At 42.5% G+C, this 57,671-nt stretch carries 49 protein-coding genes (2 of these 49 running past the window's edge); 26 read left to right on the forward strand and 23 right to left on the reverse strand.

The window, feature by feature from the left end:
• A protein-coding gene (locus EGM47_RS02450; RefSeq protein ID WP_124979173.1) for a TonB-dependent receptor crosses the window boundary here: on the reverse strand, window positions 1-1,440 show its 5' portion. It extends 705 nt beyond the left edge of the window; the window shows 1,440 of its 2,145 coding nt (coding positions 1-1,440); it begins with the start codon at window positions 1,438-1,440; its stop codon lies beyond the left edge, outside the window.
• Window positions 1,441-1,592: 152 nt separating this feature from the next.
• Here EGM47_RS02450 and EGM47_RS02455 point away from each other — a divergent pair, with 152 nt between their 5' ends.
• The 9 genes from EGM47_RS02455 (at window position 1,593) to EGM47_RS02495 (ending at window position 10,724) form a co-directional block, all read left to right on the forward strand.
• The gene (locus EGM47_RS02455) at window positions 1,593-2,729 is read left to right on the forward strand and encodes a methionine aminotransferase (protein WP_124979174.1); all 1,137 of its coding nucleotides are present in this window, start codon (window positions 1,593-1,595) and stop codon (window positions 2,727-2,729) included.
• A gap of 54 nt (window positions 2,730-2,783) precedes the next feature.
• Entirely contained in the window at window positions 2,784-3,272 is a 489-nt protein-coding gene (locus EGM47_RS02460) for a hypothetical protein (RefSeq protein ID WP_124979175.1), read from the forward strand.
• Between the two features lie 78 nt (window positions 3,273-3,350).
• Window positions 3,351-4,817: a lipopolysaccharide biosynthesis protein gene (locus EGM47_RS02465; RefSeq protein ID WP_124979176.1), complete on the forward strand. Its 1,467-nt coding sequence runs from the start codon at window positions 3,351-3,353 to the stop codon at window positions 4,815-4,817.
• On the forward strand, window positions 4,814-5,248 hold the full coding sequence (dut, locus tag EGM47_RS02470) for a dUTP diphosphatase (protein ID WP_124979177.1): 435 nt from the start codon (window positions 4,814-4,816) through the stop codon (window positions 5,246-5,248). The genes EGM47_RS02465 and dut overlap by 4 nt, the downstream gene beginning before the upstream one ends.
• A gap of 23 nt (window positions 5,249-5,271) precedes the next feature.
• A complete protein-coding gene (locus tag EGM47_RS02475) occupies window positions 5,272-6,240 on the forward strand; it encodes a tetratricopeptide repeat protein (RefSeq protein WP_124979178.1) in 969 nt (322 codons plus the stop codon).
• 113 nt (window positions 6,241-6,353) lie between these two features.
• Window positions 6,354-7,370: a sugar phosphate nucleotidyltransferase gene (locus EGM47_RS02480; protein WP_124979179.1), complete on the forward strand. Its 1,017-nt coding sequence runs from the start codon at window positions 6,354-6,356 to the stop codon at window positions 7,368-7,370.
• Between the two features lie 19 nt (window positions 7,371-7,389).
• Window positions 7,390-8,766 (forward strand): tetratricopeptide repeat protein, encoded by a 1,377-nt coding sequence (locus EGM47_RS02485; protein ID WP_124979180.1) that lies wholly within the window; start codon window positions 7,390-7,392, stop codon window positions 8,764-8,766.
• Window positions 8,763-9,518 (forward strand): DUF4292 domain-containing protein, encoded by a 756-nt coding sequence (locus EGM47_RS02490; RefSeq protein ID WP_124979181.1) that lies wholly within the window; start codon window positions 8,763-8,765, stop codon window positions 9,516-9,518. The genes EGM47_RS02485 and EGM47_RS02490 overlap by 4 nt, the downstream gene beginning before the upstream one ends.
• Window positions 9,519-10,724 carry a murein hydrolase activator EnvC family protein gene (locus EGM47_RS02495; RefSeq protein WP_124979182.1) on the forward strand — a complete coding sequence of 402 codons (1,206 nt, stop codon included), beginning with the start codon at window positions 9,519-9,521 and terminating at the stop codon, window positions 10,722-10,724.
• Window positions 10,725-10,802: 78 nt separating this feature from the next.
• Here the strand turns inward: EGM47_RS02495 and EGM47_RS02500 are convergent, their stop codons facing one another.
• The 7 genes from EGM47_RS02500 to EGM47_RS02530 all read right to left on the reverse strand — a co-directional run bounded on the left by EGM47_RS02500 (window position 10,803) and on the right by EGM47_RS02530 (window position 20,074).
• On the reverse strand, window positions 10,803-12,269 hold the full coding sequence (locus tag EGM47_RS02500; protein ID WP_124979183.1) for an MBOAT family O-acyltransferase: 1,467 nt from the start codon (window positions 12,267-12,269) through the stop codon (window positions 10,803-10,805).
• Window positions 12,266-13,642, reverse strand: coding sequence for a LysM peptidoglycan-binding domain-containing protein (locus EGM47_RS02505; protein ID WP_124979184.1), 1,377 nt, complete (start codon window positions 13,640-13,642; stop codon window positions 12,266-12,268). Before EGM47_RS02505 ends, EGM47_RS02500 begins: the two co-directional genes overlap by 4 nt.
• On the reverse strand, window positions 13,639-15,225 hold the full coding sequence (locus EGM47_RS02510) for an SGNH/GDSL hydrolase family protein (RefSeq protein ID WP_124979185.1): 1,587 nt from the start codon (window positions 15,223-15,225) through the stop codon (window positions 13,639-13,641). The genes EGM47_RS02505 and EGM47_RS02510 overlap by 4 nt, the downstream gene beginning before the upstream one ends.
• Before the next feature lie 102 nt (window positions 15,226-15,327).
• Complete coding sequence (locus EGM47_RS02515) at window positions 15,328-16,095, reverse strand: hypothetical protein (RefSeq protein ID WP_124979186.1); 768 nt, start codon at window positions 16,093-16,095, stop codon at window positions 15,328-15,330.
• Between the two features lie 147 nt (window positions 16,096-16,242).
• The gene (locus tag EGM47_RS02520) at window positions 16,243-17,127 is read right to left on the reverse strand and encodes a M14 family metallopeptidase (RefSeq protein ID WP_240642126.1); all 885 of its coding nucleotides are present in this window, start codon (window positions 17,125-17,127) and stop codon (window positions 16,243-16,245) included.
• Window positions 17,128-17,177: 50 nt separating this feature from the next.
• Window positions 17,178-18,221, reverse strand: a complete 1,044-nt coding sequence (locus EGM47_RS02525; protein WP_124979187.1) for an ATP-grasp domain-containing protein — start codon at window positions 18,219-18,221, stop codon at window positions 17,178-17,180.
• A complete protein-coding gene (locus EGM47_RS02530) occupies window positions 18,218-20,074 on the reverse strand; it encodes a flavohemoglobin expression-modulating QEGLA motif protein (RefSeq protein ID WP_240642128.1) in 1,857 nt (618 codons plus the stop codon). The genes EGM47_RS02525 and EGM47_RS02530 overlap by 4 nt, the downstream gene beginning before the upstream one ends.
• Window positions 20,075-20,424: 350 nt before the next feature.
• Between EGM47_RS02530 and EGM47_RS02535 the strand changes: the two genes are divergently transcribed.
• From EGM47_RS02535 to EGM47_RS02545, 3 genes are all read left to right on the forward strand, one after another.
• Complete coding sequence (locus EGM47_RS02535) at window positions 20,425-21,096, forward strand: succinate dehydrogenase cytochrome b subunit (protein ID WP_124979188.1); 672 nt, start codon at window positions 20,425-20,427, stop codon at window positions 21,094-21,096.
• Window positions 21,097-21,098: 2 nt separating this feature from the next.
• Window positions 21,099-23,102 (forward strand): fumarate reductase/succinate dehydrogenase flavoprotein subunit, encoded by a 2,004-nt coding sequence (locus EGM47_RS02540; protein ID WP_124979189.1) that lies wholly within the window; start codon window positions 21,099-21,101, stop codon window positions 23,100-23,102.
• Between the two features lie 78 nt (window positions 23,103-23,180).
• The gene (locus EGM47_RS02545) at window positions 23,181-23,927 is read left to right on the forward strand and encodes a succinate dehydrogenase/fumarate reductase iron-sulfur subunit (protein ID WP_124979190.1); all 747 of its coding nucleotides are present in this window, start codon (window positions 23,181-23,183) and stop codon (window positions 23,925-23,927) included.
• Window positions 23,928-24,153: 226 nt separating this feature from the next.
• On the opposite strand, the gene EGM47_RS02550 is transcribed toward EGM47_RS02545, so the two are convergent.
• Window positions 24,154-25,167: a fasciclin domain-containing protein gene (locus EGM47_RS02550; protein WP_124979191.1), complete on the reverse strand. Its 1,014-nt coding sequence runs from the start codon at window positions 25,165-25,167 to the stop codon at window positions 24,154-24,156.
• Between the two features lie 377 nt (window positions 25,168-25,544).
• Here EGM47_RS02550 and EGM47_RS02555 point away from each other — a divergent pair, with 377 nt between their 5' ends.
• The 6 genes from EGM47_RS02555 to EGM47_RS02580 all read left to right on the forward strand — a co-directional run bounded on the left by EGM47_RS02555 (window position 25,545) and on the right by EGM47_RS02580 (window position 34,801).
• A complete protein-coding gene (locus EGM47_RS02555) occupies window positions 25,545-27,410 on the forward strand; it encodes a M1 family metallopeptidase (protein ID WP_124979192.1) in 1,866 nt (621 codons plus the stop codon).
• A 141-nt stretch (window positions 27,411-27,551) separates the two neighbouring features.
• Entirely contained in the window at window positions 27,552-28,544 is a 993-nt protein-coding gene (locus EGM47_RS02560) for an aspartate-semialdehyde dehydrogenase (RefSeq protein ID WP_124979193.1), read from the forward strand.
• A gap of 52 nt (window positions 28,545-28,596) precedes the next feature.
• Window positions 28,597-29,901 (forward strand): T9SS type A sorting domain-containing protein, encoded by a 1,305-nt coding sequence (locus EGM47_RS02565; RefSeq protein WP_124979194.1) that lies wholly within the window; start codon window positions 28,597-28,599, stop codon window positions 29,899-29,901.
• 2 nt (window positions 29,902-29,903) lie between these two features.
• Entirely contained in the window at window positions 29,904-32,066 is a 2,163-nt protein-coding gene (locus tag EGM47_RS02570) for a prolyl oligopeptidase family serine peptidase (protein WP_124979195.1), read from the forward strand.
• Window positions 32,067-32,233: 167 nt separating this feature from the next.
• Entirely contained in the window at window positions 32,234-33,754 is a 1,521-nt protein-coding gene (locus tag EGM47_RS02575) for a choice-of-anchor I family protein (protein WP_124979196.1), read from the forward strand.
• 72 nt (window positions 33,755-33,826) lie between these two features.
• A complete protein-coding gene (locus EGM47_RS02580; RefSeq protein WP_124979197.1) occupies window positions 33,827-34,801 on the forward strand; it encodes an ABC transporter ATP-binding protein in 975 nt (324 codons plus the stop codon).
• A 57-nt stretch (window positions 34,802-34,858) separates the two neighbouring features.
• On the opposite strand, the gene truB is transcribed toward EGM47_RS02580, so the two are convergent.
• The 12 genes from truB to EGM47_RS02640 all read right to left on the reverse strand — a co-directional run bounded on the left by truB (window position 34,859) and on the right by EGM47_RS02640 (window position 44,093).
• Window positions 34,859-35,581 (reverse strand): tRNA pseudouridine(55) synthase TruB, encoded by a 723-nt coding sequence (truB, locus tag EGM47_RS02585; protein WP_124979198.1) that lies wholly within the window; start codon window positions 35,579-35,581, stop codon window positions 34,859-34,861.
• 146 nt (window positions 35,582-35,727) lie between these two features.
• Window positions 35,728-36,438 carry a tellurite resistance TerB family protein gene (locus tag EGM47_RS02590; RefSeq protein ID WP_124979199.1) on the reverse strand — a complete coding sequence of 237 codons (711 nt, stop codon included), beginning with the start codon at window positions 36,436-36,438 and terminating at the stop codon, window positions 35,728-35,730.
• Window positions 36,439-36,506: 68 nt separating this feature from the next.
• Complete coding sequence (locus EGM47_RS02595; RefSeq protein WP_124979200.1) at window positions 36,507-37,019, reverse strand: DUF2480 family protein; 513 nt, start codon at window positions 37,017-37,019, stop codon at window positions 36,507-36,509.
• Between the two features lie 2 nt (window positions 37,020-37,021).
• Complete coding sequence (locus tag EGM47_RS02600) at window positions 37,022-37,342, reverse strand: DUF59 domain-containing protein (protein ID WP_124979201.1); 321 nt, start codon at window positions 37,340-37,342, stop codon at window positions 37,022-37,024.
• A gap of 1 nt (window position 37,343) precedes the next feature.
• Complete coding sequence (locus tag EGM47_RS02605; RefSeq protein ID WP_124979202.1) at window positions 37,344-37,769, reverse strand: SufE family protein; 426 nt, start codon at window positions 37,767-37,769, stop codon at window positions 37,344-37,346.
• Window positions 37,769-38,242 carry an META domain-containing protein gene (locus EGM47_RS02610; RefSeq protein ID WP_124979203.1) on the reverse strand — a complete coding sequence of 158 codons (474 nt, stop codon included), beginning with the start codon at window positions 38,240-38,242 and terminating at the stop codon, window positions 37,769-37,771. Before EGM47_RS02610 ends, EGM47_RS02605 begins: the two co-directional genes overlap by 1 nt.
• A gap of 27 nt (window positions 38,243-38,269) precedes the next feature.
• Window positions 38,270-39,484 carry an aminotransferase class V-fold PLP-dependent enzyme gene (locus EGM47_RS02615; RefSeq protein ID WP_124979204.1) on the reverse strand — a complete coding sequence of 405 codons (1,215 nt, stop codon included), beginning with the start codon at window positions 39,482-39,484 and terminating at the stop codon, window positions 38,270-38,272.
• 131 nt (window positions 39,485-39,615) lie between these two features.
• Window positions 39,616-40,929, reverse strand: a complete 1,314-nt coding sequence (gene sufD, locus EGM47_RS02620; RefSeq protein WP_124979205.1) for a Fe-S cluster assembly protein SufD — start codon at window positions 40,927-40,929, stop codon at window positions 39,616-39,618.
• A 94-nt stretch (window positions 40,930-41,023) separates the two neighbouring features.
• Window positions 41,024-41,776 (reverse strand): Fe-S cluster assembly ATPase SufC, encoded by a 753-nt coding sequence (sufC, locus tag EGM47_RS02625; RefSeq protein ID WP_124979206.1) that lies wholly within the window; start codon window positions 41,774-41,776, stop codon window positions 41,024-41,026.
• A 5-nt stretch (window positions 41,777-41,781) separates the two neighbouring features.
• Entirely contained in the window at window positions 41,782-42,225 is a 444-nt protein-coding gene (locus EGM47_RS02630) for a component of SufBCD complex (RefSeq protein WP_124979207.1), read from the reverse strand.
• Between the two features lie 35 nt (window positions 42,226-42,260).
• On the reverse strand, window positions 42,261-43,709 hold the full coding sequence (gene sufB / locus EGM47_RS02635) for a Fe-S cluster assembly protein SufB (protein WP_124979208.1): 1,449 nt from the start codon (window positions 43,707-43,709) through the stop codon (window positions 42,261-42,263).
• Window positions 43,710-43,763: 54 nt separating this feature from the next.
• Window positions 43,764-44,093, reverse strand: coding sequence for a HesB/IscA family protein (locus EGM47_RS02640; protein WP_124979209.1), 330 nt, complete (start codon window positions 44,091-44,093; stop codon window positions 43,764-43,766).
• Window positions 44,094-44,369: 276 nt separating this feature from the next.
• Here EGM47_RS02640 and thiL point away from each other — a divergent pair, with 276 nt between their 5' ends.
• Window positions 44,370-45,413 carry a thiamine-phosphate kinase gene (thiL, locus tag EGM47_RS02645; RefSeq protein WP_124979210.1) on the forward strand — a complete coding sequence of 348 codons (1,044 nt, stop codon included), beginning with the start codon at window positions 44,370-44,372 and terminating at the stop codon, window positions 45,411-45,413.
• Here the strand turns inward: thiL and EGM47_RS02650 are convergent.
• Window positions 45,404-45,646 carry a hypothetical protein gene (locus EGM47_RS02650; RefSeq protein ID WP_124979211.1) on the reverse strand — a complete coding sequence of 81 codons (243 nt, stop codon included), beginning with the start codon at window positions 45,644-45,646 and terminating at the stop codon, window positions 45,404-45,406. The genes thiL and EGM47_RS02650 overlap by 10 nt on opposite strands.
• Window positions 45,647-45,740: 94 nt before the next feature.
• Window positions 45,741-46,421 (reverse strand): alpha/beta fold hydrolase, encoded by a 681-nt coding sequence (locus tag EGM47_RS02655; RefSeq protein WP_164510807.1) that lies wholly within the window; start codon window positions 46,419-46,421, stop codon window positions 45,741-45,743.
• 15 nt (window positions 46,422-46,436) lie between these two features.
• Between EGM47_RS02655 and EGM47_RS02660 the strand changes: the two genes are divergently transcribed.
• The 7 genes from EGM47_RS02660 to EGM47_RS02690 form a co-directional block, all read left to right on the forward strand.
• Window positions 46,437-47,951: a cytochrome-c peroxidase gene (locus EGM47_RS02660; protein WP_240642130.1), complete on the forward strand. Its 1,515-nt coding sequence runs from the start codon at window positions 46,437-46,439 to the stop codon at window positions 47,949-47,951.
• 145 nt (window positions 47,952-48,096) lie between these two features.
• A complete protein-coding gene (locus EGM47_RS02665; protein WP_124979214.1) occupies window positions 48,097-49,086 on the forward strand; it encodes an endonuclease/exonuclease/phosphatase family protein in 990 nt (329 codons plus the stop codon).
• 300 nt (window positions 49,087-49,386) lie between these two features.
• Window positions 49,387-50,301 (forward strand): PorP/SprF family type IX secretion system membrane protein, encoded by a 915-nt coding sequence (locus EGM47_RS02670; RefSeq protein WP_164510808.1) that lies wholly within the window; start codon window positions 49,387-49,389, stop codon window positions 50,299-50,301.
• Between the two features lie 24 nt (window positions 50,302-50,325).
• Window positions 50,326-52,194, forward strand: coding sequence for an OmpA family protein (locus EGM47_RS02675; protein WP_164510809.1), 1,869 nt, complete (start codon window positions 50,326-50,328; stop codon window positions 52,192-52,194).
• Window positions 52,195-52,295: 101 nt separating this feature from the next.
• The gene (locus EGM47_RS02680; RefSeq protein ID WP_124979216.1) at window positions 52,296-55,079 is read left to right on the forward strand and encodes a PD-(D/E)XK nuclease family protein; all 2,784 of its coding nucleotides are present in this window, start codon (window positions 52,296-52,298) and stop codon (window positions 55,077-55,079) included.
• The gene (locus EGM47_RS02685) at window positions 55,076-55,909 is read left to right on the forward strand and encodes an alpha/beta hydrolase family protein (protein WP_124979217.1); all 834 of its coding nucleotides are present in this window, start codon (window positions 55,076-55,078) and stop codon (window positions 55,907-55,909) included. Before EGM47_RS02680 ends, EGM47_RS02685 begins: the two co-directional genes overlap by 4 nt.
• Before the next feature lie 98 nt (window positions 55,910-56,007).
• A protein-coding gene (locus tag EGM47_RS02690) for a tetratricopeptide repeat-containing sensor histidine kinase (protein WP_124979218.1) crosses the window boundary here: on the forward strand, window positions 56,008-57,671 show its 5' portion. The gene runs 109 nt beyond the window's last position; only the first 1,664 of its 1,773 coding nucleotides appear in the window; the start codon lies at window positions 56,008-56,010; the stop codon falls past the right edge of the window.

Consider the following 57,671-nt stretch of genomic DNA (forward strand, 5'->3'; position numbering starts at 1 on the left):
CTGCTGATAGAAATTTCCGTAGGCCAGGGAGATTTGCGCATGATCTGTTAGACTGAACGCGGCGCTGAGTCTGGGTGAAATCTTTATTGCATCTGTAGCTTGGTAGTAATCCGCTCTTACTCCTGTTTTAAAGGCTACTTTTTTGGAGGCAAATATTTCTGCTTCCGCGAAAGCGCCCGTCAAACCGTAATCGATCCCAGAGGTAAACCTATTTCCATCAAAACGTCCGCTTTCTTCATAATCCACAAGAAATTGCTCTGCGCCAAAATTTAATTTAAAGTAGTTATTGTAGCGCTTCTTTAGTTTTAACTTGGCGTGAAATGCATCTTCCCTGGCGTCGATATGATTCTCTGCTATGCCTAAATCATTGCCGTCATGGGCCAGGCTGATACCAGTGTCGATACTCCAGCTGTCTGACAATTGCCCATCATAATTCAAATTACCATAATAATTACGGTTCCTCAGACCAAAAAAGAAGCCATCTTCTATATTGATATCCTCTTGAATCAAACTGAAATTACTGTAGGAATAAGCGCTGTAAGCCTTGAACAAACCTTTATCCAATTCCCTTCTATACACCGCTTCACCACTTAATAGTTCGTACGGATCCACAAACTGGTTATTTTGCGGAATGACCTCGTTATAAGGTGCTAAATTGTAGTAGGTAGCATTTACACTTACACTGTTTTTATCCCATATTTCTGTGTGCCCCAGACTCCCCCCTACACTCATAAAACCCAGATCAGTTTTTTCCTCTACGGGAAAATCGGTGGTGTTTAAGAGCAATACACTAGACAGGGCATCGCCATATTCTGCGCTGTATCCGCCGGTAGAGAATGTAATTCCGTCAAATAAAAAGGGAGAAAATCGCCCGCGGGTAGGAATGTTACCAGTGGTAGGCAAAAATGGACGGAACACCCGACTACCGTCAATAAAAATTTGAGTTTCATCTGCACTACCTCCTCTTACAAAGAGTCGGCCATCATCTGCATTATTGGTCGTGCCTGGTAAAGTTTGCAAAGCACCTAAAACATCGCCTACGGCACCGGCCGTGGTCACAATATCGAGCGGCTTAAGAACACTGGCCTCAGAACTGTCTCCTGCGCTCAAACTCCCTGCACTTAAAATCACGGTGTTTAAAGCATTCATGCTTTCGCGTAAGCGTATTTTCAAATCATTTAATTCAGTTACTGATGCTTGCAAGCTGTATTCTTCATAGCCTATATAACTGGCGATCAGGGTGGCCGTGGGGTTTTCTTCAGTTTGAAAAGAAAAGGCACCATTCAGATCTGTAGTAGTTCCATTATAGGTTCCTTCAAGATACACATTGACACCCATGATAGGCTGGCCCTGGAAGTCCATTACTGTACCAGTGATTTTGGTCTGAGCAGTGGAAAATAGACTGAAAGAAAATAATAAAAAGAAGGCTAAATTTTTCATGATGTTTGGTTTGATGGTACAAACATGAAGAGGAATGCCCGTGAATAAAACTTCGTTCTACCGAACTGTAGAAAAATACAGATGTATTGTGTAAAGGCTCCTTTTTAAGGCTTTTTGATCGGGTGATAGCTTTAGGTTTTGTATTTTCCAATATGATCAAATCTAAACTACCCCAAGTAAGCGACTCCATATTTACTACTATGAGTCGACTTGCCCAAAAATATGACGCGCTCAATCTATCTCAGGGATTCCCCAGTTTTCCTGTCGACCCAGTGCTTAAATCACTTCATCAAGAAGCCATTGGACAAGACCAAAACCAATACGCCCCAATGGCTGGGTTACCAAAATTGCGGATCAAATTATCCCAGATGACCCAGGAACAGCACGGTGCCTTTTATGATCCAGATACAGAGATTTGTCTCACGGCTGGAGCGACTCAAGGCATCTTCAGTGCAATACAGGCTACCGTGCATCAAGGCGACGAAGTTATTTTGTTTACCCCAGCTTACGATTGCTATGCGCCAGCGGTGGAACTGGCCGGTGGTAAGGTGATTGCCATACCCATGCAAGTACCTGAATTTACCATCGATTGGGAGCAAGTGGAACGTCAAGTGTCTGATCGCACCCGCATGATCATTATCAATTCGCCCCACAACCCCAGTGGTAATATGTTGACCCAACAAGATATGCTCGCCTTGCAGGAAATCGTACTCCGGCACCAGCTTTATGTGTTGAGCGATGAGGTATATGAATACATTGCTTTTGACGGCCGTACACATTATAGTGCAGCAGCTTTTGAGGGTTTACGAGAGCGTAGTTTTGTCACTGGAAGTTTTGGTAAGACTTTTCACGTAACCGGATGGAAAATGGGTTATTGCTTGGCGCCGAAAGCCATGATGCAAGAATTTTTTAAGGTACATCAATATGTGGTCTATTGCGTCAACCGTCCCGTGCAACAAGCTATTGCCCAGTACCTGAAACAACCTGAGCGGTATACCGAATTGGGAAAATATTACCAGCGCAAACGGGATTTGTTTCTTAATTTGATCAATGAAAGCCGATTCAAATACGTGCCAACACACGGATCTTATTTTCAATTGTTAGATTATTCTGCGATCAGTGAGGAAGGTGATGTGGATTTTGCTAAACGTCTGACAAGGGATCATAAGATAGCCGGCATCCCCATTTCTGTTTTTATGGATGGAAATGACCCCAAAATGTTGAGGTTTTGTTTTGCCAAAGAAGATGAAGAACTGGTGCAAGCAGCTACTATCCTCAACCGGCTCTAGTTAATGAAATGGCAGAGGATTTGCTACGCATTTAAAAATGAAGTTATAGATATTATGAAATACCTAATTGCTTTGGCCTGTTTGGCCTTAATTTCCTGTAATTCCCAAAAAATTTCTGCTACCAAGAAAGCGGAAAACTATAATCTGAATGAACGTCCTTATGCCCAAGAATGGTTGGGCGGTGCTCCAGGCTCCGGCAGCGGAATAGATCTTTACCTGCCTGCTAGCCTTATACTCAACGCCGAGCTTCAAGCGGTGTATTTTAGGAATATGACCAGTACCCAATTGCGTTTTACCAACAACATCAAAAACATGACCGTGACTCGGTTCAACCAACCAATCAATAAGGATTTGGTGATGGATATCGACCAACAAAAAGAAATGCAAAACACCCCACCCGAAGCCTTGGATTTCCCTTTTCCGCTGGAGGATGATGAAGCGGTGGTAGAGGTCAAACGCGATGGAAAAAGCGAATATATCAAAGTAACTGGAATCGAGTATAAGGAACCCATTGCCTACCCGGAAATGCGTCCAGAGAAATGAGTACACGCATTCTTTTTCAAGTCCAGATGTTGGATAACCACTAGAATCGTATTTTTGGCTGAACTAAGTCATTAGGCATTGGCGACCATCAAAAGATTATTCCAACACACCTTTATCTATGGGCTGGCGACGGTACTGCCGCGACTACTCACCGTGCTGCTGACCAGACTGTTGACTGAATACCTACCAGGAACGGTAGAGTTTGGGGAGGTTTCTATCATTTTTTCCTATATCATTTTTGCCAATGTGATCCTGACCTACGGCATGGAAACCGCCTTTTTCAGGTTTTACAATGACGCTTCAACCAAAGTTAAAACTTTAGGTACAGCGCTGGTTTCCCTTTTGGTCACCACTGCGGTTTTTACTGCATCGGCTTATTTGCTGCTGGAACCCATTGAACTGCTTACGGATTTGTCGGCAGATTATTGGAAATGGGTGATTGGCATTATCGCTGTCGATACCTTGATGGTGATCCCGTTTGCCTACCTGCGAGCCCGCGGGAAGTCTGTTAACTACGCTTTGATCAAATTGTTCAATGTGGTGATTACGGTTGGTTGTACCCTTTTGTTCTTTACTGTGCTGCCCCAATTTCCTGCCTGGCAGGAATATTTGCCTACGGATCGGATACAACTCTTTTTTATAGCTTTTCTTACTGCCAACCTATTCACCTTTTTGATGGTCATGCGTCCGTATTTTATAACCTGGACGATTGATAAACAACTATGGAAAAACATGCTGACTTACGGTTGGCCGATTTTGCTGTCAGGATTAGCCTTTGCGATCAATGAAACAATAGACAAAATTCTGCTTCAACAATTTCTACCGATGGACGAAGACCAAGCAGAGTCGGTGGTTGGTGTTTATACGGCCGGTTACCGTTTGGCAGTGGGTATGACCTTGTATGCTCAAGCTTTTAGGTTGGGTGTAGAACCTTTTTTCTTCAGTCAATCCCAAGATAAAAATGCACCCCAACAATACGCCTTGATCACCAAAGCCTTTGTGGCACTGGGAGCTATCGCACTAATGGTATATGTAGTTTTGGTCGATGCGATCAGGCCCTTGATCATTGAACCTGGTTTTGAAACTGCGATGGAAGTTGTGCCTTTGGTATTGATTGCCTACTTTTTCTCTGGAATTTACCAGACCTTGTCCGTGTGGTACAAAATTCAGGATAAGACCCGGTATGGCGCCTATATATCTCTAACCGCAGCAGCGCTGACGATATTTGTAAATGTCCTTTTGATTCCTCACATTGGATATATGGCCAGTGCTTATGCTACTTGTGCCGCTTATGGACTGATGATGGTTGTATCCTATATATTGGGCCGTCGTCATATGCCCATTCCCTATCAAATCATGGATATCTCGCTATATTTGGGTGTTTCCATACTGTTTTCGCTTTTCTTTTTCTACGTGGTGAGGGCGGAATTGGGAATTCAGAGTTGGCCGACTTATCTTGTAGGAAGTTTATTGACCTTGATTGTTGTGGCTTTGGTTAGCTTTCGCGAAAGCGCACTCATCCAGAAAATTTTATCTAAGAAATGACTATAAAAATCATCAACAAATCCTCACATGCCTTACCTCACTATGAAACTGGTGCCAGTGCAGGAATGGACTTGCGCGCCGAACTGGAAGTGCCGGTTACTTTACAACCCTTGGAAAGGCAGATTATAAAAACAGGCCTTTTTATTGAACTTCCAGTGGGTTATGAGGCGCAAGTGCGTCCCAGAAGCGGTCTTGCGGCCAAAAAAGGTATCACCGTACTCAATGCACCAGGCACTATCGATGCCGATTATAGGGGAGAAATAGGGGTGATTTTGATCAATTTATCTCAAGAAGAATTTAAGATTGAAAACGGTGAGCGTATTGCCCAACTAGTGATCGCCAAGCACGAGCGTGCCGTATGGCATAAGGTAGAAGAGCTCTCTACTACCGACCGTGGTGCTGGTGGTTTTGGGAGTACGGGCACTAAATAATACATCCATAAAAAAACCAACCAATGAAAAATTATTTTTTCCTTTTGGCCCTGATGTTCCTGGGTCATGCCTATGCACAAGAATCTATCAAAAACCAGGAGCTGTATGATACGGCTTGCAATTGTATTGAAGAGATTGACAGCAGTGCCTCACAAGACGAGCGCTATGAAGAAGTAAGTACTTGTTTAAAGAGTGCTATCATGGCAGAACAACTAAAGTCCAAACTCTTGTTCAATAAGGATTTTGCCATCGACAGTCTTATCAACAACACCAAGGATAAAGATAGCGTGACGGTTAAAAAAAATATCAACATCAATTTAGATCCTACAGAAGGATATGAAGATCTGGAACGTGAATTACTGGATAATTGTAACGCTTTAAAGAAACTAATGATTGACGATGTCAAATCGAGCAAGCATTCCATGAGTGATGATGAAGCAGCAAAAATCTATTACAAAAAAGGACTTGATGCCTATTCGGAAGGTAAATTTCCTCAAGCATTGGATCTTTTTGAAAGGGCAGTAGACGCCGATAGAAAATTTGCATTTGCCTGGGATATGATCGGGATCACCCACAGACAAATGGGCGACTTTAAGCAAGCAGTTAAGAACTATAAAAAATCCTTGCGTATTGATCCCAAAGGAAAGATGCCATTGCAGAATCTACCAGTAGCTTATCGATTATTGGAGGAATATGAAAAGGCTCTGGAAGTTTATGAAGACTTGATCAAATATTACCCAGACGATGCCGAGGGCTATTACGGTATTGGACAAACGGCTGGCGCGCTAGGTAAATTCGCTATGGCTGCTGACAACATGATGATCGCCTATAATATGTATGTGGAAAGCAACTCTCCTTATTCCCAAGACGCAATCAGAATGCTAAAATCATTGTATGTAGAAATGCAAAACAGGGATCAACTGGAGGAATTTTTGGCCCTGGCCGAAAAACACAATATCAAATTTCAGGAAACCTCAGAAGAGAAAGAATAAGCTTTCTATAAGATAAAACACTGATCAGTTTTTTAACTTTGCAGTGCAGTTTCAATCCTTGACGGCCGTAGATAGCCGTGCATTAAATATTTCCTGATCAGGGAACCCAACTTATGAAGATAATCGTACCTATGGCCGGTCGTGGCTCGCGTTTGAGACCTCATTCGCTTACCGTGCCAAAACCTTTGATCCCTATTGCCAATCAACCTATTGTGCACAGATTGGTCACTGATATAGCCCGTATCCTCAACGAACCTATTGAAGAGATCGCCTTTATATTGGGAGATCCTGCCTTTTTTGGGGAGTATGTAGTAAGTAGTCTTAAAGCGTTGGCTCATGGATTGGGAGCAAAGGCCAGTATCTATCGCCAACTTAATCCTTTGGGAACAGGACATGCGATTATGTGTGCAGAGCCCTCACTTTCTGGGCCGGCGGTTGTAGCTTATGCAGACACATTGATCCGTGCCGATTTCCAATTGGATCCCGAGGCAGATGCAGTGATCTGGACCAAACAGGTGGAGCATCCCGAGGCTTATGGTGTGGTTAAGCTGAACGACAATAATGAGATTATCGAACTGGTAGAAAAACCAGCTACTTTTGTTTCTGATCAAGCAGTCATCGGTATCTACTATTTTAAAGAAATTGGTCATCTAAAACGCGAACTACAATACGTGATCGACAACGAGATCATCAATGGTGGGGAATACCAGATCAATGATGGAATCAAACGGATGATGGCCGATGATAAGATCTTTAAAACCGGAACGGTTGATGAATGGATGGATTGTGGGAATAAAAACGTGGCGATTGAAACCAATCAGCGCATCATGGAATTTATGGCGCAGGATGGTAGTAGCGAGTTGGATACTGAACCAAAATTGATCAATTCCAAGATCATACCTCCTTGTGTAATTGACCCCAGTGTGATCATCAAAGATAGCACCGTGGGCCCTTATGTCTCCATTGGCGCAGGTAGCCAACTGGACAATGTCACTATATCAAATTCGCTCATCCAGCAAGATACTCTTGTAAAAAACGCTACCTTAGACGAAGCCATGATAGGTAACCACGTGCACTATGATGGGAAATTTACCAAAATTAGTATCGGAGACTACAGTAAAATGGAATAGTCTTTGAAAATCCATTGCCATGAAAAGGTTTTGCCATTTGATCTTGTTTTTCTCCCTTTGTTGGAGCCTGCCTCTCTTTGCCCAAGAAGAGGTGGCCGCCGAGGAGGTGAGCCAGGATGATCTGGGGAATGTTTCGGATGAATTCAAGGAAAACTTTTTTGACGCGTTGGCCGCTAAAGCTATTGGCAATCATGACAAAGCCATCGCTTACTTAAAGGTTTGTGACAGAATTCAACCCAATTCTGGAGCCATTCAATTTGAGCTGGCCAAAAACCATTTGATGGACCGCAACTTCCAGCAAGCTGAGGATTATCTCAAAAAAGCCGTCCAATTGGAAGGTCAAAAGGAGCCTCTACTGGAAACCCTTTATGATATCTATGACCAGCAGCAGGATTATGAACGATCTATTATAGTGCTCGAGCAATTGGCAGCCCAGAATGAGAATTATGAAGAGCTCTTGCCTTTTCAATACTTCAGATTGGAGAGGTTTGACGATGCCGTTGCCATGATACAAAAGCTGGACGACAGATTGGGCGAGGATCCTAGACGTAATTATATTCAACGACAGATCGCAGCACGCAGCCGTCAGAACGAACGGGAAAGTAGTTCGATCGATCAGTTACAACAACGCATAGCCGATAATCCACAGGACGAGCAAGCCTATGTGAATCTATTGTATATCTACAGCCAGCAAGGCAAAACCGATGAAGTTGTTGCCACAGCCCAAGCCATGGAAACGGCTTTACCCAGTAGTGACAAGGTACATCTGGCGCTGTACAAAATTTATCTGGACCAGGGAGAAATTGAAAAAGCTGTGACTTCTATGGAGCGGGTTTTTGGAAGTAGCGAGTTTGACCTGGAGACCAAAACCAACGTGCTACAAGATTTTATCAAAACTGGCTCCACAGATCCAACCGTAGCTGGTCGAATAGAAGAGGCCATTGATGACTTTGCTGACGAAGTAGAGGACGTTCGCACCTATCAGATTCTAGGGGATTTTTACTTGAGCCAAAAACAGCCTCAACAAGCTATTACTTTCTATGAGAAGGGTCTGGAAGAGGCCCCCAAGAATTACGAGCTTATTAAGAACATCATTTTGCTCTCCATCGATATCAAGGATTACCAAAATGCTGTGGATCGCACTGAAGAGGCTCTGGACGTATTTCCTGCCCAAGCTTTGCTGTACTTGCTCAGTGGTGTGGCTCATAACCAATTGGGCCAAGCCCAAAAAGCCATCGACCAATTGGAAATGGGATTGAGCTTCCTGCTGGATGAGCCTAAGCTAGAGAGTGATATCTACCAACAACTGGCCGTGAGTCACGATCAATTGGGCAACACAACTAAAGCAGCAAAAATGCGTTCTAAAGTAGCAGAGTTGTCCAAAAAAATACAATGAGATATATATCACCCCTTATTTTTTGTCTTTGTTTGTTGCTAGCCGGCTGTGGAGGGAAGCAGCGCGCCGCCAATGAAGCCATGGCAACGGCCAAAAGATCTAAAGTCATCAATGCCCATGAGGCAGCCAGGATCGATTTTAAAACCTTAAAAGCCAGATTGGGGACCAGTTATGACAACGGTAGTTCAAAACGCTCATTTACCGTCCAACTGCGTATGGAAAAAGGCAAACAAATCTGGATGAGTGCAGGACTATTTGGGATCACAGCAGCCAAGGTTTATATCACACCAGATCGGGTCCAATTCTATGAAAAGCTCAATAAACGCTCCTTTGATGGAGACTTCAGCTTGATCAGTGAGTTCTTAGGAGAGGAAATTACTTTTGATCAATTGGAGGATCTATTGTTGGGTCAGGCGGTGGAGTCACTCCAAGGGAAAGAATTTATGATCGCCGACAACCAATACCAATTTAAAACTGAGGATGTAGTCACCAAAATTTTCAAATTAAGACCCAGCGATTTCAAGGTGGCTGAACAAACTGTCACCCAACCTAAGGAAGGAGATTTTCTCACAGTGCGCTACCCAGAATACCAAATCGTTCAGGATAGAATTTTACCCAGTGAAGTGATGATCAGTGCGATAAAAGGCAAACGCAACAACAAGGTTGAGATGGAATTTAAGGGAGTCTCCTTTGACGAGGAGTTGAGCTTTCCTTTCGAAATGCCTTCGGGATACCGACAATTTGAGCTGTAGATGAAAAGACACTTTTGGATTACTTTATTGTTGCTGTGTTGTTTCGCTTTCGCGAAAGCGCAATCTGAAAAGGCCAAACTGGAAGAAAGAAAGGCCGAAATACAGCGTGAGATCAATCAGTTTGATCGGCTCTTGCGGGATGTGCGTAAGGAAGAAAAAACCATGGTACTGCTGGTAGAAACCATTGATCGCAAAATCGCTAGAACCCAAGAAATTATCACGCTGACCAACCGGCAGGCCAATCTGATCACCAGGAACATCAAGGAAAACAAAACCCAAATTGATCAGTTGGAAGCCGAGTTAAAGCTGCTCAAGGCCGAATATGCCGAAATGATCGTCAAGGCCTATAAATCAAAAAACGAACAAAGCCGACTGATGTTTCTGCTGAGTTCGGAAAGCTTTCTTCAAGCGTATAAGCGGGTGCAATACCTTAAATCTTATGCAGATTATCGCAAGAAGCAAGCCGATGAGATTGAGCTGAAGTCTGAGCTGCTTCAAGAAAAAACCCTGGCGCTGGAGCAAGAAAAAAAACAAAAGGAAGAAGTTTTGGCACTGAACCGCAAGCAGCGGGAAGCCCTGAAGAAAGACAAAGTCGAACAGGAAAATCTGCTGGCAGTCGTTCAGGCCAATGAGAAGAAATATGCGGCTGATATCAGAGAAAAAGCCAATGAACGTAACAGGATAGATCGGGAGTTGCGTAATTTGATTGCTGCAGATATTAAGGCCAGTAACAAAGGCAAGGCCGGCGCGGTGGCTGGAAAATTCTTTCTGACACCGGAAGCCAAAATTTTAGCGAACAATTTTAAAAGTAATAAAGGCAAGTTGCCCTGGCCAGTTGCAGAAGGATTTGTGTCCAGAAAATACGGGCGTCAGCCACACCCAGTAGTACGCACCGCGACTATTGTTTCCAATGGATTGAGGCTACAAACACCAGCCGGAGCGCAGGCCAGAGCCATCTTTGAAGGAGAAGTGGTGCAGATTACCAAAAGCAAATACGGTATCCTCGCCGTACATGTGCGTCACGGTAATTTTACCTCAGTTTACGACAATCTTAAATTAGTTGCTGTACAAAAAGGTGATCGTGTACAAACCAAAGATGTGATTGGTGAGATATTTACTTCTAATTCTGGTGAAACGGAGCTGAAGTTTGTGTTGATGGAAGACTCAGATACTGTGGACCCTGCTCAATGGATCGCCAGAAAATAGAAGTTCCAGCTTTTCAGGCGTGGAGTGATCTCTTCCTTATATAGAATGGTAAGATCCAGTTCCGGGATGGATGTAAACTTAAAACTGGAAGTAAATAAAAGGTTGAACCTCACTACTGGCAGTCGCACTGATCAGCCAGATCACAGCGGCAAAAACCATAACCTTACCAGCCATTGGCAGTCGATGGAAAAATGCAAACTGTCGCTTCTGAATAGAGGCAGGTATAAAATGCCATAAGAATCCAATAATCATCAAAATAGCCACATTTTGATAGCCTTTTAAAACGCTCCACCAGTCGGCAGGCGCAAATTCAAGACTACCTACATTCTGGATGACATTCAATGCGATTTGAAAGTCTGCCGCCCGAAAGAAAATCCAGCAAAAAGCCACAAAATGAAAAGTGATTAATGCACCTAATAAACGCCGACCCCAATTTTTGCCAGACCATTGGGGAATACCAAAAGCTTTTTCCAGCGCCAGTACAGTACCGTGCATTCCTCCCCAAAGTACAAATTTCCAAGAGGCGCCATGCCATAAACCGCCCAGCAACATGGTCATAAACAAATTGAAATAGGTGCGTATTTTTCCTTTTCTATTCCCGCCCATGGAAATATATAGATAATCCCGTAACCAACTGGAAAGAGAGATATGCCAGCGCCGCCAGAATTCGGTAATACTCGCACTTTGATAAGGAGTTCTAAAGTTGGGAGGTAGCTCAAATCCCAATAATAGCGCCAGTCCAATCGCTATATCTGAATAGCCGGAGAAATCACAATAGATCTGAAGTGTATATCCGTAAACCGCAAGGAGGTTTTCAAAAGCAGAATAATTGTCTGGAAAATCAAATACCCGATCCACAAAATTTACACTGATAAAATCTGAGATCACTGCCTTTTTGAGCAGACCGCCAATGATCAGAAACATGGCTTTACTCAATTCGATTTTGGTCAAGCTTAGTCGTTCGTAGATTTGCGGAATAAAATCTCTGGCCCTTACGATCGGACCGGCTACCAGTTGCGGAAAAAACGACACAAAAAACATAAAATCGAGTAGATTTCTAGCGGGTTTCAACTCGCGCCTGTAGATATCTATGGTGTAGGACATGGTTTGAAAAGTGTAAAAGGATATTCCCACCGGAAGGAATATGTTACCAAAACTCAAGTCGCCATTAAAAATTGAATTAAAATTATCGGCCAGGAATCCAGTGTATTTAAAATAAGCGAGTAGTCCCAAATTAATTATACAGGAGGCTACCAATAGTAAAGTACGCCAGCGATGATTGTTGCTTTTATAAATAGCCTCTGAGAGGTAGTAATCCACAAAAGAGGAAAAGATGAGCAGTAGGAAGAAGATTCCGCTGCATTTGTAGTAGAAATAAAGAGAAAATGCGATCACATACAACACCCGTAGACGGCGCAGATCCTTCATCAGGATATAGAGCAAATAGAAGCTCAGGAATAGATATAGGAAAGCGGCGCTATTAAACAACAACGGGCGTTGCGGGTCATAGGCCAGCCAGTCCGTCAGGGCATTCCAATCCATCATTTTTGTTGTTGTTTATACGCCTTAATCAATGCTTCCACTAGCAAACTGGCCTGCAATTGGTAGCCCTTTTCCAAAAAATGGATCTTGTCCGTTGAAGTGAGTCCTGCCTCGTACCAATCTGGCATCGCATCACTGCTACGGGATACGGCATGCAAGTCGTAAAATGCCCAGGAATTCAGGTTGGCAAAAACGCCCATTTCATAAGCATAGGCCGTGGCCTTAGAATTGATCTTTTTTCGTTGTTTCATGGATGGCGGCGGACTCGTCAAAAGCACACTTCCCGTTAAGCCTCTAGAGATCATATGTCTGTTGAACTGATCCATGTCCCTCTTGAGTTGTTCCTCAGAATAGTTATGGTAAAAACTTTCATTGGTTCCCAGAGAGATCAGGATGAGGTCTGGTTCCAGCTGGGACAATTGATCAAAGAACCTAGGGAACTTGTTGTAATCGGCAAATTTTGTCCCATTGACACCTATAGCATGAAATTCAATTCCTGGCTGTCCGTTATCTATCAAGATGCCATCCAAGGTATAGCTGGAGGCGGGTTGTGCGGGTCTGATGTAAAGCTCCTTACTTCCTGATGGTATTGTAAATACCCCGGTTTCCAATCTTTCCAAGTCAATAAAAGACTGTTTTGATACCGCTTGGGTCTGTTTTTTAGCCTGGGGGATTTTAAGTTGTTGACCCGCTTTGATACGGGTAGAAGTCATAGCATTGGCCCGCTGAATTTCCTTAACACTGGTATTAAATTTTGAAGCAATACGGCCCAAATAATCTCCAGACTGGATGGTATAATTTTGTGTTGAGGCTACTTTTCGCAGGACATTATTTCCTTTGGAAGTTGAAACCACAAAACGCTCTGGATGTTCTGTGATGAGTTTGATTTGAGTGACTTCAATTTCATCAGAAATATTCATCTGTAGGAGAAAGTCCTGATCGGTAGTCTCCAAGGAAATGCCACTGAGGCCGATATTGTGGCTCCCATCACTTTTGACATTACGTACGGCATCCCAATTTCCGCTAGCTTTGAATTTAACATCTACAGCACCATTGGTCTGTGCAACGCGATAGGGAAATACGAATCCGCGGCCCGCATTGCCGAATTCGCCCTGTAATCCTTGGCGGATATATTGTGGAAAATAAGGGCCCTGCACGTGGGAGTCACCTATTTGAACCACGTTGAGCTTTTTCTTCTTTCCTGATCGCAATAGGGCCAGTTCATTGAAGAATGACCTTAATACTTCTGGGTTTTGGATATGCTGAAAACTGCGGTCTACCAACAAGGGGTTCAGTTGGATTTCTTCAATAGGCTGAGCATGGCACCAAGAAGATATACAGAGCAACAACCATATGTACAAACAATACTTACTCATGGCTTTGGTTTCAAACTATCGTTAGATTGTTGGAGTTCTAATTGTTTCAAGCTGTCCTGTTGACGCAAGAGTTGTTCTTGTTTCTTCCGCTCTTCTTGACGAAGATTTTCGGCTTTGACATAATCGGAATATCCCAACATCATTTCCTGAAAGATCAAACGTCCTATTTTACGGGACCCTTGTGGGCTAAAATGGGTATAGTCGGCATTGGCCAGTTTGTGGTCTGTCCAAACCTGCATGCTATTGGGTCCACCCATCAAGTGGAAAAGGCTCAAAAAACCAGATTGGGTATTGGCGGCGTATTGTTGTTGAGACCTGAGCAAGCGTACCACGGTTGAGTCGGTCCGCACTTGCTGTTCATTTTTAGTGCCTTTGTCAGCCGTTCCTAATATTAAGATAGCGGCCTTAGGGAAGGTTTGATGTAGATGTTCGACCACACGAATCATTCTACGAGCATACCAATTGAAGCTATTGGCTTTGGTGCTTAACACATTGGCACCAAACTGCAAGATAATTAGGTCATAACCCAGTACCTGATCAAAATCATTCATCAACTGTGGGTTCAATAAAGCCAGTGGCATACCAGAGTTGCCTCGGTTGGAAAAACCATCTACCGCTACTCCAACGCCATTTGAAAAATCAATACCATAAATAGGAAGATCCTGCGCCTGGGCAAAATCCAATTCTACTCTTTTTACATTGTCAGAAGAAAGATTCACTGAATTGAATAGGCCTGGACCATTTAATGGAATGTCAGTGGTCAACGTGTCCTTGTCTATACGCAATTGAAGGTTAGCATCTGGACGTCCTGGTCCATAAAACAATCTTGGACTATTCAAACGGTAGGCATTCTTGATACCGCTAGCAAGGTACTTTACCTGCGCAGTAGAGTCTTTGGCAAAATAAACACCACCATTGACACCAAAAGATATGCTTTCAGACCGCCCTCCCATATAGTTGTGTTCTTTCCAGTTTCCCTTAGCATAGTGTTTTACTGAATACCTGGATCGTGCACTTTCTGATACCATGGGAACAAAGCCTACACCACGTCCCCCAAATCTATCCTGCATAGCGCTTCTGAAATCCTGTACGATTAAATCACCATCGATCATGGAATCTCCATAATAGGCAATACGCACTTGACCTTGACTACCGTTTTCAAGTGCATAGAGTTTTTCAAAAAAACTACTCAAGTATTTGACGCCTTTATAGCCTGACAACGGAATAGGCTGAGGAATTACTGCTTTTCCGGTAGAATCGGCAGGATGGCTGAGATTGAAATCAAAAGCATGAAGGTTGATCAATTGTGTCTGTACGGCAGATGTTGCTTTCACCACACTTTCTTTGGGTTTGGAGATCGTATCTGATGATACAACAGGCACAGCTACTTCAATGATCGCTGAATCTTGTTCCTGCTCACTCATGGCCTGGAGCATCAAGCTGTCCATGACAATATGTGCTCCGGGGTCCGATTCGGCAAACAGCTTTCGCGGAAGCAATGGCTGCGATACATAAAACAACAACCCGCCTAAGGCAAGTATTAAAAAAGCTGAAAAAAATTGTTTTTGTTCAGAAAAGGGCATGCAACAAATTAACGCAGATCTGCAAATAATTATTGGGGTGCAATTTAGTGGATTTCAGACACGAAACCATATGAGACATGAATCTACGTTAGTCAATCCTCATCAACCAGTAACCAGTAGTTTTCTGGCCGCGCCAATACCGCACTTTTGGTACTTGTTATAGGCTTGAGCCGCTGCTTCGGCTACTTGATCTGGTGTAGACTCTTTTATCCAAGCGCTTAGGGCCGCCTCGAGTGTATAGGCTTCTGGAGCCATCAAATGGGTAGTCCATAATAGCGGGCGGGCATTGGTTTGGACAAATAATTGATCAAAATATTGTTTTCCATAGCACGCCAGCACAATGGCATCCGTACGGTTGTCGGGTAAGGCTTCAAAAGCACCAGTGATTTCAACTTCCATCAGACCATTGTGTCCTACATACCCGATCAAATTTGCATCTCCACCAAAGCAAAGCATATTTTTATTTACAGTCAGCTCGAAACCATTACGGCCGGCAGCAGCCTCGACAAAGTCCGTGAGCGTTTGCTGGATGTATCGTCCATCATATGCATCAGCTAGTAAATAGGTATTGGATGATTTATGTTTGAAGATTAGGCGTTCCAGAATCAGGCTATCTACTTGACTGTAGGTTTTGAGCAATTGCCAATCCTTGCTGCGATTGAAGAAGGTCTTTAACCCATATCCAGCTCCCCAATAAAGATTGGTAGAGGCCTGCTGACCATTTCCTATGGATTCAGGCACAGGTGCAATGCCTTGATATTTATTATCGCAAAGGGCTACAAAAATATGAATGGCTTTGGGAGAATTGTTGGATTGAGACCAAAGTCTTGTCGAAAAACAGCACAAGAAAATCAAGAATAAATACTTCATAGCTTGAAGATAATTGATTCTAATTTAATAACTAAGACTTGTTTTTGAAGTCACTCAGCTTTATGAAATTGGATATGTTTTACGGTTCACTACACATCGGGAAACAGTTAATACCACATCGCATTATTGCTTCATGCATCAGTAGAATCATTTAATTTCCTCCACCACAAAAAATCCGTCATTTCCCTGTCCTTGGTACAATGGCATAAAAATATGGGCATTCCATTGACTGCGGATTTCCCGACCATTGTGGGTGGCGAGCACTTCGTTCTTGACTATGTGATCAAAATTATGGAATCCAGGTTTCATTTCAAATTTGTCAGAGGCTTGGAGCTCGTGACGATAAATAATGTCAAAACTTTGTTGCTCAAATTGACGAAGACTTGCGGTGCAGTTTGGGTATTCTGTGAGGGAATCCAAGGAAAGATCGCACGCCTCTTTTAAAATTAGCCAGATCATGCTTTCATGATGTTGGGCAGATTCAGGATTTTGATGGCTGCCTGCTTCAAAAGTAAAACCCGTCATCCCCAGATCTGTAAAATAATGATCGATGCTTCCCTCTACCATATCACTAAAACCACGTACAATTTTTGTTGGGAAACGCTGGGACCATTCAGCATTGTCGTTTTTGACCTGAACAGAGATATAGGGAGCACTTTCAGATGAGGTGGTATGACAATCCAGAAAATAAGCAGGTTGTTTTTCCTTACCTCCCCAATGCTTGTTGAGAAGCTGGATGATATCTTGCATTTCCGCTTCTTCGTGGGTGCGAACCTGCTGCGTTTCAATTTTGTCCTTCTTCCAGGTGCGATTAAGATCCTCATCAATAAAACGCCTATTCAGTTGCAGGGCCTTTTGATTTCCCTTGATCCCTACAAGCTTACCCTTGATGTGCGGTTGTTGCTTTGAAAGACTATTAAAAACATTTTCTAAGGCTTCAACTCCGCTGGGCTCGTTACCATGTACTCCCGCTGTTACCCATACCAAAGGGCCTTCTTGACCGGAGGAATATTGACCTATTATTCTGTTCATATGCTGATTTTTTTTGAGGTGTCGCTTTCGCGAAAGCGATAACATTAGAATTATGCCATGGTAGCCAGGCATTTGTTACCCAATGCTCCTTGGTATTTTTCTTTATAGGAAACCTTTTTTTCTATGGCCGCAATCACGCTTTTGGAGAAATCGGGTAAACCAATCTTTTCAAAATACTCCATACCTCCAGGACTGAGCAAGTTGATTTCAATTAATTTGTCATCCACGATGTCCAGGCCGACAAAAAAGAGACCATCCTTGATCAATCGCGGTGCCACGATATCGATGATTTCCTTCATGGCTGGGGTCAATTCGCTGCTATCTGCTGTGGCGCCCAGGGAAAAATTACTTCTGAATTCGCCCTCACCGGCCACACGCCTTATGATACTCAATTTACCTTCTTCTTCCATCACACGGCCATTGAGTAACAACACCCTGACATCACCTTCCTTAACTTGGGGAAGAAATTCCTGGGCGATCACGTAGCCTTCTGCCAGTAAGGTCTCTATGATCTGATTTGTGTTTCTTTCATTCTTGTCGATCAGATATACATTTTGACCTCCAGAGCCTTCGAGCGGTTTGAGCACCATACGTTGCCCCAGTTCTTCATAAAACTGCATCAGATGATCTTTATCCCGCGTAATCAGGCTTTTGGGTTTGATATGTTCAGGCAGAGATTCAAAATAGAGCTTATCGATAAAGGCATTGGCTAGCGTGTGCGCATCATTCAGTACGAGGACGCCCGAATCCTGGATCATTTGTCCAAAGCCTATTCCCGAGAATTCAGCCCATTGTCTGCTCCCTTCTTCTTCCGTGGGATTGTTTCTCAAAAAAAGTACATCCAGATCCGTGCTCACAATTTCTTCCAATGGCTGAGTTTGTATATAAGACAGTGTTTCTTCTGGGGAGCGTTTCTTATTGCTTTTAGGAATACGTGCAGCCTTGATCGAGATAGGTTTGTGGCTGTGGAAACAGAAGCTACCCACGCCGCAAATGTAGACTTCATGCCCGCGATCGTGGGCTTGGTTGATCATTCGCACGCTGGATCCACAAGATTCTGTGGCAATTTCATTTAATACAAAACATATTTTCATGATTGAGTCATTTGGGCAAGATAGGTTCCTGCGTTGATTTGTTTGAGTTGGTCCCGATAGCAATCCATGTCCAAATACCTAGGGGTAATCTTTGCAGGTAACAAGACTTGTCTTTCGGTTAATTCTTTGATAATATTGATGTGGTGCAGGGCAAATTTTCCGGATAGTAGTATTTGGAGATCTCCGCCCGAATTCAAGTAGTGCCTGAGCTGCACAAAACCCTTGAGATATATAATGTCCTTGAGGAATCCGCCACCCTGAAACATACGCGAAGTAATATTAAATGCCCTGTCCCGATCAAATCCATAGGTGTTTTTCAGCAGGTCAAACATTTCTTTAAAATCACAACCCTGGATCAGTGCATCGCCAGCGATTACCCTTCCTGCGAGTGTCCTGAGTCGGTTAGGGGTGAGGGAGCCACAGAGATATTCGGCCATGACCGCCAGACCTTCCTGTAAGGTATCATAATCTGCCAAGCCTGCTTTCATTTGTGTAAGTGGCTGCTGCGAACCATTATAATAGGTCAGTACATGGGTACCAATTTCATGTTGAAGTAGCGCCTGAGCTTCTGTTGAGGTCATGCGGTAATTATGGGGCAGGTAAAACTCACCCTGGGATACCATCATGATGTTCAAATCCTTTTTGAGGTGAATCTGACTTTTAAATTGCGGGTCCTGGGCTTTGAAATAGTCAAATTCTGCATGTACCAGGTCTTTAAAGTCATGCGCACTCAATAAATCTTCTGGTTTGGGTTGCGTTTGTTCCGGCAATACAGAAAGTATTTCCTGCGCCTCCTTTTTAAGATCTTTTTCCACGCCATGGAACAGTCGGATACTGCTGTAGAAAAAATTTCTAGTTCCACGTTCTTTCAGCATGGAGAGCTGCTTGTCTACCTCTTCTCGTTTTTCGTTATATAAATAGGATAGGGCAGGATCATCAATTTCATCGATACGTAAATTGAATAACTTGCGTTTCAATCGATCTGGATCTACGGGCAGTAGGCGGTAGTGATAATCCAACACTTGCTGGAAGCCAGATTCAAAAAATTTGGTCCGTATATCATTAATATTCACCGGTGCTACCAGCATCAAAAGATTGAAAGAAGACTCCAGCGCTGTCAATTCTCGATCCAGGTGAAACAATTCTTGGTGTATGCTACGTTTTCCAATGGCCGAATAACTAGGGATTCCAGCTGGTGTTTGCACCCGAATAAATTCAAAAATACCTTTTTGGATAGCCCTATAGAAGCGATCTCTGAATCGCCTGAAATATACAGGGAAAAGTATCCCCTCTTTATTTCTAAATACAGGTGGGACCTGAAGCCCAATCCAGACGGCACCTGATGTAAAAATATCGCTCTTGGAATAAGGTAAACCAGATAATTTTTGATCGGACTCACTTAAATCATGAATTTGGATGTCAATCTTTTTATGAGAAGCGATACTGTTTATTTTGAGGAGCTCTTCCCTCAAGGCTTCCATGGAGGCTGGCATACTGTCCTGTGGAGCGTTGATCTCAAAATTTAGGGAGGATTCAGGACCTGAATAGACGTCTATGATCAGAAAGGCGCGATGTCGAGCTAACATTTTTAGACTAATTCCTTCGAGTAGATTTTCATAATCAAAGGATGTTGAATCATCCAAAATAAGATAGGAGGCAGCACTTTTGACCAAGCGTTTGGTACCTGCATCTTTTTCTGTTGTACAACGATAAACCATCAAAAAAGGAAGGTTGGGCTCCAGGTGTAGGAAACCTTTACCCTCCAGAGCGGTTATAGATCGCCTTCCTGCCTCAAGATCTGTTATGATGCTGTGAATAGGACTTTCTTTTTCTACCAATTTTTGTTGGCTCAAGACTACTGTTTAATGGTTGAAGCCTGAAGATACTGCATTAGCAAAGTCTAGGAAGTACTTTTCTCATTACTTTAGTACGCCTTAAACAAAGTTTTAATAATCAAAAGGGCTTGATGGTAAAAGATTTCAGTGCTATGAATTGCATCTGTGATGATAGTTGAACAACACCCCCAACAGATTCTTCATCTTCTCTATTGAAAGGATGCAGGAAAAGCACCTACCAAGTAAAGGAAGATGCATGTTTTATTAAGATTCAATCCAAATAAGAGGGCAAAAGAAGTGCTTTTAACTATTACGATTGAAATTGAAACGCCTGGCAGTTATCTTTGCAGCAAACTAAAAAATTATACATGAGTGCATTAGTAAAATCATCGCTTGCCAGAAAATGGGTCATGGCATTATCCGGACTCTTCCTGGTTGTTTTTCTTACGCAACACTTTGTTATAAATATTACTTCCGTGATTGCACCGGATACTTTTAATGAATGGTCGCACTTTATGGGATATAATCCACTGGTGCAGTACGTAGCCCAGCCTATTCTACTTGGAGGTTTGATCGTACACTTTGTAATGGGGATTATTCTTGAGCTCCAAAACAACAAGGCACGCCCTGTGAAATATGCCCAATTTTCTGGAAACTCTAATTCGCAATGGGTATCCAGAAACATGATTATCACCGGATTAGTAGTATTAGCGTTCTTAGGATTACACATGTATGATTTCTGGGCACACGAAATGCAATACAAGTATATTTCCTTTCTGGAAGAGGATTCCACCCGATATTATGCCGAAACCGTAGCTAAGTTCCAGCCGGTATGGAGAACTGTTATTTATGTGATATCGTTTATTTTGTTGGCTATGCATCTATGGCACGGCTTCAATAGCTCTTTCCAATCCATGGGATTAAAGAGTGTAAGAAAGGGAGAGGGGATCAAAAAGTTTTGCTACGCCTGGTCAATTTTGATTCCAGCAGGCTTCATTTTGATTGCACTTTATCATCATTTTAATCCATTAACAGCTTAATTATGGCAGTTTTAGATTCAAAAGTACCTCAAGGACCACTTGCTGAAAAGTGGGTCAATCATAAAAATACCATCAACCTGGTCAATCCGGCCAATAAGCGTAATATCGATGTTATCGTTGTGGGAACTGGTCTTGCTGGTGGATCTGCAGCTGCTACTTTGGCAGAGCTGGGTTATAATGTAAAGACTTTCTGCTATAATGATTCACCGCGTCGTGCGCACAGTATCGCCGCTCAGGGTGGAATTAATGCAGCCAAAAACTACCAGGGAGACGGTGATTCTGATTATCGTCTATTCTACGATACTATTAAGGGAGGGGACTATAGATCCAGAGAAGCCAATGTATATCGACTTGCCGAGGTCTCTTCCAATATCATTGATCAATGTGTAGCTCAAGGGGTGCCATTTGCGAGGGAATACGGCGGATTGTTGGACAACCGTTCGTTTGGTGGAGTGTTAGTCTCAAGAACCTTTTATGCAGCAGGTCAAACCGGGCAGCAATTATTGCTTGGAGCATACTCTGCCTTGAATCGTCAAATCAATCGTGGTAAGGTGCAACCTTTTAATCGCCATGAAATGTTGGATTTGGTGGTAGTGGATGGTAAAGCCAGAGGGATTATAGCCCGTAATCTGGTGACTGGAGAAATAGAACGACATGGCGCCCATGCGGTAGTCATTGCCTCAGGAGGTTATGGAAACGTATTCTTCCTGTCCACCAATGCGATGGGAAGTAATGTGATGGCTGCCTGGAGGACCCACCGACGTGGAGCTTATTTTGCTAATCCTTGTTACACCCAAATACACCCTACCTGTATTCCAGTTTCTGGAGAGCACCAATCCAAATTAACCTTGATGTCTGAATCCCTAAGGAATGACGGACGTATCTGGGTACCCAAGAAAAAGGAGGATGCTGAAGCTATTCGTGCTGGAAAATTGAGAGGAGTAGACCTTAAGGAAGAAGACAGGGATTACTATCTGGAGCGCAGATATCCAGCTTTTGGTAACCTGGTTCCTCGAGATGTAGCGTCCCGTGCTGCCAAAGAGCGTTGTGATGCTGGTTATGGGGTCAATAAAACCGGTAATGCGGTTTATTTGGACTTTGCCGCTTCTTTCTTGAGATATGGAAAGGTAGAGGCCTTGACCAGTGGAAACAAAAATGCCACAGAACAAGAAATGATTGCTTTGGGTAAAAAAGTGATCGAAAAGAAATACGGTAACTTGTTCGACATGTACCGCAACATCACCGATGAAAACCCCTACGAGGTACCCATGAAGATTTTTCCTGCGGTACACTATACGATGGGTGGACTGTGGGTGGATTACAACTTACAAACCACTGTTCCAGGTTGTTTTGCCGCTGGTGAAGCAAACTTCTCTGATCATGGAGCCAATCGACTAGGGGCAAGTGCATTGATGCAAGGTTTGGCCGATGGATACTTTGTACTACCATACACCATTGGTGATTACTTGGCCAATGAGATCAGAACAGGTGAAATCCCAACAGATTCTCCAGAATTTGAGCAGGCAGAGAAGGATGTGCGCAACCGTATTGAGAAATTGATGAATGCGTCTGGAACACACTCGGTTGATTATTATCATAAAAAACTGGGGCTGATCATGTGGAATAAATGTGGAATGTCCCGTAATGCCGAGGACCTCCAAAAAGCCATGGATGAAATCAAGGAACTGCGTGAGGATTTCTGGAAAAATGTAAAGATTCCAGGAAGCGCCAATACTAAAAATCAAGAATTGGAAAAAGCAGGTCGCGTGGCCGACTTCCTTGAGTTGGGTGAATTGTTTGCCAAGGATGCGCTGACGCGAAATGAAAGCTGTGGGGGTCACTTTAGGGAAGAGTATCAAACTGAAGAAGGAGAGGCCTTAAGAGATGATGAAAACTTTGCCTTTGTCAGTGCTTGGGAATACAACGAAAACCCCAGGGATGCAAAGTTACACAAGGAAGACCTTGTGTTTGAAAATGTAGAATTGAAAACCAGATCCTATAAATAGGATTTCCTGCGCTAGCTACAGCTCAGGAGGCTCGATCTATGATCATTGAGCTTCATAAAAATTAAATAACTGAACGTTATGAAATTGACACTTAAAATATGGCGTCAAGCCGGACCAGACCAAAAAGGTAAGTTGGTGACCTATCCCTTGGATGGGGTTGATGGTGACATGTCTTTTCTGGAAATGATGGACATTCTCAACGAGGAATTGGTCAATAAAGGAGAAGAGCCAGTGGAATTTGATCACGATTGTCGTGAAGGAATATGTGGTTCCTGTAACATGATGATCAATGGTCAACCGCATGGTCCTCAAAAATTGACGACCACTTGCCAATTGCACATGAGAAAATTCAATGATGGCGATACGATTACTATTGAGCCGTGGAGAGCTGCTGCATTTCCAGTCATCAAAGATCTTATCGTGGATAGAACATCCTTTGACCGTATCCAGCAGGCAGGAGCATATGTCTCAGTAAACACTTCTGGAAATACCCAAGATGCCAATGCTATTCCTATTGAAAAAGCAAAGGCTGATGAGGCATTTCATTCTGCAACCTGCATCGGTTGTGGAGCATGTGTTGCGGCTTGTAAGAATGCTAGTGCGATGTTGTTTACGAGTGCCAAGGTTTCACAATATGCTCTGTTGCCTCAAGGAGAAGTAGAGGCTACACAGCGTGTTCAAAATATGGTACGCCAGATGGATATTGAAGGATTCGGGAACTGTACGAATACAGGTGCCTGTATGGTCGAGTGTCCTAAGGGTATCAAACTTGAAAATATTGCCCGCATGAACAGGGAATATCTTAAAGCGGAAACCATAGGGTAAACCGAATCAGTTACCTACTACATTGAAGCTGTTTTATCATTGCATAAGACAGCTTTTTTAATTTGGGTTCCAATGGTTGCCGATTTTTCTGTTTCCGGATGAGTAAAAGCTGGCCACTTTCGCCTTGAGCGATATTATCCTGCTGAATCCAATCCTATATGTTGCATCACAAAAAAACCTCGGAAATCTCCCGAGGTTTTTTGTTTAAACTAAGTTCGTTTGTGTACTACTGTGCTGCTAATGATCCAGCTACGCGTTGGATAGTTCCATTAGAGGTTTGAATGATAGCGTTATCATCATTGAGAATATTCACTACATTAGGGAAGAAACCACCGGTCGTTGTTAATGTAGCATTGCCATCGCTATCACGACCAGCAGTAGCTACGCGAGTTCTGGTGCGTACGGTTTGTCCGTCCTGTAGCATATTTTCGTAAAAACTACCTTCTGTAGATAAATGTGCATTGATAAAGTCTGAAAAACGTTGTCCAGCAGAAATACTACCATCAGGATTCCCGTTGAGCACCAGATCCAAAGTTGGGTCTTCAGACACAAATAATGTAAAAGGAGCTTGATTGGTGACCGTGAACTTTTGATCACAAATATCTCTGATCTCCGTAAAATCACCACTTAATTCTACCAAATTTTTCAGCGCACTAAATTGGTCGCTCAAAGCTACTATAGAAAACAAGGTAGATGGTTCGATAATTTGATTGATCTCAGTGGCTCTACCGTTGATAAAAGTCAAGGTCTCATTACTGATAGAGACACCATTAACTGTGGGGACACCGTCGATAGTCTTAACGATGGCAGTCAAATGGTTTTCTGAATTGAATAGCTGAGTAGCTTTGGTTTCTACAAATAATTCGGAATTAGCAGCTGCTGATGTCAGGTCGAGATCAGTGACGATAACATGATTCAGCAATACTTGACGCATATAATCTACAGGTACATCTTCTATGGATGCGAAACCATTTTCTGCCAGAAACAAATTCAAAGCCAAGTTATTGGGGAGAAATATTTTAAGTCCAGCTTGTGCATCAGTTTGCCCCATCAATCCAGTGTATTCTAAAGCGTCATTCAGCTGGGAAAACTCAGGATTGCTTTTAACGTAGTTGGAAATAGTGAACTTTGAAGGATCTTGATAAAGATCTTCGTTGGTCAATTCGTCTCCTGAACAAGAAACCAGCCCGGCAATCATCATTAAAACGCCTGCTATTCTAAGAGTAATATTTGTATTCAAAACTTTCTCGGTTTTCGATTATATGTACAAAGTAAAGGATGAAATACATTTAATTGGTTAAATCAAAGTTAATCAACTGAATTTAATCTATGATAGTTGCAGATCATCTATCTTAAAAATATGGAGCTATAAAACATAAGATGTTGTTTACCAGTTAGTTGTATAAAATTAATTACCCATTGGATGTGCTTTGATGATTATCTTAAAAAATTTGCATTTCATCGAATGTTAAAATTATAAATCAGCAGTTATGCAATTATTATTTATCTGAAGTTAATTATATTTCATTGGCTCAGAAAGTTTTTTTCGATCAGCACAAGAGAGGTGAAACTTGTCTCTAGAGATCATTTATTATCTTAGCCCAACAATAAAAAATCATGAAAAAAATACTTGTCCTTTGTTTTACCGTCTTGCTATTGGCAAGCTGTGGTTCTAAACAATCAACAACCCAGGCTAACAACTCTTCAAAAGCTGCTACCTATTGGCAACAGCATGTAGATTATCAGATGGATGTCCAAATGGATGTTCACCGATATCAGTATACTGGTTCTCAGGAATTAGTATATACCAATAATTCTCCAGAGACCCTTGACCGGGTATATTATCACCTCTTTTTCAATGCTTTTCAACCAGGCAGCCAAATGGACGTAAGATCCAGAACTATTTCTGACCCCGATCGTCGTGTAGGTTCTCGTATTGCGTCACTTTCTCCTAACGAGCAGGGATACTTACATGTCAACAACATGACGCAGGATGGTAGGGCTGTTCAAGCCAGCGAGGAGGGCACAATTTTGGTAGTGGAGCTGGCCAAGCCCATAGGTCCAGGTGAGTCATCTACTTTGAAATTGGATTTTAACGGTCAGGTTCCTGTACAGATCAGACGTAGTGGTAGAAACAATGCTGAAGGTGTCGCCCTTTCCATGACCCAGTGGTTTCCCAAAATGGCCGAATTTGATAAATACGGTTGGAACACCACTCCATATATAGGAAGGGAATTTCATGGTGTTTGGGGAGATTTTGATGTCAAAATTACCTTGGACAAAGATTACACGATTGGGGGAACGGGTTACCTACAAAACCCCAAAGATATAGGTCATGGGTATGATCAACCCAACTCCGGTCCTGCCAAAGGAAAAGATGGGAAATTGACCTGGCATTTCAAAGCTCCTCGTGTACACGACTTTGCCTGGGGCGCAGATCCGAATTATATCCACGATATTTACAAGGGAGCAAACGGAGTTGATCTTCACTTCTTTTACAAAGACAATGATGCTATCAAAGAAAACTGGAAAAGACTTCAGCCCACAACCAATGACTTCCTAAAATACTTTAATGAAAATATTGGCCCTTATCCATATAAGCAATATTCTGTTATCCAGGGTGGAGATGGAGGAATGGAATATGCCATGTGTACCTTAATTACCGGTGAGCGTAACTTTGGTAGTTTGGCAGGAGTAACTGCTCACGAGTTTGCCCACTCTTGGTTCAATCACGTACTGGCTACCGATGAATCAAAACATGAGTGGATGGATGAAGGCTTTACGACCTACATTTCCAGTCTTGCCATGAACGACTTGTTTGATGAGGGCAAGAAAAATCCTCATCTTTCGTCCTATCAGAGTTATATCTATTTGGCCAATTCTGGCACCGAAAAACCACAAACCACTCACGCAGACCGATACGATACCAATCGCGCTTATGGTATAACGGCCTATGGAAAAGGCGCTGTCTTTTTAAGTCAGCTTGGATATATTGTGGGTATGGATGTACGTGACCAAATCATCAAGGAATACTATGACACCTGGAAATTCAAACATCCAGATCCCAATGATTTCAAGAGGGTCGCTGAACGCGTCAGTGGCTTTGACCTGGAATGGTATCTACGTGACTGGACCATGACTACCAATACAATTGACTATGCGATTGAGGATATGGGAAGTGTGGATGGAGTGAGTACGGTAACGCTTTCGCGAAAGGGGCTAATGCCGATGCCACTGGATGTCCAGGTCACTATGACTGATGGATCTAAAAAAATGTACTATATCCCGCTCGAAGAGATGAGAGGGCAAAAGCAAGTAGACCGCAACACAGCGATTGTGGAAGATTGGGCATGGGCTTACCCGACCTATGAATTAAAACTAGAGGGAGTGAACATGGAAAATATACGCAGCGTGACTATAGATCCAGAAGAATGGATGGCTGATGTAGATCGTGAGAACAACACTTGGCAACTGGAAGAATAAATAAGAAGTCAAAACACAAAAACGGCATCATCTCAACAAGGTGATGCCGTTTTTTTACAGTGTCATGTAAAAAAGTACACCAAAACCAGGTATATTTTCCTGCATACATAATACTTTTACCTTAAATTAAATTAAAACTTCATGAAAATAGCAGTAGTAGGCGTCACCGGAATGGTGGGCAAAGTCATGCTGAGCGTTTTAGAAGAACGCCAATTGGACATCACCACCCTTATACCTGTGGCTTCAGAGAAGTCCGTAGGTACTGAAATTACTTTTAAGGGTCAGCCTGTAAAGGTGGTAGGCATGAAAGAAGCTATTGATATGAAACCAGATATAGCCTTGTTTTCTGCAGGAGGCTCAGTGAGTCAGGAACACGCACCAGCATTTGCCGCTGTGGGTACTACAGTCATTGACAATTCCAGTGCTTTTAGAATGGATGCTGACAAAAAATTGATTGTTCCTGAAATCAATGCGGCCAGCCTGACCAAAGAGGACAAGATCATCGCTAACCCTAACTGCTCTACCATTCAAATGGTGCTGGCGCTTGCTCCATTACACAAAAATTATGGGATTAAGAGGTTGGTGGTCTCCACTTACCAATCGATTACTGGAACTGGTGTCAAAGCAGTGGAACAATTGGAAAATGAGTATTATGGTAAAAAGGGAGAAATGGCTTATCCCTATCCTATTCATCGTAATGCATTGCCACACTGTGATGTATTTGAGGAAAATGGCTATACCAAGGAAGAAATGAAACTCGTGAGGGAGACACAAAAAATCTTGGACGACCGTAGTATAGCTGTTACCGCTACCGCTGTTCGTATTCCAGTGGTGGGAGGTCACTCAGAAAGTGTGAATATCGAATTCGAAAAGGACTTTACTGAAGCCGATGTACGTCGCCTGCTGTCTGAAACAGAAGGTGTAGTGGTTCAGGATAACCCAGATGTGAATACTTATCCAATGCCTTTGATGGCACACGGAAAAGATGAGGTTTTTGTTGGACGTATCAGACGCGATCATTCTCGGGAGAATTGTTTGAACATGTGGATCGTGGCTGACAATTTGAGAAAAGGTGCCGCTACAAACGCCGTACAGATCGCACAACACCTGATTACCCATAACTTATTAGGCTAGTCGACTCAGATTGAGGGCTGTATTTTTCTTAACTTTACCAGAAAGACTTTTCATGTTAAAAAAAATACTCTTCCTATGTTGTCTGCTTTGTATGGGGTTGTTACAAGCCCAGTTCTGGACAGAGACTTACTCAGGATTTTCTACCAACCTAAGAGGGTTGAGCAAGTTTGATATTGTTGATGCGTCAGTCACCTGGGCAGTTGGATACGATGGAGTGAATACCAATAATAACATTCAAGAATTTTCAAAAACAGTAGATGGCGGCGTCACTTGGACTGCTGGAAATATTGATGTAGGTGATACAGGCTTGGGGATAGGTAATATCTCTGCGCTAGACGCCATGCAGGCTTATGTTTCTATTTATCCACGCGCGTCAGGTCAACAAGGAGGGATTTGGAAAACAGTTGACGGTGGAACTACGTGGACATTAGAAGCCAATGCAGGTTTTACCTCCAGCGCTAGTTTTTTAAATATTGTTCATTTTTTTGATGCTACTACCGGACTGGCCATCGGAGATCCTGTAAATGGGTTTTGGGAAATCTATCGCACGACCAATGGTGGATCTAGTTATTCACGTGTGGCTTCCAGTCAAATTCCTGCTCCACTTGCAGGCGAAACAGGTTATATTGCCCAATTTGAAAGCTTTGGGGACAATATATGGTTCACTACCAGTGAGGGCCGCATTTATCATTCCGTTGATAAGGGCGCAAGCTGGAATGTTTATCAATCTCCTATAAATGATTTTGGAGGGACTACTATCGCTGGAGATATCGCCTTTGCCACGGGCTTACGCGGAGTGATTCAAGACAACAGTGGTAATTTATATCGGACCGTTGACGCCGGTCAGACCTGGAACAATATAGTCATTTCTGGAGTGGGAACCCCTTACGGCGGATCTATCGATTATCTCCCCAACACCTTTTTTATGGTTAGTACTGGTGGTGACCCTAGCTTTGCTGGCAGCTCCTATTCCAGGGATGACGGTGTAACATGGATAAATATTGACACTGAACAACATGTGGATTGCGCTTTCTTGGATGATAATACTGGTTTTAGCGGTGGTTTTAGCAATGCCACGGCCATGTTGGGCGCTTATCGCTATACCAGCACAGTGTTGAGTAATCCAGACGAAGCTCTCGCCCAAGATTTTATGGTCTTTCCCAATCCAGTTGGTGAACAATTGAACATCCAGACCAATTTATCTTGGAACAAAGCCATCGTTTATGATCTCAATGGTCGGCAAGTCCTAGACTCTAGGAGTCCGCAAATTGATGTGGGATTCTTAAACACTGGCTTGTACTTTATTGAAATATCTTCTGATGCGGGTTCACGTCGCATCCAATTCCTGAAAAAATAATTATGAATAAATATCTAATCGGAGCAGTGGCTTTGGCGGCACTGACCTCCTGTAAAAACGATCAAGAAAAAACCCAAAGCCTAGCCATGAAGTATCCTGATACCAAGAAAGTGGATACCGTTGATGTTTATCACGGTGTTGAAGTAGCAGATCCCTACAGATGGCTGGAAGATGATCGTAGCGAGGAAACTGAGGCCTGGGTCAAAGCCCAAAATGAGGTCACGCAAAACTACTTGTCACAAATCAGCTTTCGCGAAAGCATCAAAAAAAGACTCACCGAACTCTGGAATTATGAAAAGATAGGGACTCCTTTTGACGAAGGCGATTTTACTTATTTCTACAAGAACGACGGACTCCAAAATCAATATGTCATCTATCGTTATCCCAAGGGAGGCGATGAAGACCAAGCCGAAGTTTTCCTTGATCCCAATACGTTCAGTGAAAAGGGGACTACCTCATTGGGGGGTGCCAGTTTTACGGAGGATGGTTCGCTATTTGCCTATTCGATCAGTGAGGGCGGAAGTGATTGGCGCAAGATCATCGTTCTGGACACCAAAACCATGGAAAAAGTTGGGGATACCCTCAAAGATGTAAAATTTTCTGGGATGTCCTGGAAAGGCAATGATGGATTCTTTTATTCCAGTTACGACAAGCCAAAGGGAAGCGAATTAAGTGCGATGACCGACCAGCATAAACTTTATTATCACAAGTTGGGTACGTCCCAATCGCAGGATCAGGTCATCTTTGGAGGTACGCCAGATCAAAAATACCGTTATGTAGGTGGGCGGGTAACAAATGACCAAAAATACCTTGTTATTTCTGCCAGCACTTCCACTAATGGAGGTAAATTGTTTATCAAGGAACTGGATCGTCCAGACGCGCCGCTGGTGACCATTCTCGATAATTTTGATACCAATACCTACTTGATTCACAATGAAGGCAGCAAACTCTGGTTGGTGACTGACTATGAAGCGCCTAATAAGAAGATCGTCATCACTGATTTTTCGAATCCAACACAGGAGAATTGGAAAGATGTCATTCCTGAAACAGAACACGTGCTTTCTCCTTCCACAGGAGGGGGCTATATTTTTGCTGAATATATGGTAGACGCCGTCTCACAGGTCAAACAATTTCAATATGACGGTGAATTGGTCAGAGAAGTGGAATTGCCTGGTGTAGGTAATGTTGGTGGTTTTGGTGCCAAAGAGGAAGATGAAACCTTGTATTATAGCTTTACCAATTATACAACTCCTGGAAGCAGTTATCTCTACGATATTGAAAAAGGAACCTCAGAGCTTTTCAGGAAACCAGCCATCAAATTTGATAGTGATGCCTATGAAAGCAAGCAAATATTCTACACGTCCAAGGATGGCACGCAGATCCCCATGATCATCTCCCATAAAAGAGGACTGCCGCTCGATGGCAAGAACCCGACTATCCTCTACGGATACGGAGGTTTTAATATTTCTCTCAACCCTTCTTTTTCTGTCACCAGGGCAGCCTGGATGGAAATGGGTGGCGTCTATGCTGTGGCCAACTTGCGTGGCGGTGGAGAATACGGAAAGAAATGGCATGATGCAGGTACCAAAACCGACAAACAAAATGTATTTGACGATTTCATAGCGGCAGGAGAGTGGCTGAAGGACAATCAATATACAGATACGCAACACTTGGCCATTCAGGGAGGGTCCAACGGCGGACTCCTAGTAGGGGCCACGATGACCCAGCGACCTGACTTAGCAGGAGTTGCCTTCCCAGCAGTTGGTGTGCTGGATATGTTGAGATATAATAAATTTACTGCGGGAGCCGGATGGGCGTATGACTATGGAACTGCCGAAGAAGGTAAAGAAATGTTTGAATATCTGAGGGGATATTCTCCATTGCATAACATCAAAAGCGGTATTGAATACCCAGCTACCTTAATTACAACTGGAGATCATGACGATAGGGTGGTGCCAGCTCACTCCTTTAAGTTTGCCGCCGAGCTCCAATCTAAACAATCAGGAGATCAGCCCACTTTGATTAGGATAGAGACAGACGCAGGTCATGGAGCAGGAAAATCAACTGAGCAGCAAATCCAAGAATGGACCGATATTTATGGGTTTGGTCTGTACAATATGGGTTACAACCAGTTGCCTGATGTCAATAAACGTATTAAAATGTAGGTGAAATCTAAAACTTATATGTGAATTTATCATCAGCCCAGCTATTTGCTGGGCTGATTTATTTCCTAACCATTTAATAACCTTTTGGGAGTCAAAAGCTAATCATTAGTTCACCTTATCTTGACCTTGTAGGGTTTTCTTTGTGGATGTAACCAAATCATAAACTCATGAAGAAAACTTTATTCGCCTTAGTCTTTTTATCCCTCTTAATCAGTTGTAAAAACGATGATGAAGATGCACTCACTTCCATCGCTTCTACAGACATCAACTTTCAACGCGGAGCCACCATCAATGTAGGAGGAGAAGGTGCAGCTGAAATAAGTGCATATGACCCTGTATCAAAAAAACTCTTTGTCATCAATGCTGCGGCTGGCCAGGTCAATATCTATGACCTTACGAATCCCAGTTTACCTATTGAACAGCCAGCCATCACTTTGGCTTCTGGTGCTCCCAATAGTGTAGCCGTGGGAAATGACATCATAGCCGTCGCTGTTGAAAATGAAAATAAGCAAGCTCCTGGTACCGTAGAAACCTACAGTATCTCAAATTCCAGTGCAATCAACACTTACACTGTAGGAGCCCTACCAGACATGCTCACGTTTAGTCCTGATCAAAATAGCATCGTCGTGGCCTGCGAAGGTGAACCCAATGATGATTATAGTATTGATCCAGAAGGAACAGTAGGAATCATTGATCTGACGAGTGGGAATGTAAGATTGGTAGATTTTACTGCGCTTAATGGGCAGGAAAACCAATTGAAATCTGCTGGTGTCAGAATATTTGGACCTAATGCAAGTGTCGCTCAGGATTTGGAGCCAGAATTTGTGGTGGTATCTGAAGATAGCTCCACGGCCTATATCATTTGCCAGGAGAATAATGCCTTAATGAGTGTGGATATAGCCACGGGAAATATCAATTACCTACGCGCGTTTGGCGCCAAGGATTATATGAGTCCGCTGAACGCGATGGATCTAAGTGATCGGGACGATGCCAAGGAACTTAAGAATTGGCCAGTACGTTCCTTTTATCAGCCTGATGGTATGACGATCGTGAATATAGGTGGTCGAGAATATATTATTACCGCCAATGAAGGTGACGCGAGGGATTACGATAACTATTCTGAAGAAGAGCGCCTTGCTGATGTTACACTGGATCCTACCGCCTTTCCAGATGCGGCAACTTTACAGTTGGATGAAAACCTGGGTCGATTAAAAATCACCACAGCTGATGGCGATACTGATGGTGATGGCGATTATGACTTTATCTATGGATATGGTGCTAGAAGCTTTAGTCTTTGGGATACAGAGGCTCAACTGATCTACGACAGCGGAAACAGTATTTCTGCCAACACCCTTGATATGAACGCGACCAGATTTAATGATGACGACGGTCGTAGCGATGACAAAGGCGCTGAACCTGAAGCTGTGGCCGTACTAGAGATCCAAAGCAGCCAGAACCGATATATTCTCGCTGTAGCAATGGAACGCACTGATGGCGTATTGTTGTATGATATCAGCAACCCAAATAGTCCGCAATTTCTCACTTGGTTGCAACCAATGGGTGATGAAGCCCCAGAAAGCGTTTTAATGATTCCTAGAGAAGACAGTGGAAATGATAAGGCTTTGCTCATCATCAGTAATGAGGACAGTGGAACGGTGAATATTTATGAAAATAATATTGAAGACTAATTTCTAATCCGTTCAAATTTGCAAGCCCGTGTTTTTCAACACGGGTTTTTGTTTTAAGAGTACCTTTGTGACATGCTGCAAATAGAACAGGTACATTTTACTTTTCCACGTTCCCGTTTCCACAATCATAATGAGAAACCCATAACCAAAACCCTGGAAGGGATCAACTTCAATGTTTCCCAAGGTGGTTTGGTGGCAATTTTGGGAGAAAGTGGTTGCGGTAAAAGTACCTTACTAGATATGATCTATGGTTTGCTGGAGGTGGATCAAGGAAAGGTGATTTGGAAAGGAGAGGAGCTTCTAGGTCCTGACCATCATTTGGTTCCTGGACATCCCATGATGAAATATGTGCCACAGGAGTTTGACTTAATGCCCTATACCAGTGTAGCCGAAAACGTTGGGGAACACCTGAGTATACAATTGGATAACCGCATGGATCGCATACACGAATTACTGGAAGTTGTAGATATGTCGGCTTTTGCAGGCAGAAAGGTCAGCACCCTATCTGGAGGTCAAAAGCAGCGCGTAGCCATAGCCAAGGCGCTCGCTCAAGAGCCTGAATTATTGTTGCTGGACGAGCCTTTCTCACACATAGATAATTTTAGAAAAAATCATTTGAGGAGACGTCTTTTTGGTTATTTGAAAAAACAAGGGATCAGCGCGATGGTAGCGACGCACGACAAGGAAGATGTTTTATCGTTTTGCGATCAGGTCATCGTGATGCGCCATGGGAAGATTCTCGATTACAGGCCCACGATGCAGGTCTATCAAAATCCGAAAGATTTATACACCGCCCAATTATTTCACGAGGCGCAGATAATTCCTGGGGACTGGGTTCAGTCTCCAAAAGACCTGATTGTTTATCCTTATGAATTAAGCGTTGCAGACCATGGGTTTGAAGTTGTGGTTATGGAATCATATCCCACAGGTCGGGATTACCTCATCCTGGCTCAAAGGGAAGGTCTTGAGGTATTTTTTAAATCAGCTCGGGAGTTGGAAAAGGAGAGAAAAGTTCTGTTGGAATTGGTGAAAGATAAACACAGCTAAGGGTATTATTCCATTTCACTTCTATCTGAAACCTTTAAGAGCTTAATCAATCTTAGCTTACTCAGCTAGCTGCTCATCTGGGTCAGCATTAGACAATTTCGCTTCAAATTCAGCTATTTCCATAGCTTTTTCTACCTTAAAATCGCCAATGGCGGTACGTCTAAGGGCCGTTAAATGACCGCCATTATTTAATGCCTGTCCAAAATCATGGGCAATAGAGCGTATATAGGTTCCTTTACTACACCTGATTTTAAAGTGTACATCGGGGAGTTGGAAGTTGGTGATTTCAAATTCGTGAACCACCACTTCCCTGGCCTGTATTTCCGTTTCTTCTCCGGCACGGGCCAGTTCATATAGTCTTTTACCATCTTTTTTAATAGCGGAAAATATGGGCGGTTTTTGAAGGATTCGACCAGTGAAATGTTGGGTGGTTTCCCTGACTCGTTCCTCTGTAATATCATCCAAAGCAAACTCCTGATCCACCTGGGTTTCCAAATCATAACTTGGTGTCGTTGCCCCTAGACGTATCGTGCCCGTATATTCTTTCTGTTGGGCCTGGTAAGTTGAGATATTTTTGGTTTGTTTTCCTGTACATAGTATCAATAACCCACTGGCCAAAGGATCTAGCGTACCCGCGTGTCCTACCTTGATCTTTTTAATGCCATAGGCCTTCCGGATGAGCCAGCGCACCTTATTGACCACTTGAAAAGAGGTCCATTCCAGCGGTTTGTCGATTAAGATCACCTGACCTTGTTGATAGGGGTTATTGTTTTCCTGCATGGGTACAAAGGAAAGGAATTTTATAAGAATGTTGATTGTCTTTTGGGCGTCACCACAAGGGTCGGGCTATACGTTACAAGTCCTCGCATTTCCCGATATTCATCGGGAATGCTGCGGGCTTTCCACTGCTATCCCTGACGCAAGCCTTAATTCATACCACGCTCACTGCGTATGTTTTCATAAGCTTCCTGAACCTTGCGGAATTTCTCCTCGGCACCTTTTCTATGGGCCTCATCCATGTCCATGAGTTTGTCGGGATGGTATTTTTTGGCCATAGTTCGATATGCCTTTTTAACCTCGTGATCTGGGACAGACTTATCTATTTCCAAAATCTTATAAGCGTTGTCCTGATCAGCCACAAACATAGCTTTGATGGATACAAAATCCCGATCAGACAATCTTAAATATCTGGCGATCTGTTGGATCATGTGGAGTTCGGCATTGCCTACATGACCATCAGCCTGAGCAATTCCAAATAAAAAGTGTAGGATTTGTAATCTGGATTCGTATCTGGTTCGGGCGGTCAAATAGTTACAAATATTTTGCGCATTGACCTCGCGTTTTTTGACCACTTCATTAAATGTTCTAAAAATAGCATTGGCCCGATCCTTTCCATAGGCACTGACAAAATATTGTCTTACGTAGTCTAATTCCTTTTGGCTGACATGGCCATCGGCCTTGATGACCAAGGAGGTGAGTGACAACAGGTTCAATTCAAAATCTTGCGGGCTCACACTTGTACTGCGTTGCGTGTACGGGCTTCCGTAAGTGCGTTGGGTTTGGGAGCCATTACTTAAAAAAGCAGTGTAAATCCACCTGAGGATAAAGAAGATTGCTAAATAGCCTAAAAATGACATAGAATGTGTTTGAAACAAGAGACCTTGAGCTGCGTCATCGTGGTTGGGTGTTCAGTTATTGGCCGGATTTAAGATTTCTTTCGCTTATAAACAGGAACAGCACTGCATGCCTCTCCATACATGATCGACTTGGCCACAGATTGTAAGCGTTCTGTTATCATCGCATAGGCTGCCACAGGCACTGGCTTGTTGGAACAACCTTTCACGATTACTGGGTGATCCTGAAAATCTGATAGATCTAGCTGCTCAATGCTTGAACGGTACAGCGCTGTTTCCAATTGCTCCAGGTTACCGTAGACGGTCAATGCAGCGATATCCTTGAGCTGGCTTTGAACGAGCATCCAGGCCCATTGAGGTATAATAGCATCGGTACTGCAGTAGATGGCTACAAAATGACCTTGATATACGCTAAAGTCTGTGGATTTTAAACTTTCGCGAAAGCGGGATTCTACCAGTACAATACCCTCCAACAACCATTGAGAGATATCAATTTGACTTCGTTCACCGGCGGCGTAGTAATCTTCCAGGTCAAGAACCTTGAGTTTGGACTGTGCTACTCTATTGATGATCTCTTCGGCCATGGCTAAAGCATTCCTAATTCAAGTTTTGCCTCCTCGCTCATCAGATCTTTGTTCCAGGGAGGATCAAAAGTGATTTCCACTTCGGCATCATTTACCTCTTTCAAGGTCTTTACTTTTTCCTCTACCTCTACAGGTAGGGTCTCGGCTACTGGACAATTGGGGGAGGTAAGAGTCATTAAGATCTTTACATCACCATCTGTGCTGACCATAACATCATAAATCAGTCCCAGTTCATAAATATCTACTGGGATTTCTGGATCGTAGATGGTTTTGAGTACACGCACTACTTTCTCTCCTACTTCCTGTCCGTTGATTTCTTCCATCTTAATTAAGTTGTGTTTGATAGGCTACAGCATACATCTTTAACTGTTTGATCATGGAGACCAAACCGTTGGCTCTTGTGGGTGAAAGATGTTCCTTCAATCCTATTTCGTCAATAAAACTTGTATCGGCAGCGACTACCGCAGCTGGGGGTTGCCCTGACCAAGCTCTGATCAATATGGCAATGATTCCTTTGGTAATGATGGCGTCGCTATCTGCTGTAAAAACAATCTGGTCATCTTCCAAAGTGGCATCCACCCAAACTTTGGATTGGCAACCTTTGATCAATCGATCATTGGTTTTTAGTTCTTCGTTAATGAGCGGAAGACTTTTTCCCAGATCTATCATGTATTCATAGCGCTGCATCCAATCGTCAAACATGGAAAACTCTTCTACGATTTCCTCTTGTATGTCTTTTATGTCTGGCATTAGTTTTTCTTCTCTGTGGCCGGAAGCGCTGTAATCAATGTTTCTCCTGACTCATCCAATAGGTGCAACTTTCCTTCTTCCATGCTGTATGCATCGACCTGGGATAAATGGTTCATATAATCTCGCTCGATATCGGCTGTATTCTCGCAGTACATTTTGGTGCTCATGAGCATGCCGATTTCCAGCTTATTTTCTTTAGGATTGCTGATAGGCCCTGAGTATTGATTGCAAGAGGAATAACCAGAGATGCGTGATTCCTCACCCAAGCTCACCTCAATTGTAATATCGTGTTCTGTATAGTCGTTTTCACCGACCATGGTAACATTATATTGGCCTGCCCAATCCTTCATCGACTTACTGTCGGCGGTTGTTTCAGTCAGAGCACTAGCATCTGTTTCTTCTGTTTTATTTTCTCCACATTCCTGGGCCTGAACCAATAGGAATAAACCGAAAATGATACTTAGTAATTTCATAATTTCTTATTTTGGTTATCTACAAAGTTAAGACAACATATTTACAGCACGATGCAAAGCCTGTACCATAACATCAATTTCGTCTTTGGTATTATAAAAAGCAAAGCTGGCCCTGATCGTTCCAGGTATACCAAATCTGTCCATAACCGGCTGGGCACAGTGATGTCCTGTCCTAACCGCAACCCCTAATTTATCCACGATCGTACCTATGTCATAAGGGTGCAGCGAACTTACATTGAAGCTTATGACTGCAGCTTTGTCAGTCACCTCACCATAAATTTTGGCTCCAGGAATTTTTTTAATCGCCTCAGTACCGTATTCCAACAATTCATGTTCATAAGCAGCGATGTTATCCATGCCCAACTCATTGAGGTAATCAATAGCTGCGCCCAGTGCAATTCCACCTGCAATATTGGGTGTACCGGCTTCAAATTTATGTGGAAGGCCGGCATAAGTGGTTTTCTCAAAAGTTACCTGATCGATCATTTCTCCACCACCTTGGTAAGGAGGTAGTTGATTCAATGCATCTTCTTTACCGTAAAGTATTCCAATTCCAGTAGGACCACACATTTTATGTCCAGCCATGGTATAGAAATCTGCATCCAACTCCTGCATATCTAATTTCATGTGCCCACAGGACTGTGCGCCATCAATAAGTGTCATAGCACCGTATTTTTTGGCTTCCTTGATAATATCTTTCACTGGATTGGTCACACCAAGGGCGTTAGAGATATGGTTGACCACCACAAAGGCAGTTTTATCGTTCAGTATCTTTTTATAAGCATCCATGTCCAAGGTTCCATTTTCCAAGACCGGAATGACTTTTAGATGCGCTCCAACGCGCTCACAAAGCATTTGCCAAGGAACTATGTTAGAGTGATGCTCTACCGAGCTCACGATGAGTTCGTCTCCTTTATTTACAAACACATGCGCTCCATGGGCAACAGCGTTGATAGAATGTGTATTCCCAGACGTAAAAATTACTTGTTTGGCCTTAGGTATGTTAAAAAAGACCCTGGCTTTTTCACGTGCTGCTTCAAAAAGATCCGTCGCTTCCTGGCTCAAAGCATGTACGCCACGGTGGATATTGGCATTGTATCGTGTATAATATTCGGTAATGGCGTCTATGACCTGTTGAGGTTTTTGAGATGTCGCGGCATTGTCAAAATAGATCAGTGGTTGACCATTTACCTCTCTGGATAAAATGGGAAAATCGGCCCTTATTTTCTGTATATCTAGCATAGCACACAAAGGTACGATCCAGCGGATAAACAGCTGATCTTTTGGCCTTCATTTGGGAGTTGGGTGCCAGGCAAAAAAAACTGCAGCCGATCAAGGACCAGCTGCAGTTGATATCATCAATATTAGAAGGTTTAGAGGTCAAAGCCTATTTCCACATTGAGTTTTAAGGCGATAAGTTTAGTTATGCGCGCTTTAATCTCAGGGATTTTTACGCTTTCCAAAACGCTATTGGCAAAGGCATACATCAACAATGCTCGCGCTTCTTTTTTAGGAATCCCTCTGGATTGCATATAAAACAGTGCATCTTCATCCAGCTGACCAATCGTACATCCGTGTGAGCAACGGACATCATCAGCAAAGATTTCCAATTGCGGCTTAGCATTGATGGTGGCCTTATCGCTGATCAGGATGTTGTTGTTTTGCTGGAAAGCATTTATTTTTTGTGCGACTTTATCTACCAATACTTTTCCGTTAAATACCCCTACTGCCTTATCGTCAAAAATTTGTTTGTATTCCTGATAACTCTCACAATTAGGGGAAGTATGGTGTACCAAGGTGGAATGATCCACGTGTTGTTTTCCTTCAATGATGGTCACTCCATTGAGTAAAGAGTTACAATGTTCTCCCCTTTGGTAGAAATACAGGTTATTTCGCGTAAGCGCACCGCCAAAAGAAAAAGTATGAAGACGCACTTCACTGTCTCCCTGTTGCTCCACGTTAGTGTGATCAATCAATGATGCGTTGAGTCGGTCGTTTTGGATCTTGTAGTAATCCACCATTGCTCTTTTATCCGCAAAAACTTCGGTCACTACGTTGGTCAACACGGCATTGTCTGTTAGACTTTGGTGTCTTTCTATAATTTGTACTTGAGCATTTTCTTCAACGACTACAAGATTGCGTGGTTGAACCATTAAGTGATCTTCATTGCCTGTAGAGAAATAAACCACTTCTATTGGTTTTTCTACTGCTATGTTCTTTTTGATATGAATGTAAGCTCCTTCACGGGCAAAAGCGGTATTCAATGAACTCAGCCCGTCATTTCCAGCCAGTTTATTGTAATGTTTTTGAATAACCGAACTGTATTTGGGATGGCTCAAAGCACTAGACATCAAGCAAACATCGAATTTATCGTGAGTGGTTTGCGACAGGTGCGAACTATAAATACCATCGATAAAAACTACCCTGTAGGCATCTATTTGATGTACCAAATATTTCTTGATGTCCTTATATTCTATGGCAGTTTCCTTTTTAGGAAATAACGTATAATCCTTGCCAAATAATGATTTTAGCGAGGTGTATTTATAAGCTTCTTCCTTGCGCATGGGAATGCCTTGACGCTCAAAATCGGCCAAGGCCTTGTTGCGTAATTGATGGACATAACTTTCTGTGTCGACCTCGTTTTCCAAGGCGATAAAGGAAGATACAATGTTATCCTTAAAACTCATTTGTTGTTTTTTTTCCTGCTTTTTCCCTTCAGTTGAGACCTGAAGTTTTCAAAGCATTATTATGGGTGAAATTGGCGTTTTCCGTAAAGGGGGCTTAAGCTTCTACTTCCTCCTTGATCCAATCATAACCACGTTTTTCCAATTCATGGGCCAACTCTTTCCCCCCAGATTTAACTATACGACCTTGATAAAGTACATGGACGTAATCTGGAACAATGTAGTCCAACAATCGCTGATAGTGCGTGATCACGATGGTTGCATTGTCTTTGCTACGCAATTTATTCACACCGTTGGCCACTATTTTGAGTGCGTCAATATCCAATCCTGAGTCGGTTTCATCCAAAATAGCCAATTGAGGTTCCAACATTGCCATTTGAAAAATTTCGTTTCGTTTCTTTTCCCCTCCTGAAAAACCTTCATTAAGAGATCTGGAAAGGAACTTGCGGTCGATTTCCAACAATTCGGATTTTTCCCGGATCAGCTTCAGCATGTCTTTAGCTTTCATTTCTTCCTTACCTTGAGCCTTGCGGGTCTCATTGATCGCGGTTTTCATAAAGTTGGTTACCGAAACTCCAGGGATTTCTATGGGGTATTGAAACGAAAGGAAGATCCCTTTATGAGCGCGCTCATCAGGATCCATTTCAGAAATATCTTGGTTGTTCATAGAGATTTCTCCACTGGTCATTTCATATTCCTCACGCCCGGCGATAACGTTGGCCAGGGTAGATTTTCCGGATCCGTTGGGACCCATGATCGCGTGTACCTCACCGGCCTTTACCTCCAGGTTGATCCCTTTGAGAATTTCCTTATCCTCGATAGAGGCTTGTAAGTCTTTGATCTTTAACATAGCTGTTATTTAACGTCTTTAATGTCTATTGATGAGCCGGACTGTATGACATTATTATTTTTGGCCGGCGTTACTTCTATTACTTTTTTTACCGTTAGCATTTGGTCCCATCCTTCACCAGACTCTTCCTTCATTGGGTTAGGCCCCAGGGTTCCAAAAACTACTACATTGACCATGTCGAATTCAGTTTTTTTAAGCGCTTCAGCAACTTTATTGAGTTCATGCATCTTTTCGTCAATCTTGACGGCATAGATATCATTTCTCGTGGTCAATACCGCTGCATCTGCGAGATAGATGAACTCTCCTCTGAACACTTCTTGACCTTCGGGAACCTGTTCTTCCAGGCTTGGGGTTTTTTCAGTATCGATCGCAGTGGTTTCCTCCTTTTCTTCTTGTTTGCAGGAGAGCAGGCTCAAGGCCATCATGGTTAAAACGATTATTCGTTTCATAGTTGGAAATTTATGGGTTGATATTAATTAACGACTTATCCTACAGAACCTTCAAGGCTGATTTCCAATAATTTTTGGGCCTCTACGGCAAATTCCATCGGTAGTTTGTTCAACACCTCTTTAGAGAATCCGTTGACGATTAAGGCGATGGCTTTTTCTGTATCGATCCCGCGTTGGTTACAGTAGAAAATTTGGTCTTCACCGATCTTACTGGTAGTCGCTTCATGTTCAATTTTGGAAGAACTATTGCTATTTTCAATGTACGGGAACGTATGTGCGCCACATTCATTACCCATCAGCAAGCTGTCACATTGTGAAAAATTACGAGCATTGGTTGCTCTTGGGTTGATTTTTACCAGTCCGCGATAGGAGTTTTGGGATTTCCCAGCGCTGATTCCTTTAGAAATGATGGTCGACTTGGTGTTTTTACCCAGGTGAATCATCTTGGTACCAGTGTCCGCCTGTTGAAAGTTATTGGTAACAGCAATAGAGTAAAATTCGCCAACAGAATTATCTCCTTTTAACACGCAGCTGGGATATTTCCAGGTCACTGCGCTACCTGTCTCTACTTGAGTCCAAGAGATTTTGGCATTTTTCTCACATAAGCCTCTTTTGGTCACAAAATTGAACACACCACCCTTTCCTTCGGCATTTCCAGGGTACCAATTCTGTACAGTGGAATATTTAATTTCTGCATCGTCCAGAGCAATAAGCTCTACCACGGCAGCGTGAAGTTGGTTTTCATCCCTACTGGGAGCGGTACAACCTTCTAGGTAGGAAACATAACTACCTTTATCGGCTACCACAAGGGTACGCTCAAATTGTCCGGTGCCTGCCTGATTTATTCTAAAGTAGGTGGACAGTTCCATTGGGCATTTGACCCCTTTGGGAATGTAACAGAATGACCCATCAGAAAATACGGCGCTGTTCAATGCCGCGTAATAATTGTCTTTTTGCGGCACGACAGTTCCGAGATATTTTTTGACCAACTCTGGATGATTTCGAATCGCCTCTGAGATCGGACAGAAAATAATACCTTTTTCTGCCAGGGTCTCTTTAAATGTAGTAGCTACAGATACCGAGTCCATCACGATGTCTACAGCTACACCGGCCAGTTTCTTTTGTTCTTCAAGAGATATACCTAAACGTTCAAAAGTGTTCAGCAATTCTGGATCTACTTCATCCAGGCTGTTGTACTTGGGTTTTTTATTTGGAGCCGAATAGTAGGAAATGGCTTGTAGATCAGGTTTTTCATAATGGACATTGGCCCATTCAGGTTCTTCCATCTCCATGAAATACCTGTAGGACTCCAGTCGCCATTCAGTCATCCATTCCGGCTCATTTTTCTTAGCAGATATAATACGAATGACCTCTTCACTTAGACCTATGGGAATAGTGTCAGATTCTATGTCAGTATAGAAACCGTACTCGTACTCCTTTTCCTTAAGTTCTTTTTCTAACTGTTCTTCTGTGTACTTTGACATGCAATTTGTTTTAAGTGACCAAAAAAGCCTGGGGTTTCCCTCAATAAAATGATTTTAAAGAGAAAATGATTCACCACACCCGCAAGTGCGTTGCGCATTAGGGTTATTAAATACAAAACCCTTTCCGTTGAGACCGCCACTATATTCCAGAGTCGTTCCCACGAGATATAAAAAACTTTTTTTGTCCACCGCAATTTTTACTTGGTTGGCCTCAAAAACCTTATCAGTGTCGGCAGATTCCCTATCAAATTTCAAGTCATAGGACAAACCGCTGCATCCACCGCTTTTGACGCCTACCCGCACAAAATCCGTGTCGATGGCAAAACCTTCCTCACTCATCAATTGGGCAAGTTTGGTTTTTGCTGTTTCAGAAACCTTTATCATAAAAATGGCTTATTTAAAATGGCTACAAATATACGATATGGAACGCGGTAAACATTGGGTTTCCATGATATTCTCGTATAGCGTTATATGAGTCGTTTATGACAGCCAGAACCTACAATAAGACCTTTGTTGTTTTCTTTTCTTCTGAGGAGGGATTAACCAATCATTTGAGAATTAAAGCCAGTGCCACTTTCAATAAATTTTGTTTGAAATTTCAGTGGTTATAAAAGCTTTTGTTTTGATGGTGATCATACAGCTAAGTCGTAATTTTGCAGCATGATAGAAGATAAGAATCCGCAGCGCACACCAGTAGAACGATTGGGCGAATTTGGCCTGATTGATCATATCACCAAAACATTTCAACCGGTACAACCATCTACCCTCAAAAGTATAGGTGATGATGCCGCCGTTATTCATCATGAATCACCAACTGTAGTGACCACTGATATGTTAGTGGAAGGAGTTCATTTTGACTTGAGCTATGTGCCTTTAAAACATTTAGGTTATAAAGCCATCATGGTCAATCTGTCTGATATATATGCCATGAATGCAAAGGCAAGACAGGTTACGGTTTCACTGGCGTTGTCTAATCGATTTCCTGTAGAGGCGGTAGAGGAATTATATGACGGCATACATTTGGCTTGTAAAAATTACGGTGTGGATTTGATAGGGGGTGATACCACGTCTTCATTAAGCGGCCTGGTGATATCTGTAACCGCTGTAGGAGAGCAGCAGGCAGAAAAAATCACTTACAGAAAGGGTGCTCAAGATGGAGATTTATTGTTGGTCAGCGGAGATTTAGGTGCTGCGTATATGGGATTGCAAATATTGGAAAGAGAAAAAGCCGTCTTTAAGGCCAATCCGCAAAATCAGCCAGATATAGAAGCCTACAGCTATTTATTGGAACGCCAACTGAAACCGGAAGCGAGAAAAGATATTCCGGAATTATTGGAAGGTCTGGGTGTTTTACCTACCAGTATGATCGATTTATCCGATGGATTGAGCTCAGAAATTATTCACTTAAGTAAGAACAGCGAAGTAGGTATCAGGTTGTACGAGGAGAAAATTCCGCTAGATCCTACGGTGATTAGTGCCTGTGAAGAGTTTGGCTTAGACAGTACCACTATCGCTTTAAGTGGTGGGGAAGATTACGAACTATTATTTACGATTGGTCAAGAGGATTTTCCAAAGGTCAAAGCAAATCCCAATCTCACAGTAATCGGTCATGTAATGGATGCCTCATTTGGTAACCACCTTGTTACCAGAGGGGGAGAGCAAATACCGATCCAGGCGATGGGATGGAATAGTTTTCAAGAATAAAGCTGTACTCCAGCACGTCGACGTTTGCGTGCTACATCATTCAGGGCGCGGTTGATTTGGTGATAGCTATCGCTCAAAGGCACTGTCTGACCGAAAATGTTGGTGGTAACTTCTTTTCCGCAATTTGCGCAACACATTTCTTGTATACGGTCATTAACTACATGGGAAGTTCTGAAACGATGACCGGTAAGCGAGCAGCCCACCGACTTAATTAAGGAGAATTTGTTGTTCATACATTTCGTTTTAAGCTAAAGAAATAATCGGTTTGACCGACTAACGACAGCAATGTAATTAAAAGTTATTAACATAGCGGTCAAAAACACCAAATTATTCGACGAAATGCAAGTTTTTAAAAATTGTGTCTGACGAAGTGAGAATCGACATGTGCCCAGAATTTATAGCTTTAAACCTGCCACCTAGATTAAAACACTCTTTTTCAATAAGTTGAGCGTTAATTACATTATCCCGACGCCCAGCGATGTAAATAACTGGAAAATCCACATCTCTTAATGAATTCACAAAACTTTCTCTATTGCGCATAGATTTCAATGCCTGCAGAATGGTATTTGTTGATAAGTGCAAGGCATTTTCCTTCATGTTTCCTATGCGATCCTCGTACAGTTCCTGCTCCTGAGGTGTAAAAAGATTACTCACCGCCATACTGATATAAGCCTCCTGATATTTTTGGATCAATTCTATGGATCTGTCTCGCACGATTTTACGTTCGTTTGTGTCAGCGCCGGCCATGCTGTTGATCAAATGAAGTGATAAGACTTTAGTTGGGTTCGCTTTCGCGAAAGCGGAACATACATATCCACCCATACTGTGACCCATCAAATGACAGGTGTGGATGTTTTCTTTTTTTAATATGGCATCTAACTCTTCCGCCAGTTCCTCTAAACTATATTCATGAGTAAATTCACCAGATTGTCCGTGACCAGGTAAATCAATGCTCAGGATATCAAATGTTGATGCAAGCAAAGGACTTAAGAACCGCCACTGTTTCATACTGCCCAGAAACCCATGAATCAGGACCAAGGTTGGCTTGCCAGTATTTATATATTGATAATGAAGTCTGGTCATGCTGCAAAGGTACTGTGGTCACGCCAAAACAGTTTATCACAAAAGTATCACAAGTCCCAAAATTTGGTTAAATTGGGCGCATTCCTTTCAAGACTACAGTTACTGATGAAGCATATTTATTTTTACCTGCTGACTGGCCTGATATTCATTTCCTGTGCAGATGATCGGGATGATTATGATGTAGCTCAATCTGCACTAGATTTGCGTTTAGAAGAATTGCTCGAACAGGCGGCCGGCGGGCAGGGAAAGGAATTTTTTATACTTCCAGAAAGTGATGACTACGCTTCCATACCACAAGATCCGCTGAATCCACTTACCGCTTCCAAAGTAGAATTAGGAATGTTTCTTTTACATGAAACAGCCATGGGCGGTTCTCCAAAAATGATACAAATGCAAGGTACCTATTCCTGTGCTTCCTGTCATCCAGTGGCCTCCAGTTTTTATTCGGGTAGACGTCAGGGAATCGGGGAATGTGGAACTGGTTTCGGATCGGTGGGTGAAAGCAGGCAGCTTAATCTCAATGTTCCTTTGGATTCCATAGACATTCAACCCATCAGGGTACCTACTTTACTCAATGTGGCCTATCAGGATGTCGCCTTATGGAATGGAATGTTAGGTGGAACCGGCACCAACATTGGCACGGAATCTCAATGGACGGCAGCTGGTGTTCCAGAAAACAACCTAGGATTCCAAGGTTTGGAAATTCAAGGAATTGTAGGTCAGCAAACACACCGACTGAAGGTTGATGAAGATTTTGTAAATAATAATGGTTACCGACAGCTATTTGACCAGGCTTTTCCAGCCTTGGCGCCATCAGATCGCTATACTACCCAGTCTGCAGCACTGGCTATTGCAGCTTTTAATCGGACGCTACTTTCTAATGATGCTCCATGGCAAGCATACCTTAAGGGAGATTACCGTGCCTTGACAGATCAGGAAAAAAGAGGAGCCATTGTTTTTGCTGGCAAAGGTGAGTGTATAAATTGTCATACCGGACCTGCCTTAAAAGATCAGGATTTTCATGCATTTGGTTTTGGACATTTCGACGATTCCCAGGATGCAGTGGTGTTGGATGATGGTGGATTTGATGCGGTGCGCAGAGGACGCGGAGGTTTTACCGGTAATTCTGCTGACGATTATAAATTCAAGACACCTACCTTATATAATCTGAGGGATGCGGCATTTTATGGACACGGAGGTACTTTCAACAGTATCGCCGAGGTTGTTAGGTATAAGAACGCCAATGACCTACAAGATCCAGCGGCTCGGGCTAACCTGGCCTCTGAGATGGGTAACATCAACCTCACCTTCCAAGAAATGGAAGATTTGACCCAGTTTTTGGAATTTGCTCTGTACGACTCTACCTTAGATCGATATGTGCCTGAATCGGTAAAATCTGGTAATTGTTTTCCCAATGCAGACGTGCAAAGCCGATTGGATTTGGGTTGCAATTGATGCTGTCATTTATGAAAACTGTGATCAATTAAACTATAACAACAGGCTTTCAACACAAACTATCTCATAATTACCGCGATTAAGGATATTCATAGAAGTCTGCAACAAATACCTGTAAAGGATTACTTTTGATAAATTTTTTTTGGTGCCTATTCCTACACAAGCTTTTGAGCAATATACTGTCGCATTTTACAATCTAGAAAACTTTTTTGATCCTGATAAAGATCCCAATATTCTGGATGGAGCCTTTACCGAATTCGGTAGGCAGCAATGGAACCTCACGAGGTACAAGAAAAAACTTCAAAAGATCAGCCATGCCATCAGCAAGATAGGTTTTGAGTACACGGGAAAAATGCCGTCACTTATAGGTGTTGCCGAAGTAGAGAACAAAAGAGTTCTCAATGATTTGCTGGCAGAGCCCAAGCTTCAATCCATACCTTATGATTACATTCATTACAACAGTCCGGATGAACGAGGTATAGATACAGCGTTGATTTATGATACTCGTGTATTTGAGGTGTTGGAATCTGAACCAGTTAACATTTATTTGGAGGACGAGAGTGGCGTGAGAGATACCACGAGAGATGTTTTGTATGTGAAGGGGCTATTCTCTGGAACACCAATGCATATTTATGTGAATCACTGGCCATCAAGAAGGGATGGTATGGAAAGCACAAATGAAAAAAGGATAGAGGTGGCGCGACAATTGGTGTCACATTTGGATAGGCAAGATCCAGAAAATCGTCGTATTTGTAATGATTTGGCGTTAAATGATTGCGAGCACGTGATTATTATGGGAGATTTCAACGATGAGCCTGAGAATGACAGTCTCAAAAAAATTATCGTGCCTCAGGGCTTTGACAACATTACAGCTCCTTTAAAGAGTTATCACAGGGGATCGATCAATCACCAATTCAAATGGGGGCTGTTTGACCAGATATTGATTAGTCAGGGATTGCACAATGACATACCGGAATCACTGTATTTCTGGAAGGCAGAGATATTTGACGATATTATGCTCAGGCAATGGAAAGGTAAATATAGAGGTCAACCAGCGCGTACATTTGTGGGACGCAACTACAAGGGGGGTTATAGTGATCATTTTCCTGTCTTTGCCATTTTTCGGAAAAATTAAAGGTTGCTTGACCATGAAATGCTTCGGTTGGTCTATTAAGGTATCTACAAGCCTTAAACACTTGGGTTTTTTTTTATATTCACGACCCTATGTATAAAGGTGCTTGATAGAGATTTTTCTAGAGAGCCAGTTATTTTTAAAAAACAAGTGGATTTGGTTCTTCAAGAGCCTCAGGGGTTTATATCCTTCATTCCAAGTCTTGTGATTTAAAATGTAAAGGCAATAACAGATTTAGATATCAATACCCTATATTTAGCTAGCTGAAACTAAAATTACAACCTTAAAACTAACTTTGTGAGAATGAAAAAATTACTTGCATTGGGTCTTTTTCTCAGTATGTCCGCTGTAAGTGTGGTGCATGCGCAGCAGGACCCACAGTACACGCAGTATATGTACAATCAGAATGTGATCAATCCAGCCTATGCTGGAACTCAGGAAAATTTGCGCGTCACAGCCCTTTACAGACAGCAATGGTCAGGAATCACGGGTGCCCCAGAAACCATCACCTTGTCGGGAAGTACTCCTTTAGGAGATCGAGTAGGACTCGGGCTTTCTGTGATTGCGGATAATATTGGTCCAGTTGGAGAAACCAATGTGTACGGAGATTTTTCGTATAAATTACAGGTAGGGGATGCTACTACTTTGGCATTAGGACTTAAAGCAGGAGCTACCTTTTTTGATGTAGATTTAAATACAGTCCAGACTACCGTGCCTGGCGATCCTTTGTTTTCTGAACAACTGAATGAAACCTATCTTAATGTAGGTGCTGGTGCCTTTCTTTATGGATCCAATTGGTATGTTGGTTTTTCTGTTCCTAATATGCTTAACAGCACACATCTTGATGAGGATGGACTGGAATTCGGTAGCGAAACTCAACATTATTTTCTGACAGGTGGATATGTATTTGACTTGTCTGAAAATGTAAAATTAAAGCCGCATGCGTTGATTAAGGGAGCATTTGATTCTCCGGTAAGTTTTGATGTAAACACCAACGTTTTGTTCAATGAGAAGTTTGAGTTAGGGGTTTCCTATAGATACGAAGATTCTTTTAGTGGACTTATTGGCATGTATGTCACTGACAACATTCAGGTAGGTTATGCGTATGACCGAGTAATTTCTGATATCTCTGTGGTTTCTAACAGTTCGCACGAGGTGTTTGTTTCCTTCGGTTTAGCATTCCCACGTAAAGTGATGCAGTCGCCACGTTTCTTCTAAATCTCAACAGCAAAGAATATCATCATGAAAAAATTATATATACTCTTTATATTATTCATCGCTGTAACCCTGGGAGCTCAGGCGCAAAGCGATGCCACAAAAAAAGCCGACAAGCTCTACGATCAATTACGCTATGTAGAGGCAGCCAAAGCTTATGAAAAAGTTTTGGAAAATGGAACAAGAACTCAATATGTATATACCCGATTGGGTAATGCCTATTTCTACAATAGTGAGTTCAAAAAGGCCGAGACCAATTATGCCAGAGCCGTAAAAAGAAATCCAGAGGCAGAGACCTTATATCGTTATGCACAGTCCCTAAAGGCCAATGAAAAATATGACCAATCCAACCGGATCATGGATCAATTTGCAGCCGCTGCGCCTAGTGATGATCGTGCCAGAGCCTATCGAGCTAACCCCAATTATATCGAGGATATTCAGGGAATGAAAGAAGGATTCACTACCAAAGCTTTTAACGAGAATACAGAATCAAGTGACTTTTCTGCTTTCCAAATCGGAAATAAACTATACTTCTCAAGTTCACGTAATGAAGCTCGAAAAAAATACGGATGGAATAAAGAACCTTACCTTGATATATATGTCGCCGAGATAGACGAGGCTGGTGTACCAGGAAAAGCACAGCTTTTGCCTGGTGATGTAAACACAAAATACCATGAAGGTACTTTGGATATTACACCAGATGGAAAATATATGTTTTTCACCCGTGTCGACTATTACGAAGGTGATTTTGAAAAAGCATCTGACGGTGAAAGTAAATTGAATATATATCGCGCACTGAATGCCGGTGGAGAATGGCGTGATATTCAAACTACTAGTTTGGAAGCCAAAGAATATGGTGTTGGACACCCTTCTGTTTCAAAGGATGGGTCAACTATATATTTTGCCAGTGAGGCTCCAGGAGGTCAGGGAGGATCGGATATTTATAAAGCAGATCTTAAAGATGGCGTTATTTCTAATCCTGTTAATTTAGGGCCAGTTGTCAACACACCTGGTGACGATTCTTTCCCTTATATTGCTGATAATGGAACTTTGTATTTTTCCAGTAACGGGCACTTAGGTCTGGGAGGTTTGGACGTCTTTAAATATGAAAATGGTGAGGTCTCCAACATGGGAGCACCAATCAATTCTTCTTTAGATGATTTTGGCTATAGTTATTCAGATGTTACTGGAAAAGGTTATTTATCCTCCAACCGTAAAGGTGGTAAAGGAGGGGACGATATCTACAACATAGAACGCATTGAAATCTGTGAGGTGGCTGTTACTGTGACTGCTATTGATGAAGAGACCAACGAGCCTATTCAAGGTGCCATTGTATCTTTACAGGACGAGAGCGGAAACAGCATGCCTAGCCAGACCACCGATGCAATGGGTAAAGCAGTATTCACTACAGAATGTAATCTTGAACTCACTGCACGTGGTGTAATGGATAAATATGAAAGCGGTGAGGCTACATTAAGTGTTGCCGAGGAAGAAACAGCCGCTGTCGAAGTATTCATGATGCCAGAACCAGAAATTGTAGAGGATAAGATTATTCTCAACAAAATTTATTTTGACCTGGATAAATCAAACATCCGACCGGATGCAGCGCTTGAGCTTGATCGCCTGGTGAATTTGATGAAGAAATATCCAGATTTAGAAATTCTAGCAGAGACTTATGCAGATATAAGGGGATCAGATTCCTATAACCTAGCTCTGACCGAGAGACGTGCTAATAGTATCATTGAATACGTGGAATCCCAAGGAATTGATGGATCAAGACTAGCCGCTAAAGGTAGAGGGGAAGCTAATCCAGTCGTAGACTGTAAAGCTAAACAATGTACACCTGCAGAGTATGAGCTGTCTCGTAGATCTGAATTTACTATTACTAATAGGTAGATTGACTGCCTTTTAACAACAAGTCCAGTTGCCGAGGTAGGTAACTGGACTTTTTTATTGGTATCCTTGCGCATTTCAATAAAGCATTCCAATACTTATCAATGAAATTAAAAAGCTTTCTTGAGTCCGTTTTGGACGATCTGAATAACAAAGGAGTAGACCCAATTCAATGCCGGTACGTTGTACCTTCCAGAAGAGTAGGGGTATTTCTATCTAGATATCTTGCCGTCGGCATCGACTGTCCAGTTTTCATGCCTGAGATTTTAAGTGTAGAAGAATATATTGAGCAATGTGCAGGAGCTGAGATTTGGACAGACCTGGATCTTATGCCTGTGTTTTATGAGGCGTATTGCGAAGTCGAACATGACAATGAAAACAGGGACAAATTTGATGCGTTTTTAACATGGGCGCCCACTATCCTCAAGGACTTTAATGAAATCGATCGATATCTGGTGGATCCAGATGTGTTTTTCAATTTTTTGGGTAATGTGAAGGAACTTGAGCAGTGGCATTGGTCTCTTGATAACAATCCTACCCAAATGGTCAGCCAGTACCTTGATTTCTGGAAAAGATTGCGCTTTTATTACGATAAGTTGGCCATTAAGTGTGCGGAAAGCAAAATAGCCTATCAGGGACTAGCTTATCGCTGGGCTGCCCACGCTATCTTGAATTCACAAGCTCAACTGGCCCATAAAAATCCTTCAAGTCCCAAAGCCGATAAAGTTAAAGCTCATCAAGGAAAACTTGTGTTTCTAGGGCTCAATGCATTAAATGCAGCCGAATCCCAAATCATCCAGCATTTATTAGAACAAGAAAAAGCTGTCATTTACTGGGATGTTGATGAGTACCTATTGGAACGCCCGTATCATGAAGCCAGTCACTTTATCAGAGGCTTTCAAAAAGAATGGAAATATTATGAATCTCATCCCTTGGAGATTATTGGAAATGGTTTTAAGCAGGAAAAAAATATAGAGATCCATGGAGCTACAGGTCATTTAGGGATGGTTCAGGTAGCTGCACAGCTCTTGTCATCTATAAGTGAGGAACAACTGAAAAGCACGGCTGTTATACTGGCCGATGAAACACTGCTGTTACCACTACTAAATGCCATTCCACCTAATATCATCCATTTTAATGTGACCATGGGATTGGCGGCAGATCAGTTGCCTATTGCTTCCTTTGTCAACGACTTGATTCAGTTGCACGTCGCGCGAACTGAAAAAGGCTTTTACTATAGGGATTTAGTTAGAGTTCTTGAATCTACCAGCGCTCAACACCTTATGGGCAATCAGGCAGCTCAGTGTATCAAAACCATCAAGACACAAAACCTCATCTATATCAATCATCAGCAGCCAACCCTGTCAGACGCTGCTATGTTAGGCCATATTTTACAACCCATAGATCAAGTACTCGAGTTGATCTTTTTACTTGAAAATCTGCTGGGCAACTTAAAATCAACATTATCAGTCGCACCTGGTAAGGCACTTGAAATTGAACAGTTGCTTGCCGTTACTGAGGTGGTCCAGCAAATGAAAGAACTCATTATTCAACAGACCGAAATTAAAGACCTTCGCACACTTGGATTCTTATTTCGCCAATTGTTATCCATGAAAAGTCTGGACTTTATTGGAGAACCAGTGCAGGGACTGCAAATCATGGGTCTGCTAGAAACCAGGGCGCTGGATTATGAGCATATCATTATGTTATCAGTGAATGAGGGCGTTTTACCCACAGGAAAAACTACCTCTTCCTACATACCGCATGATATGAAATACAAATTTGGTCTACCCACCTATTCTGAAAAGGATAGTGTTTATGCCTATCACTTTTATAGACTGCTGCACCGTACAACAAAGGCTAGCTTTATCTATAATGCAGAACCAGGAAGATTGGGCGGTGGTGAAAAAAGCCGCTTTCTCACCCAGCTGCAAACAGATGATCATACCCTGCACCAGATCAGCAGTAGCATCTATAGCTACAAAAACCAAATGCTACATGAGACGTGGATTGAGATTCAAAAGGACGAAGCATATTTTAATAGATTGAATACGATTGCAGAAAATGGCTTTAGTCCATCTGCAATTTCGTCTTACGTGCGGAACCCAATTGACTTTTATGCCAGCAAGATTCTTAAGATTCCTGAGCTTGAAGAAGTGGAAGAAAATATCGCTGCCAACACCATGGGCTCGATAATTCATGAGGCATTAGAACGGTTATACCGCCCCATCAAAGGACAAGTACTGACTGAGGAGCATTTTGTGCTAATGAAAAAGGAGATGCCAGTAATTCTCAGGCAATCCTATGATAAATGCTATGCGTCGCTGGAGCATGCAGTGGGAAAAAACAAAATTATTTTTGAAGTCTCGCTACATTATGTACGCAAAATGCTGGATATGGATCTTGAGCTTGTCAAAAAAGGCCATGAACTCATCATAAAAGATGTTGAGCTTCATTTGGAAAGTAGTTTGGAGGTACCCGAGCACGGTAAAGTTAAGCTACATGGTCATGTCGATCGCATAGATTTGTTGGATGGACAATTGCGCATCATCGATTATAAATCTGGTGCAGTGGAAAAGGCACAGGTCGGTCTAGAAAACGAAGAACTTGATATATTGATGGAGGATTACGCAAAGTCCAAAGCCTTCCAGGTACTCATGTACACATACCTTTATAGCAAAAATGAAGATTTTGACAACGCGAGCTCGGGCATCATTAGCTTTAAAAGGTTTGCCCAAGGATACCTTCCATTTGCCATTAAATCTGGTCGCGGTTATAAAGAACGACTGATCGATCAGGGGATATTAGAATCCTTTGAAGCTTTACTGATCAAGATTATCCAAGAATTATTTGATCCCAGTATATCACTAAAAGAAAAGGAAGTATGATCACGACAGAACAAGCTATAGTAAAAGGAGAATCCGGAAGAGAAATGCCTGTAGATGTCATGTACGGCCAACTCAGCGATGCAATGCCTACCATTTTATTTTGTCACGGGTACAAAGGTTTTAAGGACTGGGGTGCCTGGAATTTGATGGGTCACGCTTTCGCGAAAGCGGGATATCTCTTCATTAAGTTCAACTATTCCCATAACGGAGGAACTGTGGATGAGCCTATAGATTTTCCTGATCTGCGAGCTTTTGGCCAAAACAACTACAGCATGGAGGTAAAGGACACTGAACGTATGTTGGAATGGATCAGTTCATCCGATCATCAATTTGATCCTGGAAAAATATGTTTAGTCGGACATTCAAGGGCTGGAGGTATCACGACCATTGTAGCGGCCAAAGATAGTCGGGTGGATCAGCTGATCACCCTGGCTGGAGTGGCAGATTATGCGCCCAGATTCCCTCAAGGACAAGACTTAGAGCAATGGAAAAGTCAAGGGGTGTATTATGTTAAGAATGGTCGTACCGGACAAGAGATGCCCCATGAATACCAATTTTTTGAGGACTTTCAGGAAAACAGACAGGAATTGAACATACTGAGGCAAGCAGCTCACTTAAAAATACCGCATTTGATCTTTCATGGTATGGATGATGAAACGGTAGATGTATCAGAGGCTTATTTGCTGCATTCCAACAGTCCTCAATCACAGTTATCATTGATGAGACGTGCCGGACATACCTTTGGTGCTTCCCATCCTTGGGACCAATCATTGATGCCCGAGGCCTTAAGACAGGTAGTTCAATGCAGTATTAATTTTATGAAATCCTAGTATGCATGTAGCATAAGGATTAATTATCCTATATTTATTTTCCCTACATTAATGATTTAGCAGGTAGTTCAATCGACTGCTTCCAATCATTTGATCCTTTGAACACGAAATTTTTACATATAAGGATTCCAGATGGGAGTGTATTAATTTGCCCTCTCCTTATCATCTATTTGCTCTGCGCCTGGTATCAACCTGCTCACGGCCAAACACCTTTTCAAACTGAGCACTTATCGCTGATTGAGGACTATGTGCTGACCAAGAAACTAGCCTTGGCTCAGCTTGAAATTGACCAAATACTAGCAGATTCTCTTCAAGATCCCATGACCAAAAACGCGGCGACTGCGTTTCAGGTGGAAATCATGGTCGAGAAAGAACAATACGACAAAGCCATAAAAAACGCGCTGGAGTGCCTTGAAGATAAATCATTTCCTCCTGCCTTAAAAGTACGTCTATGGATACAGCTGGGTTTAATTTATGAAGTCCTTCAACAGCCGCAAAAAAGCCTGGACTACCTACATCAAGCCCAACGTTATTATATCTCTAACCCCAAGGATAGATATTACGGTGTTTTCCTCTATCGTAAATCTTCATTGCACCGGGTCAATGACCAGCCAGAACTAGCACTTCCTTTGGCCAGAAAAGCACGGGAATTTGGTGAGAAAAATGGTTTTTTTGACGTGAGTGGTTCAGCCTATTTTCTGTTGTCTAGCTTACATCGAGAAACAGACAGCATTATTGCCAATAAATATCTCAAAAAATCCATGGAGCATTTTTCTCAAATGGAAGACCCCAATGGCGTTGCGGCGATGTTGGTAAATCTAGCCATGGTAGAAAACAACAAATACAACTTTCAAGAGGCCCTCAGACTGACCGATTCAGCTTTACAAATTGCCAAAAGCAATAAGGATCAGATGACTATTGAATCTTCTTACTTGGCCAAAAGCACCATTTTTGAAAAAAGAGGTGATCTTGATTCGGCTTTGCACTATTATAAAATCTATGACGATGTTGGACTTCAGCGAGTGATTCAAGAGCAGCGTTCCAATATTGAGAAAATAAACACGGATTATTCCCTCAGGCAGGAAATACTAGAACGTGAGCAAGCAGAAAAACGACTAGAGAGCGCCAAGGCATTCAATTTGTACCTTTGGATTTTCACCGGGATATTGGTGTTGGTGTTGTCATTTCTAACTTGGATTGGGTTTCGCTTAAAGCGAAAAAACAATCAGATTTCCCGACAGCAAAATGAAATCCAAACTTCACACCAGGAGTTGGAAGCAGCTTTGGTGAAAAAACAATCCCTACTGCGCGAATTGAACCATACTGTCAAAAACAATTTAACCCTCATTCTGAGTCTGGTCCAATTCCACGTGGAGGAACTAGAAGATCCCATGTACAGAAATAAAATTGAGGTGTTGGAAAAACGCATCAGGGCAATAGCATTGGCTCATAGTCAGCTGACGTATACTGAATTGGTGGCTGATGGGCATTTTAGTGACCTGTCGGATTATTTTCATCAAATCAGACTGGCACTGGGCTCCCTCGAACAAGGACGAGTACATTACCACTTTAATATTCAGCCATTAGAAGTAAAAATACGTACGGCATTACCATTGGGGATATTAATTAATGAATTGATTTCCAATAGCCTAAAACATGCAAAAACCAAGAACGGTGAATTAGAAATACACTTGAACTTGGAAAAACAAAATGATCACATTGAAATCACCTATTCAGATTCCGGAAGCACATTTACCGATGA

This window comes from Nonlabens xiamenensis, assembly GCF_003865345.1.
Classification (GTDB): domain Bacteria; phylum Bacteroidota; class Bacteroidia; order Flavobacteriales; family Flavobacteriaceae; genus Nonlabens; species Nonlabens xiamenensis.

Bases quoted from the DNA above. Each gene is read 5' to 3' on its own strand.
- EGM47_RS02455 (WP_124979174.1), top strand. From the start codon at position 1,593: ATGATCAAATCTAAACTACCCCAAGTAAGCGACTCCATATTTACTACT.
- EGM47_RS02460 (WP_124979175.1), top strand. From the start codon at position 2,784: ATGAAATACCTAATTGCTTTGGCCTGTTTGGCCTTAATTTCCTGTAAT.
- dut (WP_124979177.1), top strand. From the start codon at position 4,814: ATGACTATAAAAATCATCAACAAATCCTCACATGCCTTACCTCACTAT.
- EGM47_RS02475 (WP_124979178.1), top strand. From the start codon at position 5,272: ATGAAAAATTATTTTTTCCTTTTGGCCCTGATGTTCCTGGGTCATGCC.
- EGM47_RS02480 (WP_124979179.1), top strand. From the start codon at position 6,354: ATGAAGATAATCGTACCTATGGCCGGTCGTGGCTCGCGTTTGAGACCT.
- EGM47_RS02485 (WP_124979180.1), top strand. From the start codon at position 7,390: ATGAAAAGGTTTTGCCATTTGATCTTGTTTTTCTCCCTTTGTTGGAGC.
- EGM47_RS02490 (WP_124979181.1), top strand. From the start codon at position 8,763: ATGAGATATATATCACCCCTTATTTTTTGTCTTTGTTTGTTGCTAGCC.
- EGM47_RS02495 (WP_124979182.1), top strand. From the start codon at position 9,519: ATGAAAAGACACTTTTGGATTACTTTATTGTTGCTGTGTTGTTTCGCT.
- EGM47_RS02500 (WP_124979183.1), bottom strand. From the start codon at position 12,269: ATGATGGATTGGAATGCCCTGACGGACTGGCTGGCCTATGACCCGCAA.
- EGM47_RS02505 (WP_124979184.1), bottom strand. From the start codon at position 13,642: ATGAGTAAGTATTGTTTGTACATATGGTTGTTGCTCTGTATATCTTCT.
- EGM47_RS02510 (WP_124979185.1), bottom strand. From the start codon at position 15,225: ATGCCCTTTTCTGAACAAAAACAATTTTTTTCAGCTTTTTTAATACTT.
- EGM47_RS02515 (WP_124979186.1), bottom strand. From the start codon at position 16,095: ATGAAGTATTTATTCTTGATTTTCTTGTGCTGTTTTTCGACAAGACTT.
- EGM47_RS02520 (WP_240642126.1), bottom strand. From the start codon at position 17,127: ATGAACAGAATAATAGGTCAATATTCCTCCGGTCAAGAAGGCCCTTTG.
- EGM47_RS02525 (WP_124979187.1), bottom strand. From the start codon at position 18,221: ATGAAAATATGTTTTGTATTAAATGAAATTGCCACAGAATCTTGTGGA.
- EGM47_RS02535 (WP_124979188.1), top strand. From the start codon at position 20,425: ATGAGTGCATTAGTAAAATCATCGCTTGCCAGAAAATGGGTCATGGCA.
- EGM47_RS02540 (WP_124979189.1), top strand. From the start codon at position 21,099: ATGGCAGTTTTAGATTCAAAAGTACCTCAAGGACCACTTGCTGAAAAG.
- EGM47_RS02545 (WP_124979190.1), top strand. From the start codon at position 23,181: ATGAAATTGACACTTAAAATATGGCGTCAAGCCGGACCAGACCAAAAA.
- EGM47_RS02555 (WP_124979192.1), top strand. From the start codon at position 25,545: ATGAAAAAAATACTTGTCCTTTGTTTTACCGTCTTGCTATTGGCAAGC.
- EGM47_RS02560 (WP_124979193.1), top strand. From the start codon at position 27,552: ATGAAAATAGCAGTAGTAGGCGTCACCGGAATGGTGGGCAAAGTCATG.
- EGM47_RS02565 (WP_124979194.1), top strand. From the start codon at position 28,597: ATGTTAAAAAAAATACTCTTCCTATGTTGTCTGCTTTGTATGGGGTTG.
- EGM47_RS02570 (WP_124979195.1), top strand. From the start codon at position 29,904: ATGAATAAATATCTAATCGGAGCAGTGGCTTTGGCGGCACTGACCTCC.
- EGM47_RS02575 (WP_124979196.1), top strand. From the start codon at position 32,234: ATGAAGAAAACTTTATTCGCCTTAGTCTTTTTATCCCTCTTAATCAGT.
- EGM47_RS02580 (WP_124979197.1), top strand. From the start codon at position 33,827: ATGCTGCAAATAGAACAGGTACATTTTACTTTTCCACGTTCCCGTTTC.
- truB (WP_124979198.1), bottom strand. From the start codon at position 35,581: ATGCAGGAAAACAATAACCCCTATCAACAAGGTCAGGTGATCTTAATC.
- EGM47_RS02590 (WP_124979199.1), bottom strand. From the start codon at position 36,438: ATGTCATTTTTAGGCTATTTAGCAATCTTCTTTATCCTCAGGTGGATT.
- EGM47_RS02595 (WP_124979200.1), bottom strand. From the start codon at position 37,019: ATGGCCGAAGAGATCATCAATAGAGTAGCACAGTCCAAACTCAAGGTT.
- EGM47_RS02600 (WP_124979201.1), bottom strand. From the start codon at position 37,342: ATGGAAGAAATCAACGGACAGGAAGTAGGAGAGAAAGTAGTGCGTGTA.
- EGM47_RS02605 (WP_124979202.1), bottom strand. From the start codon at position 37,769: ATGCCAGACATAAAAGACATACAAGAGGAAATCGTAGAAGAGTTTTCC.
- EGM47_RS02610 (WP_124979203.1), bottom strand. From the start codon at position 38,242: ATGAAATTACTAAGTATCATTTTCGGTTTATTCCTATTGGTTCAGGCC.
- EGM47_RS02615 (WP_124979204.1), bottom strand. From the start codon at position 39,484: ATGCTAGATATACAGAAAATAAGGGCCGATTTTCCCATTTTATCCAGA.
- sufD (WP_124979205.1), bottom strand. From the start codon at position 40,929: ATGAGTTTTAAGGATAACATTGTATCTTCCTTTATCGCCTTGGAAAAC.
- sufC (WP_124979206.1), bottom strand. From the start codon at position 41,776: ATGTTAAAGATCAAAGACTTACAAGCCTCTATCGAGGATAAGGAAATT.
- EGM47_RS02630 (WP_124979207.1), bottom strand. From the start codon at position 42,225: ATGAAACGAATAATCGTTTTAACCATGATGGCCTTGAGCCTGCTCTCC.
- sufB (WP_124979208.1), bottom strand. From the start codon at position 43,709: ATGTCAAAGTACACAGAAGAACAGTTAGAAAAAGAACTTAAGGAAAAG.
- EGM47_RS02640 (WP_124979209.1), bottom strand. From the start codon at position 44,093: ATGATAAAGGTTTCTGAAACAGCAAAAACCAAACTTGCCCAATTGATG.
- thiL (WP_124979210.1), top strand. From the start codon at position 44,370: ATGATAGAAGATAAGAATCCGCAGCGCACACCAGTAGAACGATTGGGC.
- EGM47_RS02650 (WP_124979211.1), bottom strand. From the start codon at position 45,646: ATGAACAACAAATTCTCCTTAATTAAGTCGGTGGGCTGCTCGCTTACC.
- EGM47_RS02655 (WP_164510807.1), bottom strand. From the start codon at position 46,421: ATGAAACAGTGGCGGTTCTTAAGTCCTTTGCTTGCATCAACATTTGAT.
- EGM47_RS02660 (WP_240642130.1), top strand. From the start codon at position 46,437: ATGAATCAGGACCAAGGTTGGCTTGCCAGTATTTATATATTGATAATG.
- EGM47_RS02670 (WP_164510808.1), top strand. From the start codon at position 49,387: ATGAAAAAATTACTTGCATTGGGTCTTTTTCTCAGTATGTCCGCTGTA.
- EGM47_RS02675 (WP_164510809.1), top strand. From the start codon at position 50,326: ATGAAAAAATTATATATACTCTTTATATTATTCATCGCTGTAACCCTG.
- EGM47_RS02680 (WP_124979216.1), top strand. From the start codon at position 52,296: ATGAAATTAAAAAGCTTTCTTGAGTCCGTTTTGGACGATCTGAATAAC.
- EGM47_RS02685 (WP_124979217.1), top strand. From the start codon at position 55,076: ATGATCACGACAGAACAAGCTATAGTAAAAGGAGAATCCGGAAGAGAA.